Consider the following 55,652-nt stretch of genomic DNA (forward strand, 5'->3'; position numbering starts at 1 on the left):
TTGACCAGGATGTCGACCTGCGGGCAGGCAGCCAGCGCGGCGGTACGGCCTTCCGGCGTGGTGATGTCGGCGACCACGCCGATCACCCGGCGTGCGCCCGGCAGGCCCTGCAGTTCGAGCACGGCGCGTTCCAGGGCCGCTTGACCGCGCGCGGCGATCACCACGTTGACGCCCTCGCGGGCGAGTGCGCGTGCACAGCCCAGCCCGAGGCCTTTGCTGGCGGCGCAGACCAGGGCCCAGCGGCCGGCGATTCCAAGATCCATGGGGTCAGTCCTGTGGGGAAAGGCAGGCGTACATGATCGGCGATGCGCGGCCGGAACAGGTCAAGGCAGCGCGGCAACAAAGTGTTGCAGCTGCGCGGCCACCTCGGTGGTATGGCCGAGGAAGGGGGCATGCCCGCCCTGGGCGATCACATGCGCCTGCGCGCCCGGCGCCAGCGCGGCGGCAGCCTGCATGGCCCGCGCCGAGACCAGCCGGTCGCGCTGGCCGGCCAGCCACAGGCTGGGCTTGCCCAGCTGGGCCAGGGCGCCGCGCAGATCGGTGTTCTCCAGCAGGCGCAGGCCTTCCTGCAACGCACGAGGGGCGGGCTCGCCGCGCGCGACCAGCATCTCGCGCAGCGTGCGCAGTTCCTGGCGGGCGTGTTCGGAGCCCATCGCATCCAGCGCGAGGAAGCGCTCCAGCGTGCCGCGATAGTCCTGCGCGAGGTCCTGACCGAACTGTTCGAACACGGCCGGTTCCACCGCATGCGGCCAGTCCTCGCCGCGCACGAAACGCGGCGTGGCAGCGATCATCGCCAGCGCACGCACCTGGGGCAGGGTTGCGGCAGCATGCAGCGCGAACAGACCCCCGAGCGACCAGCCGCACCAGACCGCCGGCGGCGTGGCCGCGGCAATGGCGTTGACCACATGCGGCAGGCGCAGCGGCGTGGTGTCATCGCGGCTGGCGCCGTGGCCGGGCAGGTCCACCAGGTGCAGCTGCAAGTGCGCCGACAGGCGGTCCACCAACGGTGCGAACGCGCCGCCGTGCAGGGCCCAGCCGTGGATGAGAACCAGCGCCGGGCCCTGGCCGATGACCTCGATATGCATGCTCAACGCTGCGGTGTCACGCGGTCAGCGCGCTCAGTGCCTGCTGCTGCACCACGGTATCGCGGGCATGCGCGATCGCATCGACCAAGGCGCGGACCTGTGCGGGTGCATGCAGGGCGGACAGGGTCACCCGCAGGCGTGCCTTGCCCTCGGGGACGGTCGGCGGCCGGATCGCGCTGACCAGGAAACCGGCGGCTTCCAGCGCGGCCGACATGCCCATCACCGTCGATTCGGCGCCGCACAGCAGCGGCTGGATCGGGGTATCGGACGGCATCAATTCCAGGCCGTGCTGGCGCGCACCGGTACGGAAGATGCCGATCAGTTCGGTGAGCTTTTCGCGGCGCCAGTCGTCGCGGCGGGCCAGCTTCACCGCGGCCAGGGCGGCGGCCGCCTGCGCCGGCGGCACGGCGGTGGTGTAGATGTAGGGGCGCGCGGTCTCGGCCAGGTGCTGGATCATCGCCTCGTCACCGAGCACCACCGCACCGCTGCCGCCGAGCGCCTTGCCGAGCGTGGCCAGCTGCAGCGGCACATCATTGACGCCCAGGCCTGCATCGGCCACGCAGCCGCGGCCGTGTTCACCGACCACGCCGATACCGTGCGCGTCATCGACGTACAGCAGCGCTTCCTGCATGCGCGCCACCAGCGACAACGACCGCAGCGGGGCGATGTCGCCGTCCATGCTGAAGACGCCGTCGGTGGCCAGCATCGCCGCGCCGTTGGGCGCGTGCTTGAGCTGGCGCAGCGCGCCTTCGGTATCCAGGTGCGGATAACGACGCAGGCGGCAACCGGCCAGGCGCGTGGCATCGAGCAGGCTGGCGTGGTTGAGCCGATCCTGCACGCAGACATCGTCTTCTTCGCTGAGCAGCGCCTGCTGCACGGCAAGGTTGGCGGCGAAGCCACTGCCGAACAGCAGCGCCCGCGGATAGCCGAGCCAGTCGGCCATTTCCTGCTCAAGCGCTTCGTGCAGCGCGTGGTGGCCGCAGATCAGATGCGAGGCGGTCGCGCCGGCACCTTCGCGTGCAGCGGCATCCTGCAGTGCGCTGACTACCCCGAACTGCTGCGACAGACCCAGATAGTCATTGCTGCAGAAGTTGGTCAACCATTGGCCGTCCACTTCCAGCTGCACGCCATCGCGCCGGTTCACCATGCGGCGCACGCGAAGGCGCCCCTGCGCGTCGCGGAGCTTGCGCTGGGCCTGGATGCGGTCGTGCAGGTCAGGACGGGCCATGGTCATCAGGGGGTCCGGGTGGGCCGTTAGCGTACCCGGTTGCCGGGCCCGCTGCTCGGGGCTCAGGCCGCCCGCCCGCAGCCGCCGCCGGTGGTGATGTCGGCGTGGACCGTGCCCGGGTGGTCGTGCCCGGCGGCGTCCACCGTAACCGGCATCGGGCGCAGGCCCAGCCGTTCGAACAGGGCCAGATCGCGTTCGGTGTCCGGGTTGCCGGTGGTCAGCAGCTTTTCGCCGTAGAAGATGGAATTGGCCCCGGCCAGGAAGCACAGCGCCTGCAGCTCATCGCTCATCGCCTCGCGCCCGGCCGAGAGCCGCACCATCGAGCGTGGCATCACGATGCGGGCCACCGCGATCATCCGCACGAACTCGAAGGGGTCCAGCTCGGCGGTGCCGTGCAATGGTGTGCCGGCGACCTGCACCAGCCGGTTGATCGGCACCGAGTCCGGGTGTGCAGGCAGGGTGGCCAGCGCCAGCAGCAGCCCAGCCCGGTGTTCGCGCGTCTCACCCATGCCGACGATGCCACCGCAGCAGGTCTTCAGCCCGGCATCGCGCACGTGCGCCAGCGTCTCCAGGCGGTCCTGGTACTGGCGCGTGTGGATGATCGAATCGTAGTAGTCCGGCGCGGTATCCAGGTTGTGGTTGTAGTAGTCCAGCCCGGCCTCGCGCAGGGCGGTGGCCTGCGCGCCGCTGAGCATGCCCAGCGTGGCGCAGGTCTCCAGGCCGAGTGCCTTCACCTCGCGGATCATCGCCGCCACCTTGGGGATGTCGCGGTCTTTGGGCGAGCGCCAGGCCGCGCCCATGCAGAACCGGGAGGCGCCCGCCGCCTTGGCCTGGCGGGCCTTGGCGACCACGTCGTCAGTGGCCATCAGCTTCTGTGCGTCCACCCCGGTGCTGTAGCGCTGCGCCTGCGGGCAGTACGCGCAGTCTTCCGGGCAGCCGCCGGTCTTGACCGACAGCAGTGTCGAGACCTGGACGTCCGCCGGGTCGAACTGCTCGCGGTGCACGCTGGCCGCGCGGTGCAGCAGGTCCGGGAACGGCAGCGCGAACAGGGCCAGCAGTTCCTCGCGGTGCCAGTCGTGTCGGATGACAGAAGCCATGGGAGTGTCCTGACAGATAGTGGAACGAAAGGGCGGCAGTCTGGTGAGGCGGCCCCCTTCTGTCAACCATATGATCTTTTCAAAAGTTTACGGAATACTCGGTGGGCTTGGCTGGCAGATCCTGCCGCTGCGCTGCCTGGTCTGCGAATGCCCGGGCGAAGACGGGATGGACCTGTGCCGCGCGTGCCATCGCGACCTGCCCTGGAATGACCACGCCTGCGGGCGATGCGCGCTGCCACTGGCGGCGACCGATCCCGGCGATGACGAGGGCGATCACTGCGAGCGCTGCGTGGACGAGTACCCCCGCCAGGCGGCGGCCAGTGCTGCGTTCCTCTACGCGCCGCCGATCGACCGGCTGCTGATCCGGTTCAAATTCCACCAGGACCTGGCCGCCGGCCGGCTGCTTTCACAACTGATGCTGCAGCGCGTGCCGCCGTTTCTGGCCGGGCCGCTGCAGCCGATGCCACTGCACCGCCGCCGGTTGCGTCTGCGCGGCTACAACCAGGCGCTGGAGCTGAGCAAGCCGCTGGCGCGCGGGCTGTGCTGCCCGCTCTGGAACGGGCTGCAACGGACCCGCGAGACCGCGGCGCAATCGAACCTGGACGCGGATGCCCGGCGCTGCAACCTGCGCGATGCGTTCGCGGTACGCGGCCATCCACCGGCCGGGCTGACCATCGTCGACGATGTGATGACCACCGGGGCCACCACCGATGCCGCGCTGCGCGCGCTGCAGTACGCCGGTGCCGGCCCGATGCAGGTCTGGGTCTGTGCGCGGGTGCCGTAAGCGCAACCGATTGGCGTAGTTACCACCGCGCTGAGTGCGCGCAGCAGCGATACTGACGTCATCTACTCATGGAGAAACACGCATGCGCAGCAGTCTGTTGATCATGACGATGGCATTGGGGGCGGGCCTCAGCGGCTGCACCCCGCCACCTCCTGCACCGGCGGCGACCGAGACACCGGCCGGCGTCGCCCCGCTCGCGCAGGCACGCATCCAGATGCGTGAGGTGGCCGAGGATGCCAAACACCCCGGCGTCACGACGCTCAAGGACCGCGACGGCAACGCCCTGCCCTTGATCGAACCTGCCTTCATCACGACGGCCGACATCGCCTCGGTGGCCGTGGGGACCGACGGCCACAGCGGCCACGGGACCCTGATCGTGCGCTTCACGGATGACGCGGCACCACGCATCCTTGCGGCGACGGAAGCGCGCGTCGCCAAGCGTGTGGCGTTTACTGTCGGCGATCAGGTCCTCAATGTCGCCGTCATTGCCGGCCCCTTCGCCCAGACCATGCAGGTGAGCGGGCTGGACAGCACGGAAGAAGCGCACCGGCTGTATACGGAGATCACGGGCAAGGCTCCCTGAGCCCCATGTCGGGCTGCGGACCGTTCAGCGGAAATTCGCCTCGATCTGCTCCAGCGATTTGCCCTTGGTCTCCGGCAGCCAGAACGCGGCGATCAGGAAGTACAGCAACGTACAGCCGGCCCAGAAGAAGAACATGCTGGCGTAGCCGTGATGGCCGACCGTGGGCAGGAAGATCGCCGCGATCACGGTGGAGACGAACTGGTTGATCAACAGGGCGATGCTCATGCCGTTGGAGCGGATGCGGGTCGGCATCAGCTCGGACAGCGCCAGCCACACGCACACGCCCGGGCCCACCGCGAAGAACGCGACGAACAGCAGGATGCAGCCGGCGACCAGCCAGCCGTGGGTGGGCGAGGGCACCGGGCCGATCACCGTACGTTCGATCACCAGCGGCGCGTTGGCGGCCTGCACCGGGTCCGGGAACGGGTTGAGATGCAGCGTGCGGAAGAAGCGGCCGATCACGCTGTCGGCCGACACCGCGTCTTCGCGACGGATCTGCAGCGTGGCGTCAATCGGGTTGTCGCTGCGCAGTGAGCGCACGTTGCTGAAGCCGCCGTAGGCGTAGGACACGGTCAGCTGCTGCGGCGCGGTGCCGGCGTTGCCATCCAGCCGCTGCCATTGCGCGGCATCCAGCGGCAGCGACAGGGTGGTGCCGCTCACCTGCTGCTGCAGCGCGGCCTGCACATCCAGCCGCCCGCGTTCGCTCTGCACGAACAACAGTGCAGCGGCCAGCAGCGACAGCGTGATGCCACCACTGCCCAACATGAGCAGGAACTTGCGCCCCTTGCGGTCCACCAGCACCAGCGCGACGACGGTCATCACCGCGTTGAGCAGCTTGATCGCCACGTCGGCGCCATTGGCCACCGAGCCGGGCAGGCCGGCCTGGTTGAGGATGTTGACCGCGTAGGCCAGCACCGAGTTGATGCCGGTGGCCTGGGTGAAGGCCAGCACCAGGCAGGCCAGCACGAAGGGCCACACATAGCGGCGGCTGAGCAGCGGGTCGCGCTTGCCGTTGCGGCCGATCTGCATCTCTTCGGGGGCCTGCATGCGCTGCAGCGTCGGCTCGACCTCGTCCGCGGCGACGGTACGCTGAAGGGCGTGGCGGGCCTTGTCGATGCGGCCACGGCGCACCAGCCAGCGCGGCGATTCACTGATCAGCAGCACGCCCCCGGTGAACACCAGGCCTGGCAGCAGACAGCTCCAGAAAATGGTGCGCCAGGCATGATCCTTGACGTCGAACAGCAGGCGCTGCTGCTCCGCGCCGGGCAGATGGCGCACCGCGGCGGTCGCGGCATCCACGGCATGCGCGTGGTACAGCCCGATCACGGCGGCCAACACCAGGCCGATGGTCAGCAGCAGCTGGAACATCGCCGCGCCACGCCCACGTCGTTCCGGGCTGAGCACTTCGGCCAGATACAGCGGTACCACCACGCCGATCAGCCCGCCACTGATGCCCTGCAGCAGGCGCCCCATCAACAGCGCGCCATAGCCATCGGACAGGGCCATCACCGGAATGCTCGCGGTGAACAGCACGCCGGCCAGCAGCATCGCGCCACGGCGGCCGATCAGGTCAGCGACCATCCCGGCGAACAGCGAAGACAGCACACTGCCGAGCAGCACCGCGGCCACCACGAAGCCCAGCTGCTGGCTGGTCAGGTGCCAGCTCGCGGTGGCGGTGGCCTCCAGATAGGGCAGCGCGCCGGCGATGATGCCGATGTCGATGCCGTAGAGCAGCCCCCCCATGCCGCCGATGAACAACAGATAGCGTACCGGCCAGCGCGGCGCGGAGGCGCCGGCGTGCACGGGCATGGCTGCGGAAACGTCGTTCATCGTGCCGGTCCTGTCTGCAAGTGCGTGCGCCATGGCGGCGCGGGAGTCAGCGCTCAGTCGAGCGCGATGTCATCGCCTTCCACCACCACGCCGCGCACGCGCAGGTCGTGGTCGAGCACCACCAGGTCCGCCCAGGCACCGGTCGCGATGCGCCCGCGGTCGTCGATGCCGAGGTAGTCGGCCGGGTAGCGCGACAGCCGGTGGGAGGCATCGGCGATGTCCAGGCCGAGCGAGACCAGGTTGCGCAGCGCCTGGTCCATGGTCAGCGCACTGCCGGCCAGCGAGCCGCTCGACAGCCGCACGCAGCCCAGGCATTTGTGCACGCGCTGTACGCCAAGCGCGTATTCGCCATCGGGCATGCCAGTCGCCGCAGTCGCATCGGTGACGCAGTACAGGCGCGGGATCGCGCGCAGGGCGGTGCGGATCGCGCCGGGATGCACGTGCTGCAGATCGGGAATGAGTTCGGCGTACTGCGCATGCGCGAGTGCAGCGGTCGCGATGCCCGGGTGATAGTGATCCACGCCGGTCATGCCATTGAACAGATGGGTGAAGCCGGCCGCACCGGCGTTCAATGCGGCCACGCCATCCTCATAGCTGCCGGCACTGTGGCCAAGCTGCACGCGGATGCCGAGTGCGCTCAGCGCGGGAATCAGCGCCAGGTGCTGGCCGATCTCCGGCGCAAGGGTGAGCACCTTGATCGGGGCGATCGCATGCAGGCGCTGCACGTCGGCAAGCGTGGCCTCGACCACCAGCGGTGGCTGGGCGCCCAGGCGCTGCGCACTGATGAAGGGGCCCTCCAGGTGTACGCCGAGTACGCGGGCCATGCCGGGTGCGCGCGTGGCGATCGCAGCGGAAAGGCCCCGGAGCGCGCACGTGATGTCGTCCTCCTCCGCCGTCATGGTGGTGCCCAGCAGCGCGGTGGTGCCGTGCCGGGCATGCGCGCGGGCCACCGTCTGCGCGGTCGTGCCGCCCTGCATGATGTCCACCCCGGCGCCGCCATGCACATGCAGGTCGATGAAGCCGGGCAGGATCAGCGGGACCTCCGCATCGTCGCGCGGGTCGGCGTGCGCCGTATCGATAGCGGTGATGCGCTGGTCGAAATGGATATCGCCGCGGACCCAACCGGTGTCGGTCAGCAGGCAGCCGTGCAGGGAGCGGGACTCGGTCAAGGTGGGGACTCGGCGATGATCACTTCGACGCCCAGCCGCTGCAGCCCTTCCAGGTACTCGGGCTCGATGCTGCCGTCGGTGATGATGGTATGGACCTGGTCCAGCCGCGCGATGCGGTGCAGGCTGACCCGGCCGAACTTGGAGGCGTCGGTCAGCACCACGATGCGGCGCGCGCGCTCGACCATGCGGTGGTTGAGGCTCGCTTCGGCCTCATGGTGGGTGGTCAGGCCGAACTGCAGGTCCAGGCCATCCACGCCCAGGAACAGGGTGTCGAAGCTGTAGGTGTTGAGGCTGGCCTCGGCCTGGCTGCCATGCAGTGAAAGCGACTGCTTGCGCAGCAGCCCGCCGGTGAGCAGCAGCTCCACGCCGGGCGCATTGGCCAGCTCCCATGCGATGTTGAGCCCGTTGGTCATGACCGTGACGTCGCGATGCCCGCGCAGGTGGCGCGCCAGGGTCATCGTGGTCGAGCCGGAGTCGATGATGATGTTGTCGCCGGCTTTGACCAGCTTGGCCGCCTCGATACCGATACGGTCCTTCATCGGCAGGTTCAGGGCGTCCTTTTCATGGATGTCCTGTTCCTGCGGCGGCGTGCGCACCAGTGTCGCGCCCCCGTGGGTGCGCGTGGCCAATCCTTGCGACTCGATGTGGGTCAGGTCGGCGCGGATGGTGACCGCCGAGACCGCAAAGCGCGCCACCAGCTCGCTGACCTGCACGTTGCCGTGCTCGACCAGGGTCTGGAGGATCTGTTGGCGGCGCTGCCGGGTGTTTCGCATGGGGGCGATTCCGTTCGAAAGGGAAAGCCGAAGCTTACCGTTCCGAAAGCTCCTTGGCCTGCCGGGTTTCGTTATCCGCCCCTGAGCGGTTGCGATTGCAGGAACGGGCATACTCGGCCAAGCGCAGCGCCACCTTGTGCTGGATCAGCGCCAACGGCGCCGGCTGCAGCTCACCGGCCTCGATCGCCTTGAGCTGCTCGGGCATGAACTGGCTGAGCAGCATCTGCGGCGGCGCGTGCGCGGTGAGATTGGCGACCAGCGTATCCAGCGCCGCCTGTACCGCTGGCTCGCCCCAGTAATAGCGGCTGCGGTCGCTGAGCGAGTACGCGCGCAGCAGGCGCAGTTCGTGCTCGTCGCCCTGGTAGTAGCTGCGCCAGCTGCCCGGTGCGTCGACCATGCAGCGGTCCAGCACCTCGATCAGATGGGAGCATTGCGCGGCGGGCAGCAGTTCGCGCTCGATCATCGCCAGCGCGAACACCGCCTCGCGGAAGGCATAGGTCGCCGCCGGGCCGACTTTCAGGATCGCGAAATGATCGCGGACCAGCGCGTGCAGGCCGGCTTCGGTCTGGTAATCGGTGGAGTGCGCTTCGAACACGATGCCCGGCTGCTGCTCGACGAAGGCCGACAGCTCCGCGGCGGCGGCCGGGTCGTAGTAGTGCACGCTGCTGTGGTCGAAATCCACGCCAGGCTGCACCACCATCGCGATCACGCGCTCCCAGGCCGGCAACAGGTCCGGGGCGGAGAACGCCTCGCGGTGAATTGCCAACGTGGTCGCTGCGGCCGCCGGCGTGGTCACCTGCAGGCCCCCGGCCAGCGAGGCCTCACCGCCGGGAATCGGTACTTCCGTTCCGATCACATAGACCGGCGGCGGCAGCCCGTGCTCGGTGGCGGTGCGCTCGGCAATCCGCGCCAGCTCGGCCGAGCGTGTGGCGACGATGGCGTCCGGCAACGGGGTCGGGTCATCGGCGCAGGACATGCTGCAGTCCAGGTGGATCTTGTGGAAACCGGCGGCGACGTAGGCGGCGATCAGTTCGCGCGCGTTTGCCATTGCAGCGTCTGCCGGGCCCTTCTGCCAGGCGTTGGGACCGAGGTGGTCGCCACCGAGCACCAGCCGCTCGGCCGGGAAGCCGGCATCGCGCGCCAGCTGCAGCACGTAGTCGCGGTACTGCGGCGGGGTCATGCCGGTGTAACCGCCGAACTGATCGACCTGGTTGGAGGTCGCCTCGATCAGCAGCAGGGTGTCGTAGCGCTGCGCGACCTGCATCGCCGCCAGCAGCACCTGCGCGTTGCTGCAGCAGACGCTGTACAGCCCGACGGGGTGGCCCTGGCGGTGGGCGGCGATCAACGATTGGACGGCGGACATGGCAACTCCAATGACAACGGTGTTCAGGGGGAGGGAGGGTGCTGGCGCGCGAGCAGCGCCGCGCCCCGCGCACCGCCGGCATCGCCGAAGGTGGGCGGCAGGATCGGCGGCACGCGTACGCCGTCGAACAGGTAGGGCGCGATCGCATCGGGGAGGTCGCGGTAGAGCTGCTCCAGCTTGGACAGCCCACCGCCGAGCACGATCACGTGTGGGTCCAGCGCGAGGATCAGGCTGGCGAAGCTGTAGCCGAGCAGGTCGCGGTGGATCGCCAGCGCCTGCCGTGCGATGGCATCACCGGCCTGGGCGCGTGCGACCACCTCGGCGGCATCCAGCGCGTCGCCGCCACGGCGTTCATGGATCATCGCCACGCCGCTGCCGGACACGTAACGCTCCAGGCAGCCGCGCAGGCCGCAGCCACAGTCCAGCACCGGCAGGTCGTGGCGCAGCTGCAGCGTGGCGGGCAGGCTCCAGTGGCCCCACTCGCCGGCGATGCCGTTGTGACCGGCGATCAGCCGGCCGCCGACGCAGAAGCCACCGCCCGCACCGGTGCCGAGGATCGCCCCGAACATGCTGGGGTAGCCGGCGGCGGCGCCGTCATGGGCTTCGGACAAGGCGAAACACTGCAGGTCATTGCCCAGCTCCAACGGGCGCTGCAGGCGTGCCTGCAGGTCCGCACCGACGGTCTGACCGGTCAGGCTGGGCACGTTGGCACTGAGCTGGCGGCCGCTGACGCGATCACGCACGCCGGGCAGGCCGATGCCGACCCCCAGGCCGCGCTGGCCGAGTGCGGCATCCGCCGCGTCGACCAGATCGACGATCGCCTGCAGGAACGCGGCGTAGTCGCGGGTCGGCGTCGCCACGCGTTGGCGGTGGTGCACCCCCAGCGCGGCGTCGCACGCGACCAGTTCGATCTTGGTGCCGCCGATGTCGATGCCGTACCAGGTCTGCATGCGTGCTCAGCCGTGGGGGTGGATGGTCACGCCCTGCACCACACGGTTGACCGTGCCGTCGGGGAAGGGATTGTCCGGGGTCATGCCGAGCGCGGCCGAACGCTGCAGCGCATAGCACTGCGGCACCAGCAGCCACAGCGGGGCCAGCCACGGATCGGGCAGTGCGGGTGCGGCGAGGACGAAGTCGCCCTCGGCGCGGTCCACGTCGTCCGGCCCGATCGACAGCACCCGCCCGGCGATGCCGTCGCGGCGCAGTTCGTTCAACAGGTCCTGCTCGTAGCGTCGTGCCATCGGCTGTGCGCTGCGCAGCATCACCACCAGGGTTTCGCCGTTGAGGGTGGACTTGGGCCCATGGCGGAACCCCAGCGGGGTATTGGCCAGCGCCAGCACGCGGCCGGCGGTGAGTTCGAGCACCTTCAGCGCGGCCTCGCGGGCGACCGCTTCGAGGGGACCGCTGCCGAGATAGATGACACGCGAATACGGCGCCTGGGCGAGGGTGGCCACCGCGCCATCCCAGGCATCCAGCGCACGCTCGCCCTGGCTGGCCAACGTGCGAAGACGCTCCAGGCGCGTTGCCCACGGGGCGCTGTCGAACGCACTCAGCGCGGCCAACAGCATGCAGCTCAGGCTGCTGGTCATGGCGAAGGCGCGATCACAGCTGGCCGCCGGCATCAGCAGCGACAACGTATCGCTGCGGCCGTGGCCACGCGTGGCGAGTTCGCCTTCGGCATTGCAGGTGATATCGACGAAGCGCGCGTGCTCCACCTGGTCGCGGACCAGATCCACCGCGGCCACGCTCTCCGGGCTGGAGCCGCTGCGCCCGAACGACACCAGCAGGGTCGGGCGGTCGCGGCGCAGGTACAGCGCCGGATGGGTCAGCAGGCTGGTGGTATGCACGGCGCGGACCTCGGCAGGCCACTGCGCATTGATCTGGTCGGCCACCATCTCGGCAATGAAGCCCGAGCTGCCGGCGCCGGTGAAGATCACCAACTGGCTGGGATCGCGCAGGGCCTGCCCGAGGAAGCCATCGACGCGCGCCTGCGCGGCCTCCAGCAGGCTGGCCAGCGCAGCCCACACGCGGGGCTGCTGGGCGATTTCTTCGGCGGTATAGGCGCCACCGAGGCGCTGCCACGCGGGCAAATCAGGGAGCAGAGAAGCGTCCATTCGCAATTCCTGTTGGGCGACCGCACCTTCTTCGTTTTCTTTCGAAATGTCAAATATCGAAAGATAAAGAAAAGGTCTATCGGTCACAGTTTTCGACTTCCGCTCGTGGGGTGGCCGTCGAGGATGGCGCGGAATGCCGCGCTGCACCAAGGTTTCAACGGGCACAAAAGGCGTATTCAGTTGACGTTTGGAAAGTGACGCACCGCCACATCTTTCGTTTATACCAAAATATCCTTCCTTTTTCTTTGCAATTTGTTGACACCTTTCGAGACCCTGCCCTAGAGTCGGCCGCACTGGTTTCAGTTTCCCGCTGACCGCGGGCTTGGGGGCAAGGTGGACTTCCGGTTTCGACGCACTGGTCTGACGATCGCACTGCTCACCGCAGTGGCTCTGGCTGCCACTGCCAACGCCGCGCCGGTGGGCAACCTGCGTGCGATCAGCGCCACCCCCGCCAACGACGGCACCGCCGGCTGGACACTCAGCACGGATACCGGCGCCACGCTGCGCGTGGAGTTGCTGCGCGATGACGTGCTGCGTGTGCGCGCCGGCCGCAACGGCACGCTGACCGATGCCGGCGACAAGGCTGCCCCGATCGTGCTGCCGCAGCCGGCCGCGACGGTCGCCTTCGAGGTGGAAGAAGAGGCCAACGAGGTGCGCATCCGCACCGATGCGCTGGTGCTGCACATCCAGCGCCAGCCACTGCGCCTGTCGCTGGTGCGCCGCGAGGGCGACCGCGATGTCGCGCTGTGGCGTGAACTGCAGCCGCTGGACCTGGACAAGGACCAGAGCGTGCAGGTGCTCTCCAGCGAAGGCGATGAGCACTTCTACGGCGGCGGCCAGCAGAACGGTCGCTTCGAGTTCAAGGGCCGCGAACTGGAGGTCTCGTATTCCGGTGGCTGGGAAGAAGGCGATCGCCCCAACCCGGCGCCGATGCTGCTGAGCTCGCGCGGCTGGGGCATGCTGCGCAACACGTGGAGCGACGGCACCTATGATCTGCGCCAGGCCGACCAGGCCACGCTGCTGCACCGCGAAGACCGCTTCGACGCGTACTACTTCGTCGGGCCCAGCCTGCATACGCTGCTGGACCGCTACACCACCCTGACCGGTCGCGCCGGTCTGCTGCCGCGCTGGGCGTTCTCCTATGGCGACGCCGACTGCTACAACGATGGCGACAACATCAAGAAGCCCGGCAGCGTGCCCGAAGGCTGGAGCGACGGCCCGACCGGCACTACGCCGGATGTCGTCGACAGCGTGGCCCGGCAGTACCGCGACCACGACATGCCTGGCGGCTGGATCCTGCCCAACGATGGCTACGGTTGCGGCTACAAGAACTTGCCCGAGACCGTGCAGGGCCTGGCGAAGTATGGCTTCAAGACCGGCCTGTGGACCGAGAACGGCGTCGACAAGATCGCCTGGGAAGTCGGTACTGCCGGCAGCCGCGTGCAGAAGCTGGACGTGGCCTGGACCGGCAAGGGCTATCAGTTCGCGATGGATGCCAACCAGTCCGCGTTCAACGGCATCCTGAACAATTCCGACTCGCGCCCGTTCCTGTGGACGGTGATGGGCTGGGGCGGCATCCAGCGCTACGCGGTGGCCTGGACCGGCGACCAGAGCAGCAGCTGGGATTACATCCGCTGGCACATCCCGACCCTGATCGGCTCGGGCCTGTCCGGCATGGCCTACGCCAGTGGCGATGTGGACGCGATCTTCGGCGGCAGCGCCGAGACCTTCACCCGTGACCTGCAGTGGAAGAGCTTCACCCCTGTGCTGATGGGCATGTCCGGCTGGTCCGGCAACGCGCGCAAGCACCCGTGGTGGTTCGATGAGCCGTACCGCAGCGTCAACCGCGATTACCTCAAGCTGAAAATGCGCATGACCCCGTACATGTACGGGCTGGCGCATGACGCGGCGACCACCGGTGCCCCGCTGCTGCGCGCGCTGATGTGGGATTACCCGCAGGACCCGCAGGCCTATACCGAGGCGCACAAGTACCAGTTCCTGCTCGGCCGCGAGCTGCTGATCGCGCCGGTGTACCGCAGCCAGGCCGCCAGCCGTGGCTGGCGCCGCGACATCCACCTGCCGCAGGGCCGCTGGATCGACTACTGGGATGGCCGCCAGTTGGCCGCCGGTGCCGAGGGACGTTCGCTGGATCGCGCGGTCGATCTGGCCACGATCCCGGTGTTCGTGCGCGCCGGGGCGATCATCCCGATGTATCCGGCGATGCTCTACGACGGTGAGAAGCCGCTGGATGAAGTGACCTTCGATCTGTACCCGCAGGGTACCTCGCAGTACACGCTGTACGAAGATGATGGCGCCACCCGCCGCTATGAGAAAGGTGAATCGAGCACGCAGGCGATCACGGTGCAGGCCCCGGCGCAGGGCACTGGCCAGGTGCAGGTGCGCATCGAGGCGGTGCAGGGCCAGTACGCCGGCCAGCTGCCGCAGCGCCGTTATGCGCTGCGCGTGCTAAGCCGCCAGCGCCCGGAGGCCGTGACGCTCGACGGCCGCGCGCTGCCGATGCTGGCCGACCCGGCGGCGTGGCAGGCCGCGGGCGAGGGCTGGTACTTCGATGCGGCCGAGCGCCGCGGCACCCTGCACGTGCGCACTGCACCGACCGACATCCGCCAGCCGCTCGCGCTGCAGCTGGAGCTGCCGATCGCCGCCGCACCGGCCGACGATGCTTTCCCGGCCGCGCCGGAACTGGGCCGCGCGCTGCCCTCCGACAGCCTGCTGGTGGTCAACCGCCCGGCCGAGGAGCAGGGCTACGAGATGGAGAAGGCCTTCGACGATGACCCGGCCACGTGGTTCCGCACCGTGCGCAACCAGGCGGTCAAGACCGGTGCGCACGAGTGGGTGCTCGGCTTCGGCGAACGCAAGCTGATCGACGGCATCGAACTGGCGCCGCGCAACGACCAGCACTGGAAGAGCGGGCAGATCCGCGATTACGAAATCTACATGGCCGACAGCAACGGCGAATGGGGTGAGCCGATCAAGCGCGGCCGCCTGACCCTGCAGCAAGGCATGCAGCAGATCGACTTCCCCGCCCATGCCGGCCGCCTGCTGCGCTTCCGCGTGCTGAGTACGCAGAACCCGGAAGGCGACGGTGCCAGCGGTGCCGACCCGATGGTCACCGCAGCGCAGGGCAGCATCGCGCGTGAGGTGGATGCGCTGCAGCCCCGCGATGTCGGCCCGATCGTGCTGTCCACCTTCCATGTGCTGGAGCATCCGCAACCGGAAGGCCCGGCGCAGCAGTTGTATCTGTCCGCGCTGGCGCTGCCGGCGCCGTTGAAGACCAGCGTCGCGGCCGACCACGCCTTCGGTGGGCAGGCGGAGATGCGTATGAACGGGCTGCATTTCCGCCGCGGCCTGGGCGTCAACGCCAGCAGCCGGATCGATCTGCAGCTGGGCGGCGGCTGGCGCCTGCTGCGCGCCGACCTGGGGATCGATGATCGGTGCCGCACCGCCGGCGGCATGCAGTTCCAGGTGTGGGGTGACGGTCGGCTGCTGTACGACAGCGGCCTGGTCACCGCACCCGGCGTGGTCAAACCGGAGCTGGACGTGCGCGGCCTGCAGCGGCTGAGCCTGCGCACGCTCGGGGCGCAGGGCGATCACCCCGCGCAGGTCTGTGGCAACTGGGCCAATGCCGCCCTGATCGGACAGGAGGGCGATACCGCCAGCATCGTGTCGCCGTAACCGAACCGCCCGTCGAACCACCGCTCTCTCCCGTTTCCCGTCTGCGGCCGTCTGGCCGCGGCACGGGGGACGTTTGCCCGAAAACACCCATCCACCGCCAGCCCCACGCTGCGGATCGAACAAGGAGCCAAAGATGTTGACCGAACGCCATCGCCATCGCCGCATCACCGCCACCCCCTTGTCCATCGCACTCGGCCTGGCCGTTGCGGTGGTCGGCAGTGCCAGCGCCCAGGACGCAACGCCGGATACGAAAGCCACCGAGCTGTCGCGCATCGAGGTGACCGGCTCCAACATCCGCCGCAGTGATGTGGAAACCGCCTCGCCGGTGCAGGTGATCAGCAAGCAGGACATCGAGAACATGGGCGCGCGCACCCTGTTGCAGGTGCTCGACAATCTGCCCGCCGCGCGGCCGGGCCAGCAGGACTCGCGCTCGCTGTTCACCGGTTCGGATGGTGCCTCGCAGGCCAACCTGCGTGGCCTCGGCGCACAGGGCACGCTGGTGCTGCTCAATGGCCGCCGTCTGTCCTACTACGGCGCGCCGGCCGGCTTCCAGACCCAGTTCGTCAACATCGATGCGATCCCTGCCGCAGCGATCGAACGCATGGAAGTGCTGACCGACGGCGCCTCGGCGGTCTATGGCACCGACGCGGTGGCCGGCGTGATCAACGTGATCACCAAACGCTCCTACCAGGGCGCGGAGATCAACCTCACCACGGATAAATCCTCGCGGATCAGCTCCTACGGCGAGCACCAGGGCAGCATCACCGCCGGCTTCGGCGATCTGGATGAAGACCGCTACAACGTCTACGCCTCGGTCAACCTGTACCGGCGCGATGCGATCCCGCTGAGCGACTTCTACGACAAGCGGCCCGACCAGTACTACGTCAACAACCCCAACTACCTGCCCAACCTGCGCCTGGGGACCGGCAGCAAGCCGGGCGAGTTCAATCCGGGCAGCTACTTCGCGTTCGATCCGGTCACCGGCCGCCGCGTGCAGGAAGCGGCGCCAGGCTGCAACAACGTACTCACCAGCGAAGCGGCCGGCCCGCGCTGTATCTGGGAGACGTGGATGAACAACGAGATCGACGCCGGCGCCAAGTCCGAGCGGAACACTGCGTATGTAAACGCCCACTTCCTGATCGGCGACAGCACCGAAGCCTTCGCCGAAGCGACCTACACCGACATCGACCTGACCGCCAACGGCGGTACGCCGCGTGCCTACGGCACCACCACCGGCAACCCGACCAGCTGGTTCTCGCGCAACACCGGCACCACGGTCAACCAGTTCCTGTATCCCTACCTGGGCCCGAACAACGAATACAACAACGCCTCACCCGAACTGAAGGCACTGATGGGCGGCGTGGTCGGCCTGCAGTATCTGCTGCAGGATGTGGGTGCCAACCACTTCGGCCAGCGCAACACCGACCAGAGCTACCGCGTGGTGGCCGGAATGCGCGGTGACATCGGCGACTGGAACTGGGAAACCGCCTTCGCCACCGCCGGCAGCCACTCGGTGACCTACCAGACCACCAACGTCAACCTGGCCGGCTTCGAGAAGGCCTTCGGCCCGTACGCCGTCGATCCGGGCACCGGCCGCGTGATCATTTCCGATCACCCGGCGTACAAATTCGGTGAGATCAGCGAGGCCAACGCCGCCCTGATCCGTGAAGCATTCCCCACCTTCGACATCCAGTCCTGGACGCGCCTGCATACCCTGGACGGCAAGATCGAGGGCCCGCTGTTCCAGATGCCGGCCGGCGAAGTGCGTGCGGCCTTCGGCTTCAACGCCAGCCGCGAGACCTTCTACACGCCCGGCAACCCGGACGCGGCCAACGGCCTGATCACCCAGCAGGGTGGCTCGTGGTTCGACGGCAAGCGCAACACCTATGCGCTGTTCGCCGAGACGGTGGCGCCGCTCACCGAGAAGCTGGAACTGGACGCCGCACTGCGCGTGGACAAGTACCCGGACTTCAGCGCCAACCTGGCCCCTAAGATCGGCCTGAAGTACCAGATGTTCGATCAGCTGATGCTGCGCGGCACCTACTCCACCGGCTTCCGCGCCCCGAGCCTGGCCGAGTCCGGTAACGGCGGCGTGTTCGCCCAGCTGGGCGGCTACCGCGATGAGGTGCGCTGCAACGAGACCAACGCCATCGCCAACCTCCTGTTGCAGTCGCAGCGTGGCGGTGATGTCGACCTCGGTAAGACCCTGCTCAATACCGACTGCAGTCGCACCGTGGCGCGCATGACCCAGCCCAACCCGGATCTGAAGCCGGAGAAGGCCAAGATCACCACGCTGGGCTTTGTCTACGAGCCGACGCAGTGGTTGTCGGTGTCGGCCGATTACTGGTTCATCTACCGCAGCAATGAAATCGTCGCCCCGGATTTCACCCGCGACGAGGACATCATCACCTCGACCCGTTCGCCGATCACCGAAGGCGACCGCGCCAACCTGGCTGCCCTGGCGGCGATGTGTGCCGACCCGGCCAGCGGTGTCGCCTGTCCCGGTACGCTGCCCGGCTACAGCGTGGGCAACGTGGCCAGCGTGGTGGGCCAGTACAAGAACCGTGGCAAGACCCTGATCGACGGCTTCGACATCGATGCGCGCAGCCGCTTCTCGCTGGGCGAGTGGGGCAACCTCAACATCGGTGTGGCCGCCACCATCGCCAACCGCAACCGTTCCTACCTGGATGATGAAAGTGGCTGGTACTACGGCGACCTGGTCGGCTATTACAACAACCCGCGCCTGCGCGCCACGTTGAACGCGGACTGGAGCTACAGGCAGGTCACCACCAGTGTCTTCGTCAACTACGTGGGTGGCACCAAGTGGGCGCTGCAGCAGATCGACGAGGAGGACAACAACCCGCAGACCTGCACCGCCGGCTACCTGCCGGTGGAGCAGAGCAAGTGCGACGGCGCTCCGTCGTGGTGGACCGCCAACCTGAGCGTGGCCTGGCGTCCGGATGCGCACTGGAACGTCGGCTTCACCATCAAGAACCTGTTCGACCGTCTGCCGTTCTATGACCCGAACAGCTTCCTCGGCGATTCCAGCGATTACGCCACCATCTTCGGTCGCGGCTACAGTCTGACCGTCGGCTACAAATTCTGATGCATCCCTCGCGCCGGTCCTGGCCGGTGCGATCTTCACACGAGGTACTGTCCATGAAACGCAGAGAATTCATCGCCGCCAGCGCGGCCGTCGCCGCCACCAGCCTGCTGCCGAACACGCCTGCCTGGGCGCGCGGTCGCAAGGTACGGCTGGGCCTGATCGGCACCGGCATGCGCGGCCAGGTATTGTTGAAGGAACTGGTCCGCCGCGACGACGTGGACGTGGTCGCGCTGTGCGACATCGAGCCGATCATGCTCAAGCGCGGCATGGAGATGGTCGCCAAGGCCGGCAAGCCGGCGCCCAAGGCGTACGGCCAGGACGGCGACGTCAACGCCTGGAAGCGGCTGATCGAGCAGCGCGGCCTGGATGGCGTGGTCATCGCCACGCCCTGGGAATACCACGCGCCGATGGCGATCGCGGCCATGCAGGCCAAGGTCGCGGTGGGCTGCGAAGTGGTCGCCGGTATCACCCTGCAGGACCACTGGGACGTGCTCAAGACCCAGCTGTCCACCGGCACGCCGTACATGCTGCTGGAGAACGTCTGCTATCGCCGCGATGTGATGGCCGCGCTGCAGATGGTGCGCCAGGGACTGTTCGGGGAACTGGTGCACCTGCAGGGTGGCTACCAGCACGACCTGCGCGGGGTGAAGTTCAATTCCGGCGACCCCAGCCAGCCCTACGACAGCGGCGTGGAGTTCGGTGCCAAGGGCTGGTCCGAGGCACGCTGGCGCACCGAGCACTCGGTGCAGCGCAACGGTGAGCTGTACCCCAGCCACGGCATCGGCCCGTGCGCGATGTACACCGGCATCAATCGTGGCAACCGTTTCACCCACATCAACGCGTTTGCCAGCAAGGCACGTGGCCTGCACGAGTACACCGTGGCCAAGAGCGGCGGCACCACGCATCCGAGCACCAAGGTGGCCTTCAAGCTCGGCGACATCGTCACCACCACGCTGGCCTGCGAGAACGGCGAGACCATCCTGCTGCAGCACGACACCTCGCTGCCGCGGCCGTACTCGATGGGCTTCCGCGTGCAGGGCACCAAGGGCTTGTGGATGGATGTGAACCAGTCCATCCACATCGAAGGGCGCAGCCCGCCGCACAAGTGGGAGCCGTTCCAGGCCTACCAGGACCAGTACGAGCATCCGCTGTGGAAGCAGCACGCCGATACCGCTGCCAGCGCCGGCCACGGGGGCATGGACTGGTTCGTCATCCATGCCTTCGTGGAGGCTCTCAAGGCCAAGGCACCGATGCCGATCGACATCTACGACGCGGTCACCTGGAGCGCGATCACGCCGCTGTCCGAGCAGTCCATCGCCAACAGCTTCCAGACGCTGGAGTTCCCGGATTTCACCGCCGGGCTGTGGAAGCAGCGCAAGCCGATCTTCGCGTTTGATGGATCGTACTGATCAGCAGGTAGAGCCGACCGTTGGTCGGCTGCCGTCCCACAGCGCATCGGCTACGATCGGTGCGCACCATACCTACGCCATCCACCATCGCACTGTCACTCAGGCCCAGTGGCAGTTGCACTCGCATCATCGCCTGTCGGGTTGCCTGTTCAAACGTCGGCTCACTACCACCAGAACCACAACGCCTGAACGCCCTGTCCCACGCTGTAATCGCCTCGACCCGCGGCAATATCCACAACGCCCTGTTCAAGCGCGCCCGTCGCGGCCTTTCCCAGGCGCAGCGTGGCACGCGCGCCGTCCACATCCCACTGCCAGAACGCGACATCCTCATCCACCGTCAGCCGTAACGTTGCCGGGGCGTCCCAACGCGCATCGCGGTTGTTCGGCACGGCCAGCTGCGCTGGGCTGGGTGGAGAGAGCTGCAGCGTCCGTGTCGCGCCCGGACCGTCCAGCGCCAGCGCATCCAACAACGCCAGCATCGACGCGCAGCCGGCGGCATCGGCGCCGATGTGCCAGCCCGGATAGTTGCGCAGGTTGTCCAGATAACGCCAGAGCGACACGGTGCCGTGTTGTTGCCACGCATGGGATCGTTTCATGGCCGAAGTGTCCCAGAAACGCGGGCGGTCCACGCTGGGCTGCAGGTATCGCAATGGCTGCGACGCAGGGCAGGGTTCTGGACGTTCAGGGGGCGTGGCGATGGGCCACAAGGCAAGGATGGTGCGCCCGGAGGGATTCGAACCCCCGACCAATGGCTTCGGAAGCCACTACTCTATCCGGCTGAGCTACGAGCGCGTTGTGTCCTGCGTCCCGCCGGGCCGCCTGATGGGGCCACGGACCGCCAAAGCGGCGCGGGAGGAGCATTCTATCCGTAAACGCCGCGCAGGTCTGCCCCCTGTACCGATGCGCGGGGCGGCGGCGCGCCCGACCAGCCCAGGCGGTATCCTTTACCGATGGCTTACGAACGTTTTGAAGCGCCCGAGGCGGCGCCCCCGTCGCGCTGGCGGCACTACTGGAAACTGATGCGCGCCGACCGCCCGATCGGCACCCTGCTGCTGCTCTGGCCCACCTGGTGGGCGCTGTGGCTGGCCTCCGGCGGGCTGCCGCCGCTGTGGACGCTGTTCGTGTTCACCGCCGGCGTCTGGCTGACCCGCTCGGCCGGCTGCGTGATCAACGATTACGCCGACCGCTGGCTGGACCCGCACGTCAAGCGCACCAAGGACCGCCCGCTGGCCAGCGGGGCCGTGTCCGGCCGTGAAGCGCTGGCGCTGTTCGCCGGGTTGATGATCGTCGCCTTCGCCCTGGTGCTGACCCTGAACTGGCTGACCATCGGCATGAGCTTCATCGGTGTGTTCCTGGCCGCCAGCTACCCCTACCTCAAGCGCTACACCCACCTGCCGCAGGTCTACCTCGGCATGGCCTTCGGCTGGGGCATCCCGATGGCCTTCGCCGCGGTGCAGGGCGAGGTGCCGGTGATCGGCTGGCTGCTGTATGGCGCCAACATCCTGTGGTCCACCGCGTATGACACCTGGTACGCCATGGTCGACCGCGATGACGACCTGAAGATGGGTTCGCATTCCACCGCGATCCTGTTCGGGGATCTGGACCTGGTCATCCAGGGCATTCTCTATGCGCTGTTCCTGGGCACGATGGCGCTGGTCGGCCTGCGCGCCGGGCTGGGCGTCTATTACGGCCTCGGCGTGGGCGTGGCCGGCGGCCTGATCGCCTACGAGTTCTGGATCGCCCGCAAGCGCGAGCGCGACCCGTGCTTCAAGGCCTTCCTGCACAACAACTGGGTCGGCGCCGCGCTGTTCGCCGGCATCGCGGTATCGCTGGCGCTGCGCTGAGGGCACCCGACCCACCCACTACGACCATTAGGCGACTGACAGCGCTGCGGCCAGCGCCCAGAATCCCTCCCATCGAATGATCGGGGAGGGCGGGGCAATGAGCACATCGACGGTGGTGCAGGACGGCTGGATGGCGCGCGCGGCACTGCGCTCGGCCGCCTGGGCGGAAAAATGGTTCCCCGATGCCTATGTGTTCGCGGTGCTCGGCGTCGTCATCGTCGCGGCCGCCGCGATGGGCTTCGGTGCGACCCCGCAGGCCACCGCCACCGCCTTCGGCGAGGGCTTCTGGAGCCTGATCCCCTTCACCATGCAGATGGCCTTCGTGGTCATCGGTGGCTATGCGGTCGCCACCGCACCGATCGTGGCGCGCTTCATCGAGCTGCTGGCCCGTGTGCCCAAGACCGGCCGTGGCGCGGTGGTCTATGTGGGGCTGATCAGCATGCTGGCCTCGCTGCTCAGCTGGGGCTTCTCGCTGGTGTTCGGCGGGCTGCTGGTCCGCGCGCTGGCCCGTCGTGAATCACTCAACATGGACTACCGCGCCGCCGGTGCCTCGGCCTACCTCGGCCTCGGCGCGGTCTGGGCGATGGGCCTGAGCTCCTCGGCCGCCCAGCTGCAGGCCAACCCGGCCAGCATGCCGCCCGGCCTGGTCGAGATCACCGGCGTGCTGCCTTTCACCGAGACCATCTTCCTGTGGCAGTCGATCGCGCTGACATCCGCGCTGATCCTGGTGTCGCTGCTGATTGCCTGGCTCACCGCACCCGGCGCCGCCACCGCGCGCACCGCCAAGGACTTCGAAGGCGCCGCCCGCGCCGAGGCCGAGCCGCTGCAGCCGCGCACCCGCCCCGGCGAGTGGCTGGAGTACAGCCCGCTGCTGACCGTGCTGCTCTCGCTGCTCGCCTTCGGCTGGCTGTTCGGCGAGTTCGCCAGCAAGCCGGTGGTCACCGCCATCGCCAACCTCAACACCTACAACTTCCTGTTCATCTCGCTCGGCCTGCTGCTGCACTGGCGCCCGCGCAGCTTCCTCAACGCGGTGGCCAAGGCCGTCCCCAGCACCACCGGCGTGTTGATCCAGTTCCCGCTGTACGGCGGCATCGCGATGATCCTCACCCACGCCACCGGCAGTGGCGATGAGACCCTCGCCCATCGTCTCTCCACGTTGTTCGTGCACATCGCCACCACCGACACCTTCGCGCTGGTGATGGGTGTCTACTCGGCGGTGCTCGGCTTCTTCGTGCCCTCCGGCGGCGGCAAGTGGATCATCGAAGCGCCGTACGTGATGCAGGCGGCCAACGAACTCAAGGCCCACCTGGGCTGGGCGGTACAGGTCTACAACGCCGCCGAGGCGCTGCCGAACCTGATCAACCCGTTCTGGATGCTGCCGCTGCTGGGGGTGCTCGGCCTGAAGGCGCGCGACATCGTCGGCTTTACCTTCATCCAGTTGCTGGTGCACATTCCGCTGGTGCTGGGCCTGCTGTGGCTGCTCGGCATGACGCTCACCTATGTGCCACCGGTGATGCCGTGATCGTCATCTGCGCGTCATCTCCATGCGCAGGCTGGAAGATGCCCTGTTCAGTGGCGCGTCGAGGGGTTTGCAAGGCAGTGGAATAAGGGAATTCGAACCGTTCATATGCAGGGTAACGCCTACTGCTGCATGGGCCCCGACACCGCGGAAGACGTCGGCGCGGATGCGTTGACGTGTTCGTATGCAAACCCCCACACGTCGTTAACCTGCCGCTGAAGAGGATGGCCCCGACCGCGACATTCCGTTTGCGGCAACCGGAGAATCGAGATGGCTCAGCAGAACCAGCAGAACCCGAATCAGCGCGGTGAGCAGGCCGAACGCGGTCGCGACCAGCAGCAGCAACAGCAGCAGGAACAGCAGCAGCGCAACCAGAACCAGCAGCAGGGCGGCCAGCAGGACGAGGAAGAGTGAGCCCAGCTGGCTGTTGTGTGAACTGAAGCCCCGCTCCGGCGGGGCTTCGTTCGTCCGGGCCTGCTCAGGCCGAGCGCAGGTGCCAGCCCAGTGCTGCGTCTTCGACCACCGCACCCGGCACCACGTCATGCAGCACCACGTGGATGCCGCGCGCATTCGGCAGCACTTTCTGCTCGGGGAACCAGCGGCGCGTGGCATCGACCACGATCAACAGGCCTTCGTCATCGCCGAGGGGTGCGAAGTGCGGTGTCGGCTGTGACAACGGCACCAGCCCGAAGGCGTTCTGTGCTTTTGCCTGCACCTCGCCCACGTCTTCAGCGGGCAGGCCAACCTCACTGATGCAGGTCATCTCGCTGCCATGAAACTCCCCCTGACGCGCGCCGGCAGGCAGGCGCCGCCGCGCGATCAACTCCAGGATCAGGCCGTCCGGCCCGGTGAAGTAGATCGACTCCGAATCCCAGCGGCCATCGAAGGTGAAGTGGTCATGGCCTTTCAGATCGCGCTGCAGAGTGGCGCGTGCTTTGAGCCAGTCGGTGGCCGCTTCGAAGCGATTGGCCGGTACGTTGAACGCCAGGTGCACACCGCCGACCGGGTTCGATCCTGCGGGTTGCAGCTGCAGGGTGCTCCAGCCGATACGCACGGCCGCCTCGTCTATCGGCAACTGAAGCTCATCGCGGAAGTACGCCACCGTGGCGGCGACATCGGACACGGGAAGGTCGATCTGGTGGATACGCATGATGGTGTAAGTCTCACGTAGATACATGGACATTCTGCCGCACGTGCGTGTGTCTCAATGATGAACCCGATGCACCACAGGCCGATTGCGGCCACCCATCACCGGGCATTGCAGCTGCATTTGCTACAACGATGCATCGATGCCGAGACGCACCATCGGCACACACCACACACCACTATCACAGGAGTACTCCCGCGATGGGCATGCTGGTCGATGGAACATGGCAGGAAGGAACTGCAGGAGCCGCCGATGAGGACGGTCACTTCAAGCGCGAGGAGTCCACCTTCCGCGATTGGTTGAGCGCCGATGGCCGTGCGGGTCCGAACGGAGAGGCTGGCGTAAAAGCAGCGCCAGGGCGGTTCCGCCTGTATGTGAGTCTCGCCTGCCCGTGGGCACACCGCACGCTGATCGTGCGCGCGCTGAAAGGGCTGAAGGATCTGGTGCCCGTGTCGGTGGTGAACTGGCACATGGGGGATCAGGGCTGGACGTTTGAGCCCGGCCCGCAGGTGACGCCGGAGCCCGAACGCGGTGCACGCTATCTGCATGAGCTGTATGCGGCCGCCAAACCTGGGATGACCGGCAAGGTGACCGTGCCGGTGCTGTGGGATCGCGAGCGCGGGACGATCGTCAGCAATGAATCGGCGGATATCATCCGGATGTTCAACACCGCCTATGACGGGCTGGGCGCGAAAGCCGGTGACTTCTATCCGGCTGCATCGCGTGCTGAGATCGATGCGGTCAACGAACGCGTCTATGCCGCCGTCAACAACGGTGTGTATCAGGCGGGCTTTGCGTCAACGCAGCAGGCATACGAAGAGGCTGTTGGACCGTTGTTCGAGACGCTCAGCTGGTTGGACGAGCGACTGCAGCAACACGCGTGGCTGGTGGGTGATGCCATGACCGACGCCGATATCCGTCTGTTCACGACGTTGATCCGCTTTGACTCAGTGTACTACGTGCACTTCAAGTGCAACGTGCGGCGCATTGCGGATTTCCTTGGCCTGCATGCGTTCGTGGCGCGGATGATGGCGATTCCCGAGGTGGCGGATACGGTGAACTTCCAGCACATCAAGCATCACTATTACGGGAGCCATCGGCATCTCAATCCGTCGGGGATCGTGCCGGTGGGGCCGCAGCGGGCTTACTGACGTAGCTGCCAATCCGTCAGTGAGCTGGTTTGAGGATCACCACCGGCACAGATGCCAGCAGACGCTCAAACTGCTGGCGTTGCGCCGTGTCCATCTCCCGGAAAGGGATGGACATCGCGCCGCCCTCGACCAGTTCGATGAGATAAGCCGCCTGCAACCGCTGCACATGCTTTACCTGGTCCCACGTTCGAAAGGCAGTCCTGCCTTTGCTCGTGCGCGAGAGGCCAGCCGCACTGAAGACGAACGCACAGCGACCGACGCGGAGCATCTTCCAGGCAAAGATCGGCGGGACCATAGTGGCCAGGACGACCTTCTGCACGATCGGCCAGTTCCAGGGGCTGGCAGGATTGGTCTGCGCGTTCCCGGTCGCCATGTCCATCGCGATGACGTCATGCAGCAACTGCCGGTACTCCGAGAGCTGGTACGACACGTCGATCTCGATGCGTGAGCCAGCGTGCTGCATACATGCTCCTTGCATGTGCGTGGAAATCATCTCAACGGTGGGTCAGCGGCAGGTCTCGCTTGCGATACCTTTGGCAATAACTGCCGAAGCCTCGGCACAGCTCTGCTGAAGAAACTCGGTGACGGCATCGATTGTCACATCCAGTACGTCCTGCATCATGTCCTGGAGGTTTACGGCGATGAAGCTGGCGTTGTCGGCCATGGCCGCTATCACGCTGTATCGGGTACCGTAGATCGCCAGAAGGCCGGCTCTCTCTGCGATCTCACGTTGGCCGTTGAAGACATGCTCAGGATCGGTGTCCAAGCGCGGTGAGGCGTCGATTTCTCCCGCCAGCGCAACGCTGTGCGGGTTGATCGGGTGGCGATCGTCGCGCGCCATCCGGATCGCCCTGTCGACGTCCTTCAATGAGCTGCCCGCCATCTTCGCGCTTGCTGTTCGATCCTTGAGCGTGGCGGCCATGGCGAACAGATGCTCACCTGCAAGTCGACCGGCCAGCACGGCCTCTGCAAGAAAGCCGGCGCTTGAAAGAAGATCGACCGCTTTGGAGCTCGACAGTACCGCGTGCCAATGACGGAGCGCACTGCCATGGCCCATGTCGCTCAGCCACGTGGCCTGGCGGTTGAGTTCCTGCTCGGCATGCGTTATCCAGCCACGCAGGTCATCAATTGCTCGTGATCGCCCCATATACGTCCTTGAAACTCCAACTGTCCATGATTGATAAACCGGGTGACCGGGCCGGGTCGTCATGCCTATGAAACATCTGACCCGGCGCGCCTCTCGCTGTGCGCATCGCCCACGGTGTGACGCCGAGTCGCCTGTCGGCTGGTGTTGAATGCGTCAGCGGGGAGGCGCGAGCGCGGATAGTAAGTCAGGCGATAACACTTTCCAACCGTGCCAGCCGTTGAGGCGATACTCGGCACTGACGACGGTTCTGCTGGTTGGCTGGAGATTCTGCGGTCACGGAGGCATTCGCATTACACGCCACCACCCCGATCCAACTGCCGATACCCGATCGCCTCCGCCACATGCGCGGTCTTGATCTCCTCCGCGTGCCCCAGATCCGCCAACGTCCGCGCCACCCGCAGGATGCGATGCATCGAGCGCGCCGACAGCTGCAAGCGTTCCACAGCATCCTCCAGCAATTGCTGATCCTCCGGTGACAACCGGCAATGCTCACTCAGCTCGAACGGAAGCAGCTGTGCATTGGCCTTGCCACTTCGCAGCAGCTGCACTTCCCGCGCGGCCACCACACGGGCACGAACACTCGCGCTGTCCTCGCCGAGCGGGGCGTCATCACGCAGCTCGCGCGGGTCCAGCCGCGGCACTTCCACATGCAGATCGATGCGGTCCATCAACGGCCCGGAAACCCGCCCGCGGTAGCGACGGATGACCTCCTCGGTGCAGAGACAGCGCCCGCTGCGATCCCCGGCCCAGCCACAGGGGCAGGGGTTCATCGCCGCAACGAGCTGAAACCGCGCAGGAAAACGCTCGGTACGCGCCGCACGGCTGACGACGGCAACCCCGGATTCGATCGGCTCGCGCATGACTTCCAGCGCGTGTCGACTCCACTCCGGTAGTTCATCCAGGAACAAGACGCCGTTGTGTGCCAGCGATATCTCGCCAGGGCGAGGATGTGAGCCGCCCCCGATAAGCGCGACGGCGCTGGCTGTGTGGTGCGGCGCTCTGTAGGGCCGCTGCCGCCAGCGCCCCGCATCAATGCCCTGGCCGCTGCACGACGCGATGGTTGCCGCTTCCAGTGCTTCAAGCTCGCTGGCCGCGGGCAGGATGCCGGGCAGGCGCGAGGCCAGCAGGGTCTTGCCGCAGCCGGGCGTGCCGAGCAGCAACAGGTGATGCCCGCCGGCCGCCGCGACCTCCAGCGCGCGGCGCGCCTGCAGCTGGCCGCGCACGTCGCGCAGGTCGGGAATGCCGGCCGGCAGTGGGTCAGCCGCCACGGCCGGAGGCAGCGTGCCGCTTTCAAGGGCGCTGCAGACCTCCAGCAGGGTGCGGGCGACGCGTACGTCGGCGTGCTGGGCCAGCGCGGCTTCCTCGCTGTTCGCAGCGGCCACGATGAGGCTGCGGCCGTCCCGGGCGGCAGCGATCGCCGCAGGGAGGACGCCGTCGACACCGCGCAGTTCGCCGGTCAGGGCCAGTTCGCCGAGGAACTCGTACTTGTCCAGGGACCGCGCATCGATCTGACCGCTGGCGGCGAGAATGCCAAGTGCGATGGCCAGATCGAATCGCCCGCCCTCCTTGGGCAGATCGGCCGGGGCCAGGTTGATGGTGATGCGCCGCTGCGGAAACTCGAACCGCGCGCAGATCAACGCGGCACGCACGCGGTCACGCGATTCCCGCACGGCGGCGGCAGGCAGCCCCACGATCTGGGTATGCGGCAACCCGCCGGACAGGAATACCTCGATCCGTACGGCCGGCGCTTTGACGCCGGCGCGGGCACGGCTGTGCACCAGCGCAAGGCTCATGCGGTTGTTTCCGGGGTCTGCGGCATGCCGAGCACAATGGCAGCACACGTAGCGCCCGATCCATCAGCACTTGCCGTGCCGTGGAGTAGGCAATCGCCGCCCCCGTGTCCGGCACTGCCGCTAGACTGGATGCCCCCACGCACCACGCCGTCGAACACCATGGATATGCACCACCGCTCCGGCCCCATCGAACTGGTCGCCATCGATATGGACGGGACCCTGCTTGATCCGTCCCACACGCTCACGCCCCGGGTGATGCAGACCATCGCCCGCGCCCGCGCGCAGGGCGTCCAGGTGGTGCTGGCCAGCGGCCGTCCGGTGTCGGGGATGGCGCCGTTCCTGCAGCAGTTGGGGATCGAGAGCGAGCAGGACTATTGCATCGCCTGCAATGGCGCGGTGGTGCAGAACATCGGCAGCGGCCAGCGCGTCATCGAGTTTCCGCTGAGTTTCGAGGACTTCGTGTTCTGCGAGCGGATCTCACGCGAACTCGGTATCCACTTCCAGGCGCTCGATGGCCGGCGCATGTATACGCCCAACCAGGACATCAGCCACTACACAGTGGCCGATTCGCACCTGTCGAACGTGCCGCTGTCGTATCGCCGGGTGGCGGATATGGACCCGGCCATGCAGTTCATCAAACTGATGATGATCGATGAGCCGGACGTGCTGGATGCCGCCATCCAGCGCCTGCCGTCGGAGCTGACCGACCGCTTCGCAGTGCTCAAGAGCGCGCCGTTTTTCCTGGAAGTGTTCGATCACCGCGCCGGCAAGGGGCCGAGCCTGGAGAAGCTGGCCGCGCATCTGGGCGTGGACCGCGCCAACGTGATGGCGGTCGGCGATCAGGAGAACGACCTGACCATGCTGCAGTTCGCCGGCACCAGTGTCGCCATGGGCAACGCGATTCCGGCGGTGAAGCAGACGGCGCGTTTCGAGACGGCGACCAACGCCGAAGATGGCGTGGCGCTGGCGATCGAGCGGTTCGTGCTGCAGGACGTGTAATCGTGCGCGTTAATCGCCTGCGCCGCTGCAGCGCGGCTTTGCGCGGGACCAAGGTAACGCCATCATCAGTGCAAACACCAGCAGGGTCGGCAGGGTGAAGACCCACATCTCCCCGGTACCCTTGCCTGCGCCGATGGCGAGCAGGCCGAGCGCACCCAGCTTCAGTTCGCTGATGGACGTCAGGTTGAACGCCAGGACAGGTATGCAGGCGATGAATGGAGCAGGCAGAACACCATGGCCTGCGACAATCAATGTCGGTGCGAGCAGGGCAGCCAACCCGGAGAACACGATGCGGTAGGCGTTGCGCGAGCGCACACCGTCAATACGCATGAACCGCATCAGGCACAGTGCGACGATCACCGCCGCGAGGCAGGCACCGGCGATAGCCAGCATCTGGGAACCTTGTTCACTCATTCAGACATCCTTGTCGCATCGTGGATGGAGGGCAGCCGCTGCCGCCTCCGCAGATCCTGGTGTTGCCTCACTCGCGGGGCGCAGCCGCTCCACGCGCTTCCAGCTCGGCCACCGCCTTCTCCAGCGCCTCCAGCTTCTCGCGGGTGCGCAGCAGCACGGCACGCTGCACGTCGAACTCCTCGCGGGTCACCAGGTCCAGCTTGCCCAGCCCGGCCTGCAGCGCGGTCTTGAAGGTGGCCTGCAGTTCTTCGCGCGACTGGCGCAGGCCCGGTGGGACCATGTCGCTCAGGCGGCGGGCGAGGTCATCGAGGTGGTTGAGGTCGATCATGCTGCGGCTCCGCGGGGTATACGCCAAGGATAAGCCGCCACGCTGCCGGCGGCACGGACCGCGCGCATCGCGTTCACCGGCGGACAGGCGTTATCCTCGCAGCCTGGAACACAGGAGTGCAGACGGATGAAGATGGTCATGGCGGTGGTCAAGCCGTTCAAGCTCGACGACGTGCGCGAAGCACTGGCCGAGCGCGGCGTCACTGGGATCACGGTCACCGAGGTCAAGGGCTTCGGGCGGCAGAAAGGCCACACCGAGCTTTACCGCGGGGCGGAGTATGTGGTCGATTTCCTGCCCAAGGTGAAGATCGAAGTGGCCGTCGTCGACAATCAGGTCGAGGAGGTGGTGGAAGCCATCGTCAAAGCCGCCGGCACCGGCAAGATCGGCGACGGCAAGGTCTTCGTGTACGACCTGGGCAGCGTGGTGCGCATCCGCACCGGTGAGCTGGACGCCGACGCGCTGTAACCCGCGCCGGCTTTCCCGGTGGCACCCTCGATCAGGCGTGGCCCTTGAACCAGCGGTAGAAGCGCTTCCAGGCCACGCGCACGCCGGCCACCCAGCGCGGGTCGGCCACCTGGGCCGCCTCGGAGGCGCTGGGACGCTCGCCGGTCAGGCGCTGGCGCATCTTCAGCAGGTTCTTCATGTCGCTGCGGCGCAGCTGGCGTGAGACCGGGTGCACCGGCAGCCAGCGCGGGCTGCGCCAGGCCGAGGTGAAGTCCACCAGCACCGGTACGCCACCGCTGACCATCACGTTGGTGCCATGCAGATCGTTGTGGGTAATACCGGCGGCATGCAGGCGGGTGAGCGCGTACTGCAGCTGCTCGAACACCTCGATGCCGACCGACTGGGCCGCGCTCAGGGTCTGGCCGGGAATGAACTCCATGCCCAGCGCGAGGCCACCGATGGTGCCGAGCAGGGCCGGGGCGTGCTTCCAGCCGCTCAGGCGCTGCAGGATGCGCGCCTCGCGGCGGACCAGCAGGCGGGCGATCGGCGACAGCGGGGTGCCGCGATACCGGGTGTAATCCTTGACCACTGCGGGCTGGCCATTGAGGCAGGTCCGGTAGACGTCAGGTTCCAGGAGGCGTTCGCCGCGCTTGAGCAGTTCGGCGGGGGCGGTGTCATCGACACACGGGGCAACAATTGTGTTCATAGGGGTCTGTGCGACCCGGCGGTCGGCGCAATGCGTCAGGCGTACCGGTGCTGCTTACTGTGGGGAACTAAAGATTTCGTTAATTTTAGTACTCGCCAGTACACGAATCCAGATGATGTCGGAGAAATGTCGTCGCCCAGCGTGGAACAGTTCGTCACGCTGAAGCGGACAATCTTGTATCGTTTGGAATAATTTCGTTCTCAATCAGTTGCTTGGAGAGCGGGCGATTGAGCAACGCGTCGAAGGAACGGCAGGAGTGCGTCACGCAACTGGTCCAGGCCAGGCGGTTCGATCGGGAAGTGACCGCATGCTTCCAGCAGCACCCGCTGGCGCGGCGCGGCCAGCCGCTCGAAGAAGGGATCGCTGATCTGCACCGGCGTCCACGCGTCGCACGCGGGATGGACCATCAACACCGGGCAGCGGGTGAACTGCTCGGGCTCCACGGCTGGCGGGGTGTCGAACAAGGACGCGAGCAGGCCCAGCGGTACCCGGTTGCCGCCGCCCAGCGGATCGCGGCAGACCAGCGCCGACAGCGCGGGATCGCGTGACATCCGCTCCATGTGGGTGAACCAGCGCACCGGCACGCGCAGGCCGCGGGTCAGCCGGCTCACCGGGCGCAGGGCAGGCAGCAGCCGACGCATCCAGGGCTGCCGCACCAGTGCAGCCTGCACGTCGGGATCGCGCGGGTCGGCCAGGGTGGTGGCCACCAGACCGCGCACCCAAGGCGATTCGGCGGCGACCAGATAGGCCAGGTAGCCGCCGATGCTGGCACCGAGCAGGACGAAGGGGCGCGCGCGCTGTGCGTATTCGGCCTCGATGAGCGCCAGCAGGGTGCGCTTCCATGCCGCGTAGTCCACCTGTGACCAGGGCGCGGGGCTGAGCCCGTAGCCCGGCAGATCGGGGGCCAATACCTCATGGCCGGCCACCGCCAGGCGTTGTGCCAGTGGCGCAAACATGCGCCCGTAACCGCCGGCGCCATGCACCAGCACCACGCTCAGCGCGGCATCGGCCGGGCCATGGCGGTCCAATTGCAGCCCGCCGAGGGGACCTTCACTGCGCTCCGGACGTGGCGGCACAGCACCGGCCACCGGGTCGAAAAACCGTTGGTAGGCTTGGCTGAGTGCGGGATAGGGATCGGGGGCGGCAGGACCGTGCATCGGGACAGTCTAGGCGGTCCGTTCAGCCAAGCCGCGCTGAATGCCGCCCAGCCCGCGCTTGACCGCGACGCGGGCGCTGCCGACCATACGCTGTTGCTCGCGACATTGGCGGCCGCCCCACCCCGGCACGTCCCCGCCCATTGCCGCCGTATCGATGCCGGTGCCTGCCGTGCATCGCCCCCACTATTTCGGGTCCGGCCATGCCGGAGGAAGACTGATGATCAAGATCGTGCTGGCAGGGCTGTTCATTGCCTGCGTGCTGTACATCCATTACCGCGGCAAAGTGCGTGCACGCTGGTCGCGCCAGTTGCTGGACCACTCCAGCTTCATGGCCCCGATCAATGTGATCATGTACGCGTTTTCGAAGGTGCCGACCACGCCGTTTCTGGATCCGGGCAAGGAATTTCCGCAGCTCGAGCCGCTGCGCCAGAACTGGCAGATGATCCGCGACGAAGCGCTGGCCCTGCGCGATGCCGACAAGATCGCCGCCTCCAGCACCTTCAACGATGCCGGCTTCAACTCGTTCTTCCGCCGCGGCTGGAAGCGCTTCTACCTGAAGTGGTACGGCCCCTCGCACCCGTCGGCCAAGGCGCTGTGCCCGAAGACCACCGCGCTGCTGGAATCGCTGCCGGACGTGCGTGCGGCGATGTTCGCCCAGCTGCCCTCGGGCAGCGAACTGCGCCCGCACCGCGATCCCTTCGCCGGCTCGCTGCGTCTGCACCTGGGCCTGGCCACGCCGAACGACGATGGCTGCTACATCGTGGTGGATGGCATCAAGAAGAGCTGGCGTGATGGCGAGTGGATGATGTTCGATGAGACCTACATCCACCACGCGCACAACGAGACGCCGGACGACCGCGTGATCCTGTTCTGCGATATCGCCCGCCCGCTGCGCTTCGGCCTGCCGGGCCTGTTCAACCGCGCGGTGGCCTCCACGCTGCTGGCCGGTGGTGCTTCGCCGAACCTGCCGGGTGACCCGACCGGTGGCGTCAACAAGGCCTTCGGCAGCGTCTACAAGGTGCGCCTGAAGGCCAAGGCCCTGCGCGAGCGCAGCGTGGTCGCCTACCAGGTGATCAAGTGGGGCCTGGTGCTGGCCGTGATTGCCGGGATCTGGGCGATCTGAGGCCAGGGGTTCATGGGGTTGCCGGCCAGCGGCCGGCACTACCGGAAACGCAAAAAACCCGCGCTGTCGCCAGCGCGGGTTTTTTGTTTGTCCGCATGCATCGCGGTTTCAGGGCGCACCGACCAACGGTCGGTGCCTACCCCTTCATTGCCGGGGCCGGCCGATCAACACCCGGGCCGAAGGCGACCGGTAGAGCCGACCGGTAGAGCCGACCGTTGGTCGGCTGACCGCGCGAAGCGCGGCAACGATCGACACCGACGCTTGACGCATCAGCCCTTCAGGGCTGCCGCCACGAACGGCGGGGTCACCAGCACACCGGTGTGCAGCGCGGCGGTGTAGTACAGCGTATCGAACGACTTGCCAGCCGAATCGGCCTGGCGGAAATCGAAGCTGCTCTCGCCCTTGCGGGCCAGGGTCACGCTCCACCAGCCGGTCGGGTAGCACGGCTGCGGGAACGGCAGGGTCTTGAACGAGCCGAAGCCGGCCTTGCCCATCTCGGCGCGCATTTCGTTGATCAGGTCCAGCTGCATCAGCGGCGATTCGGACTGCTGCACCAGGATGCCGTCATCCTTCAGGGCCTTGAAGCAGCTTTCGTAGAACGCCTTGTTGAACAGGCCTTCGCCCGGGCCGACCGGATCGGTCGAATCCACGATCACCACGTCCACGCTGCCGGCCGGGCAGTTGGCCATGTAGGCCACGCCGTCGTCGAACATCAGCTCGGCGCGCGGGTCGTCGTTGGAATCGCACAGCTCCGGGAAGTGCTTGCGGGCCATCACGGTGACCTGCTCATCGATGTCGCACTGGGTCACGCTCTCCACGCCGGCGTGCTTGAGCACTTCGCGCAGGGTGCCGCAGTCGCCGCCGCCGATGATCACCACGCGCTTGGGCGCGGCATGGGTGAACAGCACCGGGTGGCTGATCATCTCGTGATAGAAGAAGTTGTCCTTGCTGGTCAACATGATGGCGCCGTCGATGGTCATCAGGTTGCCCCAGTCGGTGGTCGCGAAGATCTCGATCTTCTGGAACGGCGACTGCACTTCATCCAGCTTGCCGGTCAGGCGGTAGCCGATGGCCGAGCCGGTGCGCTCGAAGTGTTCGATGTACCAGTTGTTGTTGTCAGTCATGGAGCAGCAGTCCTGTTCGGAAGGGTGTTGGAGCCGGGCTGGCGGCGGTGCCGCGTGGCGCAAGCCACGTCCGGACGGGTTGGCCCGTTCAGGTTTCAAGCCTGAGCACGGGCGCGGGCGCGCATGATAACGGAGCTGTCGCCACATAGGCGTTATCATGCACCCCCTTTTTTACCAACCAGGCCCACTGAAATGACCGATTGGTCCCTCGACCAAGCCCGCAAGACCTACTCGATTCCGCATTGGGCGGATGGTTACTTCGACGTGGATCAGGCAGGACACATGGTGGTGAGACCGACTGGCCAGGACGGCCCGGTGGTGTCCTTGCCCAAGATCGTGGACGCTGCCCGCGAGGCCGGCGCCAAGCTGCCGCTGCTGGTGCGCTTCCCGGACATCCTGGGCCAGCGCCTGGGCAAGCTGCAGGCCGCGTTCGCGCAGGCGCAGGCCGACTGGGACTACCCGGGCGGCTACACCGCCGTGTACCCGATCAAGGTCAACCAGCACCGTGGCGTGGCCGGCACGCTCGCCAGTCATCACGGTGAGGGCTTCGGCCTGGAAGCGGGCAGCAAGCCCGAGCTGATGGCTGTGCTGGCGCTGTCGCGCCCGGGTGGCCTGATCGTCTGCAACGGCTACAAGGACCGCGAATACATCCGCCTGGCCCTGATCGGCCGCAAGCTGGGCCTGCAGACCTTCATCGTGATCGAGAAGCCCTCCGAGCTGAAGCTGGTGCTGGAGGAGTCCAAGGCGCTGGATGTGAAGCCGGGTCTGGGCGTGCGCATGCGCCTGGCCTCGCTGGGCGCGGGCAAGTGGCAGAACAGCGGTGGCGACAAGGCCAAGTTCGGTCTTTCGCCGCGCCAGCTGCTGGATCTGTGGAAGTCGCTGCGCGATACCGAGTACGCCGATTGCCTGAGCCTGCTGCATTTCCACATGGGCTCGCAGATCTCCAACGTGCGCGACATCGCCAATGGCATGCGCGAAGCCACCCGCTACTTCGTGGAGCTCTCGCGCCTGGGCGCGAAGATCACCCACGTGGACGTCGGCGGTGGGCTGGGTGTGGATTACGAAGGCACCCGCTCGCGCAGCTTCTGCTCGATCAATTACGGCCTGAACTCCTACGCCAGCAACATCGTGCAGCCGCTGGCCAATGCCTGCGAAGAGCATGGTCTGACCCCGCCGCGGATCGTCACCGAGTGTGGCCGCGCGATGACCGCGCACCACGCGGTGCTGATCGCCAATGTCTCCGAGGTGGAAGAGGCGCAGGAAGGCCGCGTGCCGGACCAGCACGACGACGAGCCGGCGGCGATCCGCCACCTGCGCGAAATCCACGCCGAGCTCGACGAGCGCCCGGCGGTGGAGCTGTTCCAGGAAGCGCAGCACTTCCATGCCGAAGGCCTGTCCAGCTACGCGCTGGGCCAGATCGACCTGCCGCAGCGCGCCCGCATCGACGACCTGTTCTACGCCATAGCCCATGCCGTGCGTGCCCGCCTGAGCTATGACGAGAAGAGCCATCGCCCGGCGCTGGACGAGTTGAACGAGCGCCTGGTCGACAAGTACTTCGTCAACTTCAGCGTGTTCGAATCGATCCCGGATGCCTGGGCGATCGACCAGGTGTTCCCGATCGTGCCGATCGAGCGCCTGAACGAGCAGCCCGAGCGCCGCGGCATCATCGCGGACATGACCTGCGATTCGGACGGCATGGTGAAAACCTATGTCGAGAACGAAAGCCTGGACACGTCGCTGCCGCTGCATGCGCTGAAGTCCGGTGAGAGCTACCGCATCGCGTTCTTCTTGGTCGGTGCGTACCAGGAAATCCTGGGCGACATCCACAACCTGTTCGGCGACACCGACGCGGTGGAAGTGCTGGCCGATGCCGATGGCTACGCGATCACTCAGCAGCGCCGCGGTGATACCACCGATGTGATGCTGGACTACGTGGGCTACAGCTTGGCCGATCTGCGCGCCAGCTACGCCGAGCGCGTGGCGGCGGCGAAGCTCTCGCCCGAGCGCGCGCAGGAACTGTCCGAGGCACTGGAAGCTGGTCTGACCGGCTACACGTACCTGTCCGACGAACCGCTGGCGTAAGCCAGTGGCGACGGGTGACGGCCTTCGGGCCTCACCTGGCTGTCCATAACGCCGGGCATTGCCCGGCGGTCTTTCCAAGGCACCCGACACCGGCATGAGCGCCCGCGCGATCTTTCATCTGTTCCTGCATGCGGCCGTACCGGCGGTGCTGGCGTGGATGTTCTGGCGCAAGCGTTTCATGTCCGCCTGGGTGCTGATGCTGCTGGGCTGGATCATCGATCTGGACCACCTGCTGGCCGACCCGATCTACGCCCCGAACCGCTGCAGCATCGGTTTCCATCCGCTGCACACCGCACCGGCGATCGCGGTGTATGCGGGGCTGTGTGTACCGAAGAAGACGCGCCTGTTCGGCATCGGTCTGATCATCCACATCGTGCTGGATGCCATTGATTGCTGGTGGATGCACGCTGGCAGGTAGGCCCACACCATGCGTGGATGACGTGCAGCGGCAGCCGGATTACCCCGCCGGCAGCGTTACCGTCGCCTCCAATCCTGGCGCGGCGTTGGCCAGCACCAGCGTCCCACCATAGCTCTCGGCGATGTCCGCCACGATCGACAATCCCAGCCCACTCCCGGCCGCGCGCTCATCCAGCCGCACGCCGCGTTCCAGCACGCGCTGCAGCTGCTCCGCAGGAAGCCCGGGACCGTCATCACTCACCGTGATGCGCAGCTGACCCTCCCGTGGTGCCACCTCCACGCGCACTGCGTGACTGGCCCACTTGCCCGCATTGTCGAGCAGGTTGCCCAGCATCTCTTCCAGATCCTCGCGCGCGCCGGCGAACACCCCAGCGGTGTCGCTGTCGCACGTAAAACGCAGCCCGCGCGCGGCATGCACGCGCTGCATCAGCCCGCACAGCGCGCTCACCACCGGCGCCACCGGCGTGCGCTGCTGGCTGTCGGCGCCCAGGCCTGCAGCGAGGTAACGATCGATGCTGGCCTGCATGCGCGCGGTCTCGCTGCGCAGGGTCTGGCGCCAGTCGCTGCCGTCGCCCTCGGCCTCGGTGGTCAGCACGGTCAGCGGCGTCTTCAGCGCGTGCGCGAGGTCTTCGGCGCTGCGGCGTGCGCGTACCACCATACGCTGATGATGGTCGAGCAGCGCGTTGAGCTGGACGGCCAGCGGCGCGACTTCTTTCACCAGGCCCTGCTGCGGGAAGCGCACGTTCTCGCCGTTGCGGACCTGCCCGGCAATGCGGCCCAGCTCGGCCAGGGGCCGCAGGCCGTAATGCACCTGGGTCACCAGTACGCCGAACCACACGGCGATGAGCACGGCCAGTGCGAGCGCGGTGCGCTGCCGGAAACTGGCGACCTGGGCATCCAGCGGGCTGCGGTCGGTGGCGACCATCACGATCACCGGCGCGGCGGCGCGGGGCAGGGTGACCTGCTGGGCCAGCACGCGCAGGGATTGCTGCAGCGGACCGGGAGCATCGAAGGCCTTGGCCGGTCCCGGCTGCAGCGCGGTGGGTGCGGCCAGCGCGTCATCCCACAGCGAGCGCGATTGTCCGAGCGCGCGGCCTTGTTGGTCCAGCACCTGCCAGTAGTCGCCGGAGAACACGCGGCGGTAGCGCTCGTCAGCCAGCGTGTCGCGCCACTGCAGCTGGCCGTTGGCATCGCTTTCGGCCAGTGCCAGTACCGCGATCAGATCGTTGCCCAGGCGCTCATCCATCGCGGCCCGCGCTGAACGCTCGAACATCGCACCCAACCACCAGGTTGCCAAGGCCGACACCAGCACCAGGCCGAGGCCACCGGCCACCAGCAGGCGGGTGCGCAGCGAGCCGGTGGTCATGGCGTTGCCGACAGGCGGAAGCCCTGGCCACGGTGCGTATGGATCAGCTCGCTGCCGAGCTTGCGGCGGATGCGGCCGATCAGCACGTCCAGCGTGTTGGAGTCTGGATCGAAGCCGTCTTCGTAGACGTTCTCGCCCAGCCGCGAGCGGCTCAACACCGTGTCCGGGTGATGCATGAAGTAGCTGAGGATGCGGTGCTCCTGCGCGCTGAGTGCCAGCGGCGCGCCGTCCAGCTCGAAGCGGCCGGCGTTGACGTCCAGCACCAGTGGGCCGCACTGCAGGCGCGGATGCGCGTGGCCGGCGCTGCGGCGGATCAGCGCGCGCAGGCGCAGCAGCAGCTCTTCTGGCTGGAACGGTTTGGTCAGGTAGTCGTCGGCGCCGGCATCGAAACCGGCCAGTTTGTCATGCCAGCGGGCGCGGGCGGTCAGCACCAGCACCGGGAAGTCGCGCCCGGCCTGGCGCCAGCGCTCGATCACGCTCAGCCCGTCCAGGCCCGGCAGGCCCAGATCGACCACGGCTGCGGCGATGTCCTCGATCTGCCCCTGGTACTCGGCATCCCGGCCCTCCGCAGTGTGGATGACCACATAGCCGGCCTCTTCCAGCAGCGTCTGCAATCGGCTGGCGAGCAGGGCGTCATCTTCGGCGAGCAGCACGCGCATCAGTCTTTTTCCATCTTCAGCAGGCGGCCGGTGGCGGCATCGTAATCCAACTCCATCACCACGCCATCCGGGCCAAGGATCTCGATCTCGTATTTCCCGTCATCCAGTTCCACCTCGATCAGCTTGCCCGGATAACGCCGCAATGCGTCGGCGACCACCTGCTCCAGCGGCACGAAGCGACCCTGGCGCACCGCCTGGCGAACGCTGTCCTGCTGACGGCTGCCACCGTCGAGGACCCGCATCGGGTCCTGCGGGGCGAGGGTCAGCAGCAGGGGCAGCATCAGGGACAGGGCAGACATGCGGGCACGCAGGGCAAAGGGCAGGGCACCGGTATACCGGGGCTGTCTAAACAGTATCTAACAGTCGCCCTCATGGTCCGGTTAGGGGCGGTGGCCAGACTGGCGGTGCCGGAATGGACCGGTGCCCCCTCAAGGATTCCCATGAAGACGATGATTGCCGCTACCGCCCTGGCCGCTGCGCTGTTCGCCACTCCGGCCTTTGCCGCCAACCTGTCGGCCGCCCAGGTCCAGGCCAAGCTGAGCGCGGCCGGCTACACCCAGGTGCATGAGCTGGAGCACGACGATGGCGTGTGGGAAGCGGACGTGACCCGCAAGGACGGCACTGTCGATGAAGTGATCATCGATGACACCAAGGGCGAGATCTTCGATCCGCGCGATGGCCGCGCCGTGCTGGACGCCGGGCAGATCCTGGCGCTGGCGGGCAAGGCCGGGTTGACGCAGATCGAGTCGATCGAGCGCGATGGCGCGACCTGGACCCTGGATGCGCGCAACGCCCGCAACCAGCGCGTGGAAGTGCGCATGAGTGGCCACGACGGCCGCGTGCTCGCCAGCAAGCGTGATGGCTGGTGGGATTGATTCCAGCGCGCCACCGCGCGCTGGATGCACGAACGGCCGGGTTTCCCCGGCCGTCCGCATGTCCGCTTGAAGTATCCCGCGCTTACCAGCGCGAGGGGTAATCCCAATAGCCCGGGCCGCGGCCGTAGCCACCGTAACCGTCGAAGCCGTCATAGCCGTACGCACCATAGGGGCCGTAGAAGCCAGGGCCCTTGCCTTCGCTCACCCGGATGTTGATGTTGACGTTGCGGGTGTTGCCTTCGTCATTGGTGTAGTTCTTGCTCAGGTTGAGTTCGGCGGCGTTGTAGTGGGTATTGCCGAAATTCTCCGAGTAGCCGATGCCGGTGGTCAGGCTGCCGTTGACCCGCAGCTTGTCGTCGGTCACGTGGGCGATGCCGTTGGCCGCACGATCGGTTGAACGCCGGCCGGTACGATCGCCGTAGAACGTGCCCGGCGGATCGCCGCGCAGGGACTGATCGCTCAAGTACTGCATGGGCGCATCGGGAATGCTCAGATCCAGCCCGGTCGAGGACTGCGGGCCGGTGGCGCCTGCCGCAGACTGGGCCAGCGCCACACCGGGCAGGGACAGGCACAGCAGCAGGGGAAGCAGGCGGATCATGAGAGGCTCCGGAGCAGACAGGCGGGACGGCCGACAGCGCTGACGCTAGCAGGCATAGTTTGAATGATGCCTGTCATGGCGTGGGTTGCAAGGGGAACTCAGCGCAACCGGCCGAATCCGAACAGCTCTGCCAGCGGATGCCGGCGCCGCTCGATGCCCGCGCGCAGCAGCCCGGCCCCGATCATGGAGTAGGTGATCCCGTTGCCGCCGTAGGCCATCGCGAACAGCACCCGAGGCCCCCATTGCGGGTGCGGGCCGAAGAACGGCAGGCCATCGTGGGTCTCGGCAAAGGTGCCGCCCCAGGAGAAGGCCGGCTGCAGCGGCAGGTGCGGGAACAGTTGGGTGGTCTTCTTGAGCAGCGTGACGGTCTTGCTCTCCACCCGGCGGTCGCGCCGCGCCGGGAGATCGATGGCATCGTCCTCGCCGCCGATCAGCAGCCGGTGGTCACCGGTGCTGCGCAGGTACAGATACGGCCGCGCCGATTCCCATGCCATGGTCTCGCGCAGGGGGCCGAGCAGGTCCGGATGGATCGGATCGGTGATGAAGGCGTAGCTGCTGCGGTTGCGGGCCACCGAGGGCTTCAACCAGCGCTGCCCGGCATAGCCGGTGGCCAGCACCACATGGCGGGCACGGATGCGCGCGCCGCCCAGGGTGGTGGCGGTCACGCCGCGCGGGGTCGGGGTGAGCGTATCGAGCACGGTGCGGTCGTAGACGCCGCAGCCGCGCGTGTGCAGCCGCATCAGCAGCCGGTAGGTGAGCCGGTAGGGGTCGATGCGTGCGGCGAGCGCGCTGAGGATCGCGCCCGGTGCACGGATGCCGTACTCGGCCTGGACCGCCTCGCTGTCCAGCCAGCGCACATCGAAGCCGTGCTTGGCACGCAGTGCGCACTCTTCGGCCAGTACGGCCTGGTGCCCGCGCTTGCTCGCGTAGTACAGGCTGGCCATGCGGTGGCAGTCCACATCGCGGAACGGCGCGGCCACCTTGCAGATGGCCGGGATCGCCTCGGCACAGGCCTGATAGGCCAGCACCGCCGCGTCCTCGCCGTAGCGTTGGGCCAGGTCGATCAGGTGCGTGTCAATCTCATACTGCAGCAATGCAGTGCTGGCCGCGGTGCTGCCCCAGCCGATGTCGCGCTGTTCGATCAGCGCCACATCATGGCCGTGCGCGCACAGCTCATCCGCAATCAGCGCGCCACTGATGCCGCCGCCGACCACCAGCACCTCGCAGTTGAGATCCTTCTCCAGCGGTGGGAAGGCATGCATCAGGCCGTTGCGCACGGCCCAGAACGGATACCCGCTCTTCAGATCCATGGCAGCCTCAGGCGGTGGGGTGGCCGGTGTGCGGGGTCTGGATCAGGTCGGTCAGGTCGAAGCCCTGCAGGCGCGCCTGGGCCAGATAGTGCTCCTGCGTGGTGCGGTCCAGCGTGGGCGTGCGCGAGAGCAGCCAGAGGAACTTGCGGTCCGGGCTGCCGACCAGCGAGACGCTGTAATCCGGTGCGATCTGGATCACCCAGTAGTCGCCCTTGGTGAAAGGCAGCCAGCGCAGGCCCTTGGGCAGGAAGCTGACCTCCAGCCGCGCGGTGTCGTTGTCCACGGGGCAGGCTTCGCCGTCGGCTTCCTCGATCTCGTTGCCCATGCGGCAGCGGTTGACCACGGCAACGTGGCCGTTGTCCTTGAGGCTGTAATGCGCGGACACATCCGTGCAGCCTTCCGGCTCATGCTTCATCGGCAGGCGGGCGATCTCGTACCAGGTGCCCAGGTAACGCGGCAGCTTGAGGTCGGGAACGGTTTTCAGATCGGGCTGTGTGGTCATGGGTGAACGCTGGTGGGAGTGCGATCCCACGATGCCGGGGCCGCTGCCACGGCCGGGTGAAGCCGGGGCGAGTGCGGCGTCGAGAACGCTGCGTTGTCGATGCGTCATGCTCCGGCCGCGTGGGCGGCGCTATGCTGGGCCGGAGCGCCATCAGCGCTTCTTTCAACAGCGATGGAGATACGGATGTACCAGGTGATTCTGCTCAAGAGCGAAACCGGCGTTGCCCGCCAGCAGCGCGAGACCGCCGACGATGTGCTCGACCACGAGGGCGTGACCTACACCCTGCGCGCCGGGCCGCGGCAGCCGTTGCCGACCGATCACGCCTGGGATGAGATCGCGGTCTACGCGCCCGAGGAGATCACCGAGGAAGAGTTCCAGGACTGGTATGCCCGCCTGCAGCCGCAGGTTGAAGAGCTCCGCCTGAAGTACTGAGTGCCCGCATACCTGTTCTGAACGGGGCCCGGTTTATAGTCGCGGGCAGGCGCGGTGGTCCGCGCGAACCGTTGGTGCTGGCGTGTCGCTTCGTCATTCTTCGTTTGTGGTGCGGTCGCTGGGCTGGCTGCTGTTGTTGACCTGTCTCGGCGCCGCGCCGGTCGCTCTCGGGCAGGCCACGGATCCGCCCCCGGATCCGGCCAAACAACTGGTCCAGGCCGAAAAAGCGCTGCGCGCCACCAGCGATGCGCTGGAGGATGCGGGCACCACTGAAACCCTGAAGGCGCTGTCCGACCGCGCCCTGGCCGTCCAGCGCGATGCCGACGGCCTGCAGAGCGCCCTCGACCCGCAGCTTCAGCAGGTGGATGCGCGGCTCGAGCAGCTTGGCCAGGTCGCCGAAGGCACCGTCGAGCCGCCGGAAGTGAGCCGGCAGCGCAAGGCGCTGAACCAGCAGAAGGCCGACATCACCGCGCAGATCGCCCGCGCCAAGCTGCTCTCAGTGGATGCCAAGCAACTCGGCGAGCGCATCGAGAAGATGCGGGTCACCCAGTTCAGCGAACAGCTGAGCCGCAAGGTCGCCTCACCGCTGTCGCCTGCGCTGTGGCGCAGCTTCGCCAAGGATGTGCCGGACGATGTGCACCGCCTGGCCATTCTTTATCGGCTGGGCGAAGACGCGGCCCGCAAGGCCATTGCCAAGCATGGCTGGAACGCGCCCTTGATCGGGCTGGCGGTCGCACTGGTGATGTTCTTCCCGTTGCGGCTGTGGCTGCGCGCGCTGGGGCGCCGCTTTGCCGCCTCCGAGCGTGCACCCGATGGACGCCTGCGCCGCTCTGGCCTGGCGGTGTGGCTGCTGCTGGTCGGCACGCTGTTGCCGGGCCTGGCGGCGGTTGCCCTGGTGGAGTCGCTGGATGCGATCGGCGCGATTCCGCCGCGCCTGCAACAGGTGGCCGAGACGTTCGAGGTGGCCACCTTCGTGGCGGCCTTCATCGCTGCGCTCAGCGCCTGTCTGCTGGTACCCAAGCGCCCGTCGTGGCGGCTGCTGCCGCTGGATGACAGTGCGGCGTTGCGGCTGCGCAAGTACGCGTGGGGCGCGGCCGGCCTGACCTGGCTGAGCATCATGCTGGTTGCCCTCGACCGTGCAGCCCGCACCAGCGAAGTGACCACGGTGGCCGCCGATGGGTTGATGGCGCTGACCTACCTGGGGCTGATCATCGCGATCCTGACCTCGCTGGCGCGCATGCACAACCGTCAGGCGGCCGAAGCCGCCGAGGCCGAAGCACGGGCCGATCCCCGCGCCGGTGGCGATGGCAAGGTGCGAGGGGCACCTCGCCGCAGTGGCTGGATCGTGTTGGCGCGTCTGGTCGGCCACATCGCCGTGGCTGCAGCGGTGATCGCCACACTGCTGGGGTATCTCAACTTCGCGCTGTTCGTGGCCCAGCAGCTGGTCTGGGTCGCGGTGGTGTTCATGGCGGTCTCGCTGCTGCTCAAGTTTGCCGATGACCTGGCCACCTGGGTGCTCGCGCCCAGCAGCCGTGCCGGGCAGACCATCGTGTTGACCACCGGGCTCAGCGAGTCGCGGGTGGAGCAGGCCGGCGTGCTGCTCTCGGCGGTGCTGCGGGTCGGGGTGATCGTGCTGGGCGTGCTGATGCTGGCCGCGCCGTTCGGCAACCTCAACGCCTTCCTGGGCGGTCTGGACTCGTTGTCCGGCGGTCTGAAGATCGGTGAGACCACGCTCCGGCCGAGCAGCGTGCTGTACGCGGTGCTGGTTTTCCTGGTGGTGTGGGCGGTGATGCAGACCTTCCAGCGCTGGCTGAGCGACACCTATCTGCCCAAGACCGAGCTGGATGCCGGTGCGCGCAACTCGATCAGCACCGTCACCCGTTATCTCGGCATCATCGCCGCGGTGCTGTGGGGTGTCACCGCGCTGGGCATCGGCCTGGAGAAGCTGGCACTGGTGGTCAGCGCGCTGTCGGTGGGTATCGGTTTCGGTCTGCAGGCGATCACCCAGAACTTCGTCTCGGGCCTGATCCTGCTGGCCGAGCGGCCGGTCAAGATCGGCGACTGGGTCAAGCTGGGGGACCAGGAAGGCGACATCAAGCGGATCAGCGTGCGCTCGACCGAGATCCAGGTCGGCGACAAGTCCACCTTGATCGTGCCCAATTCCGAGCTGATCACCAAGACCATCCGCAACATGACGATGGGCAACGCGCAGGGCCGGATCCAGATCCAGTTCTCGGTGCCGTTGAACACGGACGTGGCCGCATTGCGGCAGATTCTGCTGGATGCCTACACCGATCACCCGGGCGTGCTGAGCGACCCGGCACCGTCGGTGTTCATCGACTCGATCGCCAATGGGCAGATCGCGATCAACAGCTTCGCCTACGTGTCAGGCCCGCGTGCGGTGTACGGCGCGCGCAGCGAGCTGTACTTCACGGTGCTGCAGACGTTTGCCGAGGCCGGGATCGCGCTGTCCTCGCCGACGGATATCCATCTGGTGCGGGATCCGGCGGCGACGCCGGCCCCGGACGCGTAAGCAGGCCGGTAGGTACCGACCATTGATCGGTACCTTCCGGCGCCGTCAGCCGCGGTTGCCGCGGCGCGACGGCACCAGCGCGAAGGTATCCACGGCCAGCTTCTCGGCGTGGTTCAACCAGGCACGCACCTCCAGATCATCGACCTCGTGGTCCAGGCCGAAGCTCAGGTTGATGCGACCCTCGGCATCCGGCTGTACCCACTGCTGGGCGACCACCACCTTGCGCTGCGAGGAGACCGCCTCGATCCAGAAGCCGCGGTCGGGTGACTGCTTGGTCACCAGCTGCACCATGTATTGGCCGGCCCGGGTGCGGCGACCCTTCTGGGTGATCATGTGCGCCTGGCGGATGCTCGGGCGCGGGCCGTTGAACGGATCCAGCGGGCCATCCACCGCCACGCCACCGCGCAGCTGGTCATCGCGGAACAGCTTGATGCCCTTGTCCTGGTTGACCAGCATCGCGCACCAGTCACCATCGGCCGAGCCGTCTTCGAACGCGGTGCAGCGATCCACGTAGGCCAGCGTATTGGACGGGTCGGCCAGATCGAACTGCTTGGAGGTGTTCTCCAGGTAGACCGATTTCAGGTCCCAGTGCTTGTCGTACTCCAGCAGCACCGGCGGCTGCACATGCTGCAGGCCGATCACCACCTGGTTGTCGTCATCGATGCGCAGCTGGCGGGTCTTGTCGCCCAGCCACAGCGAGCGCGAGAAGGCGAGATAGCGCGGGTAGTCCTTGCCGTTGTCGCGGAACACCGCGGCGCTGGCACTGTCCGAACGCTCCGGATGCAGCAGCGAGCGGCCGAAGCCGATCGAATCGATGGCCGGATCGATCAGGCTCAGCAGGGTGGCGCCCGAATCCAGCGTCGAGCCGGCTGGTGCGGCCAGCTGGCGCGGGGCGATGTCCTTGCCCAGGAACAGCAGCAGGTTCTCGCGCTCCTGTTTGGCCAGGATATGGCTGAGATCGTTCGGCATGGCCAGGTGATCGGAGGCGATCACGATCAGGGTGTCTTCGCCGTACGGGCTGGCATGGATACGGTCGACCAGCTTGGCGATCAGCCCGTCGGTGCACTTGAGCGCATTGAGCATGCCGATGTTGCCGTGCTCGCTCTTGTAGCGGGTGCCTTTGCAGGCCACGGGCAGGTGACCGGCCGGGTGATGGGTGTCCATGGTCAGCGTGGTGAGCATGAACGGCTCGCCCTTGCGCGAGAGCTGCACGAAGCGGTCATACGCTTTGTCCAGCAGCACATCGTCATGCACGCCCCACGGGGAGAAATGCGCGCGGGTGATCTTCTGCTGCTTGAACCAGGCCAGGTCGTCGACGGTATCGAAGCCATGCGTGGCCAGGAACTGGCCTTTGCCGGCGAACTGGCCGTTGGCCCCGCCCAGATAGTGATTGGTGTAGCCCTGCTGCTTGAGGTAATCGCCCAGGCAGACCGCTTCGGGCAGGAAGCTGCCCATGCGGCCCATGCTGTTTTCGTCTTCCTTGGCGGTGGTCAGCGGCACACCACACATCGAGGAGACCAGGCCGGCGATGGTCCAGCCACCGCCTTCGGCCGAGACCAGCCCGCGCACGTCCAACGATTGCGCGGCGAGCCGGTTGATGTTGGGCATCAGGTCCGGGAAGGTCTTGTCATCGAGATAGGTGCGTTCCAGGCTTTCGCCATAGATCCACACGATGTTGCGTGGCTTGGTCAGCGGTTGCGTGGGCACGCGGTACTCCGCTTTGACCATGCTGTAGTCGACCGGGCGCATCTGCTGGTACAGACGCTGGCCATCGCTGTACAGCGGGCTCACCACGATCGCGACGAACCACATGGCCATGAAGCCGGCAAACACCGCCTTGCCATGCGCGGGGCGGTGGCGGCGACGCAGGCGTGCCAGCAGCAAGGGGGTGAGCGAGACCAGGGCCAGCGCGATGAAGCCGGCGATGTAGTGCTTGAAGTCGGCGACACCGGCGCCTTCCATGTCCGCGCCGAGGTGGTACAGCGTGGCTGCATTGAGACCGTCACCGGACAACTTGTTGATCAACCACCATGCGCTGAGCGTCAGCAGCAGCAATGACATCAGGCTTGCCTTCCACCACACCCATTTGTCAGATGCGAGGAACAGCCAGGTGAGCAGCAACAGTGACAGCAGCAGGATCCAGAGCATAAGCACTTTTGGCAGTGGAGACAGGTGGTGATGGACGTCATGACGACGCAGTTCCCATCCGACCGGCTGTCTCAACCACACATGCATGACAAGCCGATGACTCGATCATGCCTGCACGAACCTGACTGAAATGTTTGTTGAAAACGACAGGCTCGATCACCTATCGCACTGCGATATGCGACGTAAAACGCGCGTGAAGGAGTGCGCGCGATGCAGCACTGCATCACGCGTTGTGGAGGGTGTCTGATCGTCGTGTCTGAATGCGTGACGTGCTTGACGTGCGTGGAGATCGCGTCAACGGTGCCCGCGTTCTTCCTTCGAGCGCGCACGACGATCAAAGATCAGCGCACTGAGGATGATGCCCAGGCCAAGGAACACACCGATCAACATCAAGGTGAATGCGATGGCGGGATAGCCGAACAGATGCCAGCCGGTATCGACTTTCATCATCATCGCCGCAGCGAGTATCAGCGCGGCGGTGACGATACCGGCGGACACGCGGTTGGCGATCTTCTGCAGGTTCTCCATCAGGCGAGATTCTTCCAGCCCGGTGACTTTCATCTGCAGGCGGTTCTCGGCGAGCAGCGCGAGGATGTCGGTCATTTTGCGCGGCCCATCGCGCAGCAGCTGTTGGATCTCCATCGCCTCGCTGGCCAGATTGGCTTTGGACAGCGATTTCTTGAGACGTGCGCGCATCACGTGCTGCAGCTGTTTCTCCACGATGCGGCGCGTATCCAGGTCGGGCGACAGCAGTCGGCAGACAGTTTCCAGATTCAGCAGTGCTTTGCCGAGCAGGCTCAGCTCCGGCGGGGTGCGCAGTCCACTGGCGGTGGCGATGCGCACCAGGTCCAGCACCACGCGGCCTTCGGAGAAGCTGCTGTTGGCCGCGTAGCGCGCGATGACCTGGCCGGTCTCGCGCAGGTAGCGTTCCTCGTCGAAGTACTCCAGCCGCGTACTGATGCCGATGATCTCGTCGGCGACTTCTTCGCCGCGTCCATCCACTGCCGCGAACAGCAGCTTGAGCAGGCGCTCGCGCAGCCGCGGCGGCATGTGCGCGACCATGCCCAGGTCGAAGATCGCCAGACGACCGTCCGGGGTGACGCGCAGGTTGCCCGGGTGCGGATCGGCATGGATCTCGCCGTGCACGAAAATCTGATCCACATAGCCGCGGATCAACGCCGCGGCAAGCGGCGCCATCGGCTGTTCGGTGCGGCGCACGTCGGGGATCATGTCCACGCGCACGCCCTGCGCCAGCTCCATGGTCAACACGCGATGACTGCAGTAGTCCCAGATCGGCTGCGGCATCCACAGCGGTTTGAACGGTTTGAGGTGCTGCCCGAAGCGCTGCAGGTTCTCGGCCTCCGCCTGGTAGTCCAGCTCCTGCATCAGGGTTTTGGCGAACTCATTGAGCCAGTCGCGCAGGCGTACGCGACGGCCGACCTGGGTGAGGTGGTCAGCGGCCAACGCGAAGCTGCGCAGCACCTCCAGGTCCGAGCGCAGCTGTGCGGCGACCTCGGGCTTCTGCACCTTGACCGCCACCTGGCGCCCGTCATGCAGTTCGGCGCGGTGGACCTGGGCGATCGAGGCGCAGCCCAGCGGGACCGGATCGAAACTGGCGAACAGCTTGGAGACCGAGGCCCCCAGCTCCTGTTCGATGATCGCCGCAACGCGCTCGACCGGAATCGGCGCTACGTTCTCCTGCATGCGCTCCAGGGCCGTGGCGAACTCCACCGGCACCATGTCCGGCCGGGTGGAAAGCATCTGGCCCAGTTTGACGAAGGTCGGCCCCAGCGATTCCAGATCGGTGACGAACTGCTCCGGGTTGCCGTCCGGCGGCACATCGTGGACCGCGCGGGCGTCCAGGTTCATGCCGGAAAACACGCCGGAATTACGGTAGCGCAACAGCAGGCGCAGGATCTGGCTGCGACGGTTCATGCCCTTGACCAGCGACGGCGAACCGGGGACGACGGGCGTGGTGTTCAAGCAGGACTCCGGGGCGACGATCACCGGCAGTGTGGCCGGGCGGGGGTGGTGGGCCGGTGAATCCGCACCCGCTACCGCGACAGGGGGCGGATCGGTCAGAATCGGCGCTCCCGCTTCCTCCTTTGGATCCACCATGGCCGGTGCCAGTCTGTTCGCGTTGCTCGATGATATTGCGTCCCTGCTGGATGACGTGGCGGTGCTGACCAAGGTGGCGGCCAAGAAAACCGCCGGCGTGCTCGGCGACGACCTGGCGCTGAACGCCCAGCAGGTGACCGGGGTCAGCGCCAACCGGGAGCTGCCGGTGGTGTGGGCGGTGGCCAAGGGCTCGCTGGTCAACAAGGCGATCCTGGTGCCGGCCGCGCTGGCGATCAGTGCCTGGCTGCCGTGGGCGATCACCCCGCTGATGATGATCGGCGGCGCCTTCCTCTGCTACGAGGGCGTGGAGAAGCTCGCGCACCGCTTCCTGCATTCGCGCGATGAGGACGAACAGCGCAAGGCCGAGCGGGTCAAGGCACTGGCCGATGAGAAGGTCGACATGGTCGCCTGGGAGAAGGACAAGGTGAAGGGCGCGATCCGCACCGACTTCATTCTCTCGGCGGAGATCATTGTGCTGTCGCTGGGCGTGGTCTCCAGCGCCCCCTTCCTCAACCAGGTCACCGCGCTGGTGGTGATCGCGCTGGCGATGACCGTGTTCGTCTACGGCCTTGTCGCCGGCATCGTCAAACTCGACGATCTGGGCTTGTATCTGTCCAACAAGGGCGCCGCGCTGGCCGCGATCGGCCGGGGCCTGCTGGTGGCCGCACCGTGGCTGATGAAGTTCCTCTCGGTGGCTGGCACTGCGGCCATGTTCCTGGTCGGCGGCGGGATCCTGGTGCACAGCATCGCGCCGCTGCATCACGCCATTCTGGAGATGGGCGGTGATGGCCGCTGGGGCTGGTTGATCAACGCGCTGGGCAACGTGATCGTCGGCGTGGTGATCGGCGCGGTGGTGCTGGGCGCGGTCACCGCATTCCAGAAGCTGCGCGGGGCCAAGCCGGCGCATTGAGGCTCGGCCAGCTCAGGCCGATTCCCACCCGCGCAGGGCCTCCAGTTCGGCGCGGGCACGGGCCAGGCGGCGCCCGGAGAGCGCGTCGATCGCGCGCTGCAGCCGTGGTGAGGCCGGCGCACGCTGAACCCAGCGTCGCGCACCCACCATCGCGGCGATCATGGCCAGCGTCCCTGCACCCAGCGAGACCAGCAGCCACGGTGCGGCGAACGCGCCCAGATCCACCCCCCACGCCTGCCAGGCCACCAGCACCGGCACCGCCAGCCACAGCCAGCACCACGGCAGGCCGAGCAGCAGTTCGGTCAGTGCGGTATGCCAGCGCAGCGCGGCCAACTGCTGCGATTGCTCCACCACCGTATGGGTGGGGTGCAGCTGTCGTCGGCGCTGCAGGCGGGTGATGCTGACGATGATGGCCGCGATGCAGTACGCGTGCAGGGACAGCGCACTGAGCATCACCGCCAGCGGCGGCTGCTGCCACCACTGGCTGCCGCAGTACACCGCCACGGCCAGCCAGATCGCCAGCTGCAGCCACTGCCACAGGCTGAAGGCCCCCAGCTGATGCTGTACGGCGCGTTGCCGATGGCTGCGCCACGCATCCAGCGCGAAGGCCTCCTGCGCGTCGGTGGGAGCGTTGGCGTGACTCCACAGCTGCTTGAGCTCATCCGGTTGCATGGTGGTTCCCTCAGTCGGTGGGGTTCAAGCGGGTACGCAGCTGCTGGCGCACCCGGTGCAGGCGGGTGGAAACATTGGCGATGCTGATGCCCAGCACCTCGGCCATCTGCCGATGGTCGTGGTCGTCCAGGTGCAGCAGCATCAGGGCGCGGTCCAGCGGTGGCAGCGCGTGGATGGCGAGCTCCAGCTGGCGCAACGCGTGGCGGTGTTCGGGCGGTGCGGCGTCGTCCACCGCGGGCAGATCGTCGTCCAATGGTGCGTGGTGGCCCTGCCGGTGCTGCTGGCGACGCCATTGCGAGATCGCCACATTGAGCGCCACCCGATACAACCAGGTCGAGAAGCGCGCCCGCGCCGGGTCGAAATCCTCGAATGCCGCCCACGCCTGCACGCTGATCTCCTGGACCAGATCCAGCCGATCCTCGTGCTGATGGCAGTAACCGCGCGCCACCTTGAGCACGATGCCGCGATGCTGCTCCAGCAACGCGGCGAAGCGCGCGCGTGGATCGTGGGCGGTGCGGGGCAGGGTCATGTGCATACCCGGGTGATTCGCGCCGGGGCGCGGAATATCACAGCCATCGGATCAGCGCGCCGGCTCGGCAGCCTGCACGCGGTTCTTGCCGACCCGCTTGGCCGCATACAGCGCCGTATCGGCGCGTCGCAACAGCGCGTCCGCCGCTTCGCCCGGCTGCCATTGCGCCAGGCCGGCGCTGAAATGCACCGGCACCCGCTGCTCCTCCAACGGCAGCGGCCGCTGGGCGAGTGAGCGCTGCAGCCGCAGCAGGGTGGACATGCTGTCCGCCGCCGGCGTTTCCGGCAGCAGCAGGACGAACTCGTCCCCGCCCAGGCGCGCGATCGCATCGCTGCTGCGCAGGTGCAGCTGGCAGACCTCGACCAGATGGCGCAGTACCGCATCGCCGCCGGCATGGCCGTGCAGGGTGTTGGTCTGATGGAAATCGTCCAGATCGAGCAGGGCCAGCGCCAGCGGATGGCCATGGCGGGCGGCGCGCGCCATTTCGCGCTCGAGCAGTTCATCCAGCCCGCGCCGGTTGAGCGCGCCGGTCAGGGGATCGGTGCGGACCAGCCCGGAGACATCACGCAGCTCCTGCTCCAGCTCGGCGATGCGCTGCTCGGCCTGCTCCACCTCGCGGCGTGCATTGCCCAGGTGGTCGCGTGCCTGCAACGCCTGTTCCTGCACCCGGCCGGTATCCACCAGCACGTCCTGCAGGAGCTGGTTGAGATCGGCGATGCTGCGCGCTTCCTTCAGGGCCAGCGCATAGCTGCTGATGCGGTCGTGGTATTCGCCGGTGCTGACCGCCATGCCATCCAGGCGCTCGATGAAGCCGCCCATGACGTTCTTCATCGCCGCTTTGGATTCCACGATCCCCTGCTTGAGCAGGCCCTGCTTGTAGATCACTTCGCGCAGGTTGGCGCGTGCCTGTTCCACCGAGTCGCGATCGAGCGGGCCGCCGATCAGTGACCGCACCGCGTGCACCTGGCCGTGCAGCCAGCTGCTGTCGTCGAGCAGCTCGCCGATGTTGTCCAGCAGCAGATCGAACAGGCTCAGCAACAGCTCCTGCTGTTCCTGCCAGCCATCGCTGCGTACGCCGATCTGGTGGGACAGCTCGCGGAGCCGGACTTCGATCGGCTGCAGCGGTTGGCCGGGATGCCAGCGATGCACCTCACCGGCGAGGTGCCCGGGCTCTTCGCGCAGTTCAGGCATGTTCTGCAGCAGGCTGGCCACGGTCACCCCGAGGGTGTGCCGCAGCAGCTCGCGCAGGCGCAGGCTGTCGGGTTGGCCGTCGGGCGTTTCCTGTTCGATGGTGCGGATGTACTTGTCGATCAGCTGGCGCATCGCGCGGCCGTAGCTGACCCAGTCGCCGCTGCGCTGCGCCGACTGCAGCCGCAGGCCCATGTCGCCCAGCTCGCCGGGCAGGGTGGACATGCCATTGGCAAATGCGGCCAGCAGGGGCTCGGGGCTGTCGATCCCGGCAAACAGGCGCTGCAGCATCGCGCTGCTGCCGCCCTTCAGGACCGGGGCCGGTTCGCTGCGCGTGTCCACCGCGGTCCCCACGCTCTGCCGCCGCGACAGCAGCCGCCCGACAGCAGTGCCGGGGCTGGGGGGAGGGTCGTGCGGGTCCGTCATGCGGCAGGTCCTTGCAGGGCACGGCCGGGGGCCGGAGCGGTGGAGAGGTTGGAACAGTATCGGCGCAGTCCGGTCACGCTTGAACCGATCCTGCATGGCAGGATGGTAAGCACGAGCGAGGCAGGAGAATGCGATGAAGGTGATGCTGGTGGGCGCGACCGGATTGGTGGGCAGTCACGTGCTGCGGCAGTTGCTGGAGGACCCGCGCTGCGATGCGGTGGTTGCACCGACCCGACGCCCGGTGGGCATCACCGATCCCGCGCTGGTCAATCCGGTGGTGGACTTCGCGCAGTTGCGGGCCGAGGCCGACTGGTGGGCGGTGGATGCGGTGATCTGCGCGCTCGGTACCACGATCAAACAGGCCGGCAGCAAAGAGGCGTTCGCGCGGGTCGACCATGACGCGCCGCTGGCGGTGGCGCGGCTGGCGCGGGCGCAAGGCGCGCATGCCTTCGCGTTGAACTCGGCGATGGGGGCCGACCCGGGCTCGCGCATCTTCTACAACCAGGTCAAAGGCCGGCTGGAGCAGGACCTGCGGGAACTGGGCTACCCCTCCCTGACCCTGGTCCGCCCCGGGCTGATCGGGGGCGAGCGGGCCGAGCGGCGCACCGGCGAGCATCTGGCCAGCCTGGTGCTGGGCGCACTGGGTCCGGTCCTTCCACGGGCGTGGCGGATCAATCCGGCCGAGCTCATTGCGGCCGCGCTGGTCGAGGCGGCCCTGGCGCCGAGGCCCGGCGTCAACGTCGTGCGCTCGGCCGAGTTGGTGGAACGGTAAGCCGCCGGCCGCCAGATGCACGGCCAGCAGGCCACTGCGCTACCCTTTCTGCCCCTCAAGCGGTCCCTGCCATGTCCGTCGACAAGAACCAACGCGATCTCGAAGCCGGTATCCACACCGATCTGGAGGGGCGGCTGACCTACGGCGGCTACCTGCGCCTGGATCAGCTGCTGGCGGCCCAGCAGCCGCTGTCCAACCCGCCGCACCATGACGAAATGCTGTTCATCATCCAGCACCAGACGTCCGAGCTGTGGCTGAAACTGCTGGGGCACGAGCTGCGCGCGGCGATCGCTCACCTCAAGCGCGACGAGGTCTGGCAATGCCAGAAGGTGCTGGCGCGCAGCAAGCAGGTGCTGCGCCAGCTCACCGAGCAGTGGTCGGTGCTGGAGACGCTGACCCCTTCGGAGTACATGGGTTTCCGCGATGTGCTGGGCCCGTCGTCGGGCTTCCAGTCGCTGCAGTACCGCTACATCGAGTTCCTGCTGGGCAACAAGAACGCGCAGATGCTGCAGGTGTTCTCGCATGACCCGGCCGGCCAGGCCCAGTTGCAGGAGGTGCTTGATGCCCCCAGCCTGTACGAGGAGTTCCTGCGCTACCTGGCCCGCTTCGGCCATCCGGTCCCGGCCGGCTATCAGGGGCGGGACTGGCAGCAGCCGCACGTGGCCGACGATGCGCTGCACCCGGTGTTCGAGCGGATCTACCAGAACACCGACCGTTTCTGGCGTGAGTACGCGCTGTGCGAAGACCTGGTCGATCTGGAAACCGCCTTCCAGCTGTGGCGCTTCCGCCACATGCGCACGGTGATGCGGGTGATCGGCTTCAAGCGCGGTACCGGTGGCTCCAGCGGGGTCGGCTTCCTGCGCCAGGCGCTGGAGCTGACCTTCTTCCCGGAGTTGTTCCAGGTGCGCACCACGATCCGCAACGACGATCCGATGCCGCCGGATGCCTGATCGGGCATCCCCTGCAATAAGCCTATTCATATTTA

At 67.1% G+C, this 55,652-nt stretch carries 51 protein-coding genes and 1 tRNA gene (1 of these 52 running past the window's edge); 20 read left to right on the forward strand and 32 right to left on the reverse strand.

The window, feature by feature from the left end; all coding sequences use genetic code 11:
• From ABE463_RS06870 to bioB, 4 genes are all read right to left on the reverse strand, one after another.
• Positions 1–263: the 5' end (the start) of an SDR family oxidoreductase gene (locus ABE463_RS06870; protein ID WP_346467641.1), read on the reverse strand. Its footprint begins 520 nt before the window's first position; only the first 263 of its 783 coding nucleotides appear in the window; the start codon lies at positions 261–263; its stop codon lies off the left edge, out of view.
• Positions 264–323: 60 nt separating this feature from the next.
• On the reverse strand, positions 324–1,085 hold the full coding sequence (bioH, locus tag ABE463_RS06875) for a pimeloyl-ACP methyl ester esterase BioH (RefSeq protein ID WP_346467642.1): 762 nt from the start codon (positions 1,083–1,085) through the stop codon (positions 324–326).
• 16 nt (positions 1,086–1,101) lie between these two features.
• A complete protein-coding gene (gene bioF, locus ABE463_RS06880; RefSeq protein WP_259262077.1) occupies positions 1,102–2,313 on the reverse strand; it encodes an 8-amino-7-oxononanoate synthase in 1,212 nt (403 codons plus the stop codon).
• A gap of 62 nt (positions 2,314–2,375) precedes the next feature.
• The gene (bioB, locus tag ABE463_RS06885; RefSeq protein ID WP_346467643.1) at positions 2,376–3,410 is read right to left on the reverse strand and encodes a biotin synthase BioB; all 1,035 of its coding nucleotides are present in this window, start codon (positions 3,408–3,410) and stop codon (positions 2,376–2,378) included.
• Positions 3,411–3,480: 70 nt separating this feature from the next.
• Here bioB and ABE463_RS06890 point away from each other — a divergent pair, with 70 nt between their 5' ends.
• Entirely contained in the window at positions 3,481–4,194 is a 714-nt protein-coding gene (locus ABE463_RS06890) for a ComF family protein (protein ID WP_346467644.1), read from the forward strand.
• Between the two features lie 82 nt (positions 4,195–4,276).
• Positions 4,277–4,777 carry a hypothetical protein gene (locus ABE463_RS06895; RefSeq protein WP_346467645.1) on the forward strand — a complete coding sequence of 167 codons (501 nt, stop codon included), beginning with the start codon at positions 4,277–4,279 and terminating at the stop codon, positions 4,775–4,777.
• Between the two features lie 24 nt (positions 4,778–4,801).
• Here the strand turns inward: ABE463_RS06895 and ABE463_RS06900 are convergent, their stop codons facing one another.
• Genes ABE463_RS06900 through ABE463_RS06925 form a run of 6 tightly spaced genes read right to left on the reverse strand, consistent with a single transcriptional unit; the run spans position 4,802 to position 12,026 of the window.
• Positions 4,802–6,607 (reverse strand): MFS transporter, encoded by a 1,806-nt coding sequence (locus ABE463_RS06900; RefSeq protein WP_346467646.1) that lies wholly within the window; start codon positions 6,605–6,607, stop codon positions 4,802–4,804.
• A gap of 53 nt (positions 6,608–6,660) precedes the next feature.
• Positions 6,661–7,776, reverse strand: a complete 1,116-nt coding sequence (gene nagA / locus ABE463_RS06905; protein ID WP_346467647.1) for an N-acetylglucosamine-6-phosphate deacetylase — start codon at positions 7,774–7,776, stop codon at positions 6,661–6,663.
• Positions 7,773–8,549, reverse strand: coding sequence for a DeoR family transcriptional regulator (locus tag ABE463_RS06910; protein WP_123729905.1), 777 nt, complete (start codon positions 8,547–8,549; stop codon positions 7,773–7,775). Before ABE463_RS06910 ends, nagA begins: the two co-directional genes overlap by 4 nt.
• A 34-nt stretch (positions 8,550–8,583) precedes the next feature.
• Positions 8,584–9,912 carry a D-tagatose-bisphosphate aldolase, class II, non-catalytic subunit gene (locus tag ABE463_RS06915; RefSeq protein WP_346467648.1) on the reverse strand — a complete coding sequence of 443 codons (1,329 nt, stop codon included), beginning with the start codon at positions 9,910–9,912 and terminating at the stop codon, positions 8,584–8,586.
• Between the two features lie 23 nt (positions 9,913–9,935).
• Positions 9,936–10,862, reverse strand: a complete 927-nt coding sequence (locus ABE463_RS06920; protein ID WP_346467649.1) for an ROK family protein — start codon at positions 10,860–10,862, stop codon at positions 9,936–9,938.
• 6 nt (positions 10,863–10,868) lie between these two features.
• Positions 10,869–12,026, reverse strand: a complete 1,158-nt coding sequence (locus tag ABE463_RS06925) for an SIS domain-containing protein (protein ID WP_346467650.1) — start codon at positions 12,024–12,026, stop codon at positions 10,869–10,871.
• Between the two features lie 333 nt (positions 12,027–12,359).
• On the opposite strand from ABE463_RS06925, the gene ABE463_RS06930 reads away from it, so the two are divergent.
• From ABE463_RS06930 to ABE463_RS06940, 3 genes are all read left to right on the forward strand, one after another.
• Positions 12,360–15,719 (forward strand): TIM-barrel domain-containing protein, encoded by a 3,360-nt coding sequence (locus tag ABE463_RS06930; RefSeq protein ID WP_346467651.1) that lies wholly within the window; start codon positions 12,360–12,362, stop codon positions 15,717–15,719.
• A 133-nt stretch (positions 15,720–15,852) separates the two neighbouring features.
• Positions 15,853–18,825, forward strand: a complete 2,973-nt coding sequence (locus ABE463_RS06935; RefSeq protein ID WP_346467652.1) for a TonB-dependent receptor — start codon at positions 15,853–15,855, stop codon at positions 18,823–18,825.
• Positions 18,826–18,878: 53 nt separating this feature from the next.
• Entirely contained in the window at positions 18,879–20,234 is a 1,356-nt protein-coding gene (locus ABE463_RS06940; protein ID WP_346467653.1) for a Gfo/Idh/MocA family oxidoreductase, read from the forward strand.
• A gap of 164 nt (positions 20,235–20,398) precedes the next feature.
• Here ABE463_RS06940 and ABE463_RS06945 read toward each other — a convergent pair whose 3' ends face one another.
• The gene (locus tag ABE463_RS06945) at positions 20,399–20,830 is read right to left on the reverse strand and encodes a hypothetical protein (RefSeq protein ID WP_346467654.1); all 432 of its coding nucleotides are present in this window, start codon (positions 20,828–20,830) and stop codon (positions 20,399–20,401) included.
• Between the two features lie 119 nt (positions 20,831–20,949).
• Positions 20,950–21,026: transfer RNA gene (locus ABE463_RS06950), tRNA-Arg, on the reverse strand.
• Between the two features lie 158 nt (positions 21,027–21,184).
• Between ABE463_RS06950 and ubiA the strand changes: the two genes are divergently transcribed.
• From ubiA to ABE463_RS06965, 3 genes are all read left to right on the forward strand, one after another.
• Positions 21,185–22,078: a 4-hydroxybenzoate octaprenyltransferase gene (gene ubiA / locus ABE463_RS06955; RefSeq protein WP_346467655.1), complete on the forward strand. Its 894-nt coding sequence runs from the start codon at positions 21,185–21,187 to the stop codon at positions 22,076–22,078.
• 97 nt (positions 22,079–22,175) lie between these two features.
• Entirely contained in the window at positions 22,176–23,600 is a 1,425-nt protein-coding gene (locus ABE463_RS06960) for a TIGR00366 family protein (RefSeq protein ID WP_259262046.1), read from the forward strand.
• Between the two features lie 267 nt (positions 23,601–23,867).
• Positions 23,868–24,011 (forward strand): hypothetical protein, encoded by a 144-nt coding sequence (locus tag ABE463_RS06965; protein ID WP_346467656.1) that lies wholly within the window; start codon positions 23,868–23,870, stop codon positions 24,009–24,011.
• Positions 24,012–24,075: 64 nt separating this feature from the next.
• Here ABE463_RS06965 and ABE463_RS06970 read toward each other — a convergent pair whose 3' ends face one another.
• Complete coding sequence (locus ABE463_RS06970) at positions 24,076–24,747, reverse strand: VOC family protein (RefSeq protein ID WP_346467806.1); 672 nt, start codon at positions 24,745–24,747, stop codon at positions 24,076–24,078.
• A 197-nt stretch (positions 24,748–24,944) separates the two neighbouring features.
• On the opposite strand from ABE463_RS06970, the gene ABE463_RS06975 reads away from it, so the two are divergent.
• Complete coding sequence (locus ABE463_RS06975; protein WP_346467657.1) at positions 24,945–25,895, forward strand: glutathione S-transferase family protein; 951 nt, start codon at positions 24,945–24,947, stop codon at positions 25,893–25,895.
• 16 nt (positions 25,896–25,911) lie between these two features.
• On the opposite strand, the gene ABE463_RS06980 is transcribed toward ABE463_RS06975, so the two are convergent.
• The 3 genes from ABE463_RS06980 to ABE463_RS06990 all read right to left on the reverse strand — a co-directional run bounded on the left by ABE463_RS06980 (position 25,912) and on the right by ABE463_RS06990 (position 28,835).
• Positions 25,912–26,358, reverse strand: a complete 447-nt coding sequence (locus ABE463_RS06980) for a YcxB family protein (protein ID WP_346467658.1) — start codon at positions 26,356–26,358, stop codon at positions 25,912–25,914.
• Between the two features lie 42 nt (positions 26,359–26,400).
• Positions 26,401–27,105, reverse strand: a complete 705-nt coding sequence (locus ABE463_RS06985; RefSeq protein ID WP_346467659.1) for a hypothetical protein — start codon at positions 27,103–27,105, stop codon at positions 26,401–26,403.
• A 227-nt stretch (positions 27,106–27,332) separates the two neighbouring features.
• Positions 27,333–28,835 (reverse strand): YifB family Mg chelatase-like AAA ATPase, encoded by a 1,503-nt coding sequence (locus ABE463_RS06990; protein WP_346467660.1) that lies wholly within the window; start codon positions 28,833–28,835, stop codon positions 27,333–27,335.
• Positions 28,836–28,994: 159 nt separating this feature from the next.
• Between ABE463_RS06990 and yidA the strand changes: the two genes are divergently transcribed.
• A complete protein-coding gene (yidA, locus tag ABE463_RS06995; RefSeq protein WP_346467661.1) occupies positions 28,995–29,834 on the forward strand; it encodes a sugar-phosphatase in 840 nt (279 codons plus the stop codon).
• A gap of 9 nt (positions 29,835–29,843) precedes the next feature.
• Here yidA and ABE463_RS07000 read toward each other — a convergent pair whose 3' ends face one another.
• Both ABE463_RS07000 and ABE463_RS07005 read right to left on the reverse strand, forming a co-directional pair.
• Entirely contained in the window at positions 29,844–30,248 is a 405-nt protein-coding gene (locus ABE463_RS07000; protein ID WP_346467662.1) for a hypothetical protein, read from the reverse strand.
• Positions 30,249–30,315: 67 nt separating this feature from the next.
• Positions 30,316–30,576 (reverse strand): accessory factor UbiK family protein, encoded by a 261-nt coding sequence (locus tag ABE463_RS07005; protein WP_346467663.1) that lies wholly within the window; start codon positions 30,574–30,576, stop codon positions 30,316–30,318.
• Positions 30,577–30,702: 126 nt separating this feature from the next.
• Here ABE463_RS07005 and ABE463_RS07010 point away from each other — a divergent pair, with 126 nt between their 5' ends.
• Positions 30,703–31,041, forward strand: a complete 339-nt coding sequence (locus ABE463_RS07010) for a P-II family nitrogen regulator (protein ID WP_070472404.1) — start codon at positions 30,703–30,705, stop codon at positions 31,039–31,041.
• A gap of 31 nt (positions 31,042–31,072) precedes the next feature.
• Here the strand turns inward: ABE463_RS07010 and ABE463_RS07015 are convergent, their stop codons facing one another.
• Complete coding sequence (locus tag ABE463_RS07015) at positions 31,073–31,726, reverse strand: RIO1 family regulatory kinase/ATPase (protein ID WP_121040694.1); 654 nt, start codon at positions 31,724–31,726, stop codon at positions 31,073–31,075.
• Positions 31,727–31,926: 200 nt separating this feature from the next.
• Complete coding sequence (locus ABE463_RS07020; RefSeq protein WP_346467664.1) at positions 31,927–32,883, reverse strand: alpha/beta hydrolase; 957 nt, start codon at positions 32,881–32,883, stop codon at positions 31,927–31,929.
• A 217-nt stretch (positions 32,884–33,100) separates the two neighbouring features.
• Here ABE463_RS07020 and ABE463_RS07025 point away from each other — a divergent pair, with 217 nt between their 5' ends.
• On the forward strand, positions 33,101–34,006 hold the full coding sequence (locus ABE463_RS07025; protein WP_346467665.1) for an aspartyl/asparaginyl beta-hydroxylase domain-containing protein: 906 nt from the start codon (positions 33,101–33,103) through the stop codon (positions 34,004–34,006).
• A gap of 269 nt (positions 34,007–34,275) precedes the next feature.
• On the opposite strand, the gene speE is transcribed toward ABE463_RS07025, so the two are convergent.
• The gene (speE, locus tag ABE463_RS07030; protein ID WP_346467666.1) at positions 34,276–35,130 is read right to left on the reverse strand and encodes a polyamine aminopropyltransferase; all 855 of its coding nucleotides are present in this window, start codon (positions 35,128–35,130) and stop codon (positions 34,276–34,278) included.
• Positions 35,131–35,322: 192 nt separating this feature from the next.
• On the opposite strand from speE, the gene speA reads away from it, so the two are divergent.
• Together speA and ABE463_RS07040 are read left to right on the forward strand one after the other, a co-directional pair.
• Entirely contained in the window at positions 35,323–37,212 is a 1,890-nt protein-coding gene (gene speA, locus ABE463_RS07035) for an arginine decarboxylase (RefSeq protein WP_346467667.1), read from the forward strand.
• A gap of 94 nt (positions 37,213–37,306) precedes the next feature.
• On the forward strand, positions 37,307–37,630 hold the full coding sequence (locus tag ABE463_RS07040) for a DUF6122 family protein (RefSeq protein ID WP_121040688.1): 324 nt from the start codon (positions 37,307–37,309) through the stop codon (positions 37,628–37,630).
• A gap of 39 nt (positions 37,631–37,669) precedes the next feature.
• On the opposite strand, the gene ABE463_RS07045 is transcribed toward ABE463_RS07040, so the two are convergent.
• Genes ABE463_RS07045 through ABE463_RS07055 form a run of 3 tightly spaced genes read right to left on the reverse strand, consistent with a single transcriptional unit; the run spans position 37,670 to position 39,896 of the window.
• Positions 37,670–38,995, reverse strand: coding sequence for a sensor histidine kinase (locus ABE463_RS07045; protein ID WP_346467668.1), 1,326 nt, complete (start codon positions 38,993–38,995; stop codon positions 37,670–37,672).
• Positions 38,992–39,654 (reverse strand): response regulator transcription factor, encoded by a 663-nt coding sequence (locus ABE463_RS07050; RefSeq protein ID WP_259258799.1) that lies wholly within the window; start codon positions 39,652–39,654, stop codon positions 38,992–38,994. The genes ABE463_RS07045 and ABE463_RS07050 overlap by 4 nt, the downstream gene beginning before the upstream one ends.
• A complete protein-coding gene (locus ABE463_RS07055; protein WP_310443479.1) occupies positions 39,654–39,896 on the reverse strand; it encodes a PepSY domain-containing protein in 243 nt (80 codons plus the stop codon). The genes ABE463_RS07050 and ABE463_RS07055 overlap by 1 nt, the downstream gene beginning before the upstream one ends.
• 198 nt (positions 39,897–40,094) lie before the next feature.
• On the opposite strand from ABE463_RS07055, the gene ABE463_RS07060 reads away from it, so the two are divergent.
• Positions 40,095–40,529, forward strand: coding sequence for a PepSY domain-containing protein (locus ABE463_RS07060; RefSeq protein ID WP_259258801.1), 435 nt, complete (start codon positions 40,095–40,097; stop codon positions 40,527–40,529).
• An 82-nt stretch (positions 40,530–40,611) separates the two neighbouring features.
• Here ABE463_RS07060 and ABE463_RS07065 read toward each other — a convergent pair whose 3' ends face one another.
• From ABE463_RS07065 to ABE463_RS07075, 3 genes are all read right to left on the reverse strand, one after another.
• Entirely contained in the window at positions 40,612–41,127 is a 516-nt protein-coding gene (locus tag ABE463_RS07065; protein ID WP_123729934.1) for a hypothetical protein, read from the reverse strand.
• 98 nt (positions 41,128–41,225) lie between these two features.
• A complete protein-coding gene (locus ABE463_RS07070) occupies positions 41,226–42,437 on the reverse strand; it encodes an FAD-dependent oxidoreductase (protein WP_346467669.1) in 1,212 nt (403 codons plus the stop codon).
• 7 nt (positions 42,438–42,444) lie between these two features.
• Positions 42,445–42,939, reverse strand: a complete 495-nt coding sequence (locus ABE463_RS07075) for a lipocalin family protein (protein ID WP_259258804.1) — start codon at positions 42,937–42,939, stop codon at positions 42,445–42,447.
• A 183-nt stretch (positions 42,940–43,122) separates the two neighbouring features.
• On the opposite strand from ABE463_RS07075, the gene ABE463_RS07080 reads away from it, so the two are divergent.
• On the forward strand, positions 43,123–43,371 hold the full coding sequence (locus tag ABE463_RS07080; protein ID WP_121040674.1) for a hypothetical protein: 249 nt from the start codon (positions 43,123–43,125) through the stop codon (positions 43,369–43,371).
• 82 nt (positions 43,372–43,453) lie between these two features.
• Positions 43,454–45,904: a DUF3772 domain-containing protein gene (locus ABE463_RS07085; RefSeq protein WP_346467670.1), complete on the forward strand. Its 2,451-nt coding sequence runs from the start codon at positions 43,454–43,456 to the stop codon at positions 45,902–45,904.
• A 45-nt stretch (positions 45,905–45,949) separates the two neighbouring features.
• Here the strand turns inward: ABE463_RS07085 and ABE463_RS07090 are convergent, their stop codons facing one another.
• Together ABE463_RS07090 and ABE463_RS07095 are read right to left on the reverse strand one after the other, a co-directional pair.
• Entirely contained in the window at positions 45,950–48,052 is a 2,103-nt protein-coding gene (locus tag ABE463_RS07090) for a phosphoglycerol transferase I (protein WP_346467671.1), read from the reverse strand.
• Between the two features lie 294 nt (positions 48,053–48,346).
• Entirely contained in the window at positions 48,347–49,987 is a 1,641-nt protein-coding gene (locus ABE463_RS07095; protein ID WP_184997280.1) for an AarF/UbiB family protein, read from the reverse strand.
• A 181-nt stretch (positions 49,988–50,168) separates the two neighbouring features.
• Here ABE463_RS07095 and ABE463_RS07100 point away from each other — a divergent pair, with 181 nt between their 5' ends.
• The gene (locus tag ABE463_RS07100; protein WP_259258808.1) at positions 50,169–51,080 is read left to right on the forward strand and encodes a DUF808 domain-containing protein; all 912 of its coding nucleotides are present in this window, start codon (positions 50,169–50,171) and stop codon (positions 51,078–51,080) included.
• A 12-nt stretch (positions 51,081–51,092) separates the two neighbouring features.
• Here the strand turns inward: ABE463_RS07100 and ABE463_RS07105 are convergent, their stop codons facing one another.
• From ABE463_RS07105 to ABE463_RS07115, 3 genes are read right to left on the reverse strand one after another with little or no spacing between them, the layout of a single operon-like run.
• On the reverse strand, positions 51,093–51,752 hold the full coding sequence (locus ABE463_RS07105) for a hypothetical protein (RefSeq protein ID WP_346467672.1): 660 nt from the start codon (positions 51,750–51,752) through the stop codon (positions 51,093–51,095).
• A gap of 10 nt (positions 51,753–51,762) precedes the next feature.
• The gene (locus ABE463_RS07110) at positions 51,763–52,281 is read right to left on the reverse strand and encodes a sigma-70 family RNA polymerase sigma factor (protein WP_346467673.1); all 519 of its coding nucleotides are present in this window, start codon (positions 52,279–52,281) and stop codon (positions 51,763–51,765) included.
• 51 nt (positions 52,282–52,332) lie between these two features.
• On the reverse strand, positions 52,333–53,895 hold the full coding sequence (locus tag ABE463_RS07115) for a GGDEF domain-containing protein (protein WP_346467674.1): 1,563 nt from the start codon (positions 53,893–53,895) through the stop codon (positions 52,333–52,335).
• A gap of 133 nt (positions 53,896–54,028) precedes the next feature.
• On the opposite strand from ABE463_RS07115, the gene ABE463_RS07120 reads away from it, so the two are divergent.
• Both ABE463_RS07120 and ABE463_RS07125 read left to right on the forward strand, forming a co-directional pair.
• Positions 54,029–54,667, forward strand: coding sequence for an NAD(P)H-binding protein (locus ABE463_RS07120; protein WP_346467675.1), 639 nt, complete (start codon positions 54,029–54,031; stop codon positions 54,665–54,667).
• A 71-nt stretch (positions 54,668–54,738) separates the two neighbouring features.
• On the forward strand, positions 54,739–55,617 hold the full coding sequence (locus ABE463_RS07125; protein ID WP_259258816.1) for a tryptophan 2,3-dioxygenase family protein: 879 nt from the start codon (positions 54,739–54,741) through the stop codon (positions 55,615–55,617).
• The last annotated feature ends 35 nt before the right edge of the window (positions 55,618–55,652 follow it).

The sequence above is a fragment of the Stenotrophomonas sp. TWI819 genome, from assembly GCF_039673075.1.
In the GTDB taxonomy this organism is placed as follows: Bacteria; Pseudomonadota; Gammaproteobacteria; order Xanthomonadales; family Xanthomonadaceae; genus Stenotrophomonas; species Stenotrophomonas rhizophila_B.

What these genes read in the sequence shown, in the direction of transcription:
- bioH (WP_346467642.1), bottom strand. Translation starts at nt 1,085, where the DNA reads ATGCATATCGAGGTCATCGGCCAGGGCCCGGCGCTGGTTCTCATCCAC.
- bioF (WP_259262077.1), bottom strand. Translation starts at nt 2,313, where the DNA reads ATGGCCCGTCCTGACCTGCACGACCGCATCCAGGCCCAGCGCAAGCTC.
- bioB (WP_346467643.1), bottom strand. Translation starts at nt 3,410, where the DNA reads ATGGCTTCTGTCATCCGACACGACTGGCACCGCGAGGAACTGCTGGCC.
- ABE463_RS06890 (WP_346467644.1), top strand. Translation starts at nt 3,481, where the DNA reads ATGATCTTTTCAAAAGTTTACGGAATACTCGGTGGGCTTGGCTGGCAG.
- ABE463_RS06895 (WP_346467645.1), top strand. Translation starts at nt 4,277, where the DNA reads ATGCGCAGCAGTCTGTTGATCATGACGATGGCATTGGGGGCGGGCCTC.
- ABE463_RS06900 (WP_346467646.1), bottom strand. Translation starts at nt 6,607, where the DNA reads ATGAACGACGTTTCCGCAGCCATGCCCGTGCACGCCGGCGCCTCCGCG.
- ABE463_RS06910 (WP_123729905.1), bottom strand. Translation starts at nt 8,549, where the DNA reads ATGCGAAACACCCGGCAGCGCCGCCAACAGATCCTCCAGACCCTGGTC.
- ABE463_RS06915 (WP_346467648.1), bottom strand. Translation starts at nt 9,912, where the DNA reads ATGTCCGCCGTCCAATCGTTGATCGCCGCCCACCGCCAGGGCCACCCC.
- ABE463_RS06920 (WP_346467649.1), bottom strand. Translation starts at nt 10,862, where the DNA reads ATGCAGACCTGGTACGGCATCGACATCGGCGGCACCAAGATCGAACTG.
- ABE463_RS06925 (WP_346467650.1), bottom strand. Translation starts at nt 12,026, where the DNA reads ATGGACGCTTCTCTGCTCCCTGATTTGCCCGCGTGGCAGCGCCTCGGT.
- ABE463_RS06935 (WP_346467652.1), top strand. Translation starts at nt 15,853, where the DNA reads ATGTTGACCGAACGCCATCGCCATCGCCGCATCACCGCCACCCCCTTG.
- ABE463_RS06940 (WP_346467653.1), top strand. Translation starts at nt 18,879, where the DNA reads ATGAAACGCAGAGAATTCATCGCCGCCAGCGCGGCCGTCGCCGCCACC.
- ABE463_RS06945 (WP_346467654.1), bottom strand. Translation starts at nt 20,830, where the DNA reads ATGAAACGATCCCATGCGTGGCAACAACACGGCACCGTGTCGCTCTGG.
- ubiA (WP_346467655.1), top strand. Translation starts at nt 21,185, where the DNA reads ATGGCTTACGAACGTTTTGAAGCGCCCGAGGCGGCGCCCCCGTCGCGC.
- ABE463_RS06960 (WP_259262046.1), top strand. Translation starts at nt 22,176, where the DNA reads ATGAGCACATCGACGGTGGTGCAGGACGGCTGGATGGCGCGCGCGGCA.
- ABE463_RS06965 (WP_346467656.1), top strand. Translation starts at nt 23,868, where the DNA reads ATGGCTCAGCAGAACCAGCAGAACCCGAATCAGCGCGGTGAGCAGGCC.
- ABE463_RS06970 (WP_346467806.1), bottom strand. Translation starts at nt 24,747, where the DNA reads ATGCGTATCCACCAGATCGACCTTCCCGTGTCCGATGTCGCCGCCACG.
- ABE463_RS06975 (WP_346467657.1), top strand. Translation starts at nt 24,945, where the DNA reads ATGGGCATGCTGGTCGATGGAACATGGCAGGAAGGAACTGCAGGAGCC.
- ABE463_RS06980 (WP_346467658.1), bottom strand. Translation starts at nt 26,358, where the DNA reads ATGCAGCACGCTGGCTCACGCATCGAGATCGACGTGTCGTACCAGCTC.
- ABE463_RS06985 (WP_346467659.1), bottom strand. Translation starts at nt 27,105, where the DNA reads ATGACGACCCGGCCCGGTCACCCGGTTTATCAATCATGGACAGTTGGA.
- ABE463_RS06990 (WP_346467660.1), bottom strand. Translation starts at nt 28,835, where the DNA reads ATGAGCCTTGCGCTGGTGCACAGCCGTGCCCGCGCCGGCGTCAAAGCG.
- yidA (WP_346467661.1), top strand. Translation starts at nt 28,995, where the DNA reads ATGGATATGCACCACCGCTCCGGCCCCATCGAACTGGTCGCCATCGAT.
- ABE463_RS07000 (WP_346467662.1), bottom strand. Translation starts at nt 30,248, where the DNA reads ATGAGTGAACAAGGTTCCCAGATGCTGGCTATCGCCGGTGCCTGCCTC.
- ABE463_RS07005 (WP_346467663.1), bottom strand. Translation starts at nt 30,576, where the DNA reads ATGATCGACCTCAACCACCTCGATGACCTCGCCCGCCGCCTGAGCGAC.
- ABE463_RS07010 (WP_070472404.1), top strand. Translation starts at nt 30,703, where the DNA reads ATGAAGATGGTCATGGCGGTGGTCAAGCCGTTCAAGCTCGACGACGTG.
- ABE463_RS07015 (WP_121040694.1), bottom strand. Translation starts at nt 31,726, where the DNA reads ATGAACACAATTGTTGCCCCGTGTGTCGATGACACCGCCCCCGCCGAA.
- ABE463_RS07020 (WP_346467664.1), bottom strand. Translation starts at nt 32,883, where the DNA reads ATGCACGGTCCTGCCGCCCCCGATCCCTATCCCGCACTCAGCCAAGCC.
- ABE463_RS07025 (WP_346467665.1), top strand. Translation starts at nt 33,101, where the DNA reads ATGATCAAGATCGTGCTGGCAGGGCTGTTCATTGCCTGCGTGCTGTAC.
- speE (WP_346467666.1), bottom strand. Translation starts at nt 35,130, where the DNA reads ATGACTGACAACAACAACTGGTACATCGAACACTTCGAGCGCACCGGC.
- speA (WP_346467667.1), top strand. Translation starts at nt 35,323, where the DNA reads ATGACCGATTGGTCCCTCGACCAAGCCCGCAAGACCTACTCGATTCCG.
- ABE463_RS07040 (WP_121040688.1), top strand. Translation starts at nt 37,307, where the DNA reads ATGAGCGCCCGCGCGATCTTTCATCTGTTCCTGCATGCGGCCGTACCG.
- ABE463_RS07045 (WP_346467668.1), bottom strand. Translation starts at nt 38,995, where the DNA reads ATGACCACCGGCTCGCTGCGCACCCGCCTGCTGGTGGCCGGTGGCCTC.
- ABE463_RS07050 (WP_259258799.1), bottom strand. Translation starts at nt 39,654, where the DNA reads ATGCGCGTGCTGCTCGCCGAAGATGACGCCCTGCTCGCCAGCCGATTG.
- ABE463_RS07055 (WP_310443479.1), bottom strand. Translation starts at nt 39,896, where the DNA reads ATGCGGGTCCTCGACGGTGGCAGCCGTCAGCAGGACAGCGTTCGCCAG.
- ABE463_RS07060 (WP_259258801.1), top strand. Translation starts at nt 40,095, where the DNA reads ATGAAGACGATGATTGCCGCTACCGCCCTGGCCGCTGCGCTGTTCGCC.
- ABE463_RS07065 (WP_123729934.1), bottom strand. Translation starts at nt 41,127, where the DNA reads ATGATCCGCCTGCTTCCCCTGCTGCTGTGCCTGTCCCTGCCCGGTGTG.
- ABE463_RS07070 (WP_346467669.1), bottom strand. Translation starts at nt 42,437, where the DNA reads ATGGATCTGAAGAGCGGGTATCCGTTCTGGGCCGTGCGCAACGGCCTG.
- ABE463_RS07075 (WP_259258804.1), bottom strand. Translation starts at nt 42,939, where the DNA reads ATGACCACACAGCCCGATCTGAAAACCGTTCCCGACCTCAAGCTGCCG.
- ABE463_RS07080 (WP_121040674.1), top strand. Translation starts at nt 43,123, where the DNA reads ATGTACCAGGTGATTCTGCTCAAGAGCGAAACCGGCGTTGCCCGCCAG.
- ABE463_RS07090 (WP_346467671.1), bottom strand. Translation starts at nt 48,052, where the DNA reads ATGCTCTGGATCCTGCTGCTGTCACTGTTGCTGCTCACCTGGCTGTTC.
- ABE463_RS07095 (WP_184997280.1), bottom strand. Translation starts at nt 49,987, where the DNA reads ATGAACCGTCGCAGCCAGATCCTGCGCCTGCTGTTGCGCTACCGTAAT.
- ABE463_RS07100 (WP_259258808.1), top strand. Translation starts at nt 50,169, where the DNA reads ATGGCCGGTGCCAGTCTGTTCGCGTTGCTCGATGATATTGCGTCCCTG.
- ABE463_RS07105 (WP_346467672.1), bottom strand. Translation starts at nt 51,752, where the DNA reads ATGCAACCGGATGAGCTCAAGCAGCTGTGGAGTCACGCCAACGCTCCC.
- ABE463_RS07110 (WP_346467673.1), bottom strand. Translation starts at nt 52,281, where the DNA reads ATGACCCTGCCCCGCACCGCCCACGATCCACGCGCGCGCTTCGCCGCG.
- ABE463_RS07115 (WP_346467674.1), bottom strand. Translation starts at nt 53,895, where the DNA reads ATGACGGACCCGCACGACCCTCCCCCCAGCCCCGGCACTGCTGTCGGG.
- ABE463_RS07120 (WP_346467675.1), top strand. Translation starts at nt 54,029, where the DNA reads ATGAAGGTGATGCTGGTGGGCGCGACCGGATTGGTGGGCAGTCACGTG.
- ABE463_RS07125 (WP_259258816.1), top strand. Translation starts at nt 54,739, where the DNA reads ATGTCCGTCGACAAGAACCAACGCGATCTCGAAGCCGGTATCCACACC.